Source organism: Mesorhizobium sp. B2-2-3, from assembly GCF_006442405.1.
In the GTDB taxonomy this organism is placed as follows: Bacteria; Pseudomonadota; Alphaproteobacteria; order Rhizobiales; family Rhizobiaceae; genus Mesorhizobium.
The window spans coordinates 1-54,711 of the sequence record NZ_VFWC01000013.1; the positions used below are offsets into that span (position 1 = coordinate 1).

Annotated in this window: 60 protein-coding genes, 1 other RNA gene and 1 pseudogene (1 of these 62 only partly in view); 45 read left to right on the top strand and 17 right to left on the bottom strand. The window is 63.8% G+C overall.

The window, feature by feature from the left end; translation table 11 throughout:
- Positions 1–248: 248 nt before the first annotated feature.
- The 3 genes from FJ951_RS22170 (at position 249) to FJ951_RS22180 (ending at position 2,012) form a co-directional block, all read left to right on the top strand.
- Entirely contained in the window at positions 249–917 is a 669-nt protein-coding gene (locus FJ951_RS22170) for a 50S ribosomal protein L21 (protein ID WP_140517511.1), read from the top strand.
- Positions 918–1,017: 100 nt separating this feature from the next.
- Entirely contained in the window at positions 1,018–1,287 is a 270-nt protein-coding gene (rpmA, locus tag FJ951_RS22175) for a 50S ribosomal protein L27 (RefSeq protein WP_140493012.1), read from the top strand.
- A gap of 137 nt (positions 1,288–1,424) precedes the next feature.
- Positions 1,425–2,012, top strand: coding sequence for a GNAT family protein (locus FJ951_RS22180; RefSeq protein ID WP_181167376.1), 588 nt, complete (start codon positions 1,425–1,427; stop codon positions 2,010–2,012).
- 194 nt (positions 2,013–2,206) lie between these two features.
- On the opposite strand, the gene FJ951_RS22185 is transcribed toward FJ951_RS22180, so the two are convergent.
- The gene (locus FJ951_RS22185; protein ID WP_140517513.1) at positions 2,207–3,076 is read right to left on the bottom strand and encodes an endonuclease/exonuclease/phosphatase family protein; all 870 of its coding nucleotides are present in this window, start codon (positions 3,074–3,076) and stop codon (positions 2,207–2,209) included.
- Positions 3,077–3,204: 128 nt separating this feature from the next.
- On the opposite strand from FJ951_RS22185, the gene obgE reads away from it, so the two are divergent.
- The 5 genes from obgE (at position 3,205) to FJ951_RS22210 (ending at position 8,905) form a co-directional block, all read left to right on the top strand.
- Entirely contained in the window at positions 3,205–4,236 is a 1,032-nt protein-coding gene (obgE, locus tag FJ951_RS22190; RefSeq protein ID WP_140493021.1) for a GTPase ObgE, read from the top strand.
- Between the two features lie 7 nt (positions 4,237–4,243).
- Positions 4,244–5,383 (top strand): glutamate 5-kinase, encoded by a 1,140-nt coding sequence (gene proB / locus FJ951_RS22195; RefSeq protein WP_140517608.1) that lies wholly within the window; start codon positions 4,244–4,246, stop codon positions 5,381–5,383.
- 3 nt (positions 5,384–5,386) lie between these two features.
- Complete coding sequence (locus tag FJ951_RS22200) at positions 5,387–6,673, top strand: glutamate-5-semialdehyde dehydrogenase (RefSeq protein WP_140517514.1); 1,287 nt, start codon at positions 5,387–5,389, stop codon at positions 6,671–6,673.
- Positions 6,674–6,921: 248 nt separating this feature from the next.
- Entirely contained in the window at positions 6,922–7,509 is a 588-nt protein-coding gene (locus FJ951_RS22205) for a nicotinate-nucleotide adenylyltransferase (protein WP_140493506.1), read from the top strand.
- Positions 7,510–7,606: 97 nt separating this feature from the next.
- Complete coding sequence (locus FJ951_RS22210; RefSeq protein WP_140517515.1) at positions 7,607–8,905, top strand: MFS transporter; 1,299 nt, start codon at positions 7,607–7,609, stop codon at positions 8,903–8,905.
- On the opposite strand, the gene FJ951_RS22215 is transcribed toward FJ951_RS22210, so the two are convergent.
- A complete protein-coding gene (locus FJ951_RS22215; RefSeq protein ID WP_140517516.1) occupies positions 8,906–9,757 on the bottom strand; it encodes a mechanosensitive ion channel domain-containing protein in 852 nt (283 codons plus the stop codon).
- A 242-nt stretch (positions 9,758–9,999) separates the two neighbouring features.
- Here FJ951_RS22215 and rsfS point away from each other — a divergent pair, with 242 nt between their 5' ends.
- From rsfS to FJ951_RS22265, 10 genes are all read left to right on the top strand, one after another.
- Positions 10,000–10,377, top strand: coding sequence for a ribosome silencing factor (rsfS, locus tag FJ951_RS22220; protein ID WP_135902362.1), 378 nt, complete (start codon positions 10,000–10,002; stop codon positions 10,375–10,377).
- A gap of 84 nt (positions 10,378–10,461) precedes the next feature.
- Positions 10,462–10,944, top strand: coding sequence for a 23S rRNA (pseudouridine(1915)-N(3))-methyltransferase RlmH (gene rlmH, locus FJ951_RS22225; protein WP_140517517.1), 483 nt, complete (start codon positions 10,462–10,464; stop codon positions 10,942–10,944).
- 167 nt (positions 10,945–11,111) lie between these two features.
- On the top strand, positions 11,112–12,491 hold the full coding sequence (locus tag FJ951_RS22230) for a murein hydrolase activator EnvC (RefSeq protein WP_140517518.1): 1,380 nt from the start codon (positions 11,112–11,114) through the stop codon (positions 12,489–12,491).
- 1 nt (position 12,492) lies between these two features.
- Complete coding sequence (locus tag FJ951_RS22235) at positions 12,493–13,824, top strand: S41 family peptidase (protein ID WP_181168618.1); 1,332 nt, start codon at positions 12,493–12,495, stop codon at positions 13,822–13,824.
- A 198-nt stretch (positions 13,825–14,022) separates the two neighbouring features.
- A complete protein-coding gene (locus FJ951_RS22240; protein WP_140517519.1) occupies positions 14,023–15,198 on the top strand; it encodes a divergent polysaccharide deacetylase family protein in 1,176 nt (391 codons plus the stop codon).
- Between the two features lie 30 nt (positions 15,199–15,228).
- On the top strand, positions 15,229–15,750 hold the full coding sequence (locus FJ951_RS22245; RefSeq protein ID WP_140517610.1) for an RNA pyrophosphohydrolase: 522 nt from the start codon (positions 15,229–15,231) through the stop codon (positions 15,748–15,750).
- 92 nt (positions 15,751–15,842) lie between these two features.
- Positions 15,843–16,982, top strand: coding sequence for an alanine racemase (alr, locus tag FJ951_RS22250; RefSeq protein ID WP_140517520.1), 1,140 nt, complete (start codon positions 15,843–15,845; stop codon positions 16,980–16,982).
- 275 nt (positions 16,983–17,257) lie between these two features.
- Positions 17,258–17,680: a nucleoside diphosphate kinase regulator gene (rnk, locus tag FJ951_RS22255; RefSeq protein WP_140517521.1), complete on the top strand. Its 423-nt coding sequence runs from the start codon at positions 17,258–17,260 to the stop codon at positions 17,678–17,680.
- Positions 17,681–17,694: 14 nt separating this feature from the next.
- The gene (locus FJ951_RS22260) at positions 17,695–18,237 is read left to right on the top strand and encodes a nucleoside-diphosphate kinase (protein ID WP_140517522.1); all 543 of its coding nucleotides are present in this window, start codon (positions 17,695–17,697) and stop codon (positions 18,235–18,237) included.
- 124 nt (positions 18,238–18,361) lie between these two features.
- A complete protein-coding gene (locus tag FJ951_RS22265; RefSeq protein ID WP_140517523.1) occupies positions 18,362–19,618 on the top strand; it encodes a D-amino acid dehydrogenase in 1,257 nt (418 codons plus the stop codon).
- A 224-nt stretch (positions 19,619–19,842) separates the two neighbouring features.
- On the opposite strand, the gene FJ951_RS22270 is transcribed toward FJ951_RS22265, so the two are convergent.
- Complete coding sequence (locus tag FJ951_RS22270; protein ID WP_140517524.1) at positions 19,843–20,724, bottom strand: LysR family transcriptional regulator; 882 nt, start codon at positions 20,722–20,724, stop codon at positions 19,843–19,845.
- Between the two features lie 222 nt (positions 20,725–20,946).
- Here FJ951_RS22270 and FJ951_RS22275 point away from each other — a divergent pair, with 222 nt between their 5' ends.
- Positions 20,947–22,443: a CoA-acylating methylmalonate-semialdehyde dehydrogenase gene (locus FJ951_RS22275; RefSeq protein WP_140517525.1), complete on the top strand. Its 1,497-nt coding sequence runs from the start codon at positions 20,947–20,949 to the stop codon at positions 22,441–22,443.
- Between the two features lie 346 nt (positions 22,444–22,789).
- Positions 22,790–23,089: a hypothetical protein gene (locus FJ951_RS22280; protein WP_140517526.1), complete on the top strand. Its 300-nt coding sequence runs from the start codon at positions 22,790–22,792 to the stop codon at positions 23,087–23,089.
- An 85-nt stretch (positions 23,090–23,174) separates the two neighbouring features.
- Here the strand turns inward: FJ951_RS22280 and FJ951_RS22285 are convergent, their stop codons facing one another.
- Positions 23,175–23,825, bottom strand: coding sequence for a GntR family transcriptional regulator (locus tag FJ951_RS22285; RefSeq protein ID WP_181168621.1), 651 nt, complete (start codon positions 23,823–23,825; stop codon positions 23,175–23,177).
- Between the two features lie 110 nt (positions 23,826–23,935).
- Between FJ951_RS22285 and FJ951_RS22290 the strand changes: the two genes are divergently transcribed.
- The 13 genes from FJ951_RS22290 (at position 23,936) to FJ951_RS22350 (ending at position 38,821) form a co-directional block, all read left to right on the top strand.
- On the top strand, positions 23,936–24,829 hold the full coding sequence (locus FJ951_RS22290) for a dihydrodipicolinate synthase family protein (protein WP_140517527.1): 894 nt from the start codon (positions 23,936–23,938) through the stop codon (positions 24,827–24,829).
- A 27-nt stretch (positions 24,830–24,856) separates the two neighbouring features.
- Positions 24,857–26,170, top strand: coding sequence for an FAD-binding oxidoreductase (locus FJ951_RS22295; protein ID WP_246671770.1), 1,314 nt, complete (start codon positions 24,857–24,859; stop codon positions 26,168–26,170).
- A 16-nt stretch (positions 26,171–26,186) separates the two neighbouring features.
- A complete protein-coding gene (locus tag FJ951_RS22300; RefSeq protein ID WP_140517528.1) occupies positions 26,187–27,188 on the top strand; it encodes a 4-hydroxyproline epimerase in 1,002 nt (333 codons plus the stop codon).
- A gap of 335 nt (positions 27,189–27,523) precedes the next feature.
- Positions 27,524–28,426 (top strand): branched-chain amino acid ABC transporter permease LivH, encoded by a 903-nt coding sequence (locus tag FJ951_RS22305; RefSeq protein WP_140493067.1) that lies wholly within the window; start codon positions 27,524–27,526, stop codon positions 28,424–28,426.
- A gap of 4 nt (positions 28,427–28,430) precedes the next feature.
- Positions 28,431–30,029, top strand: a complete 1,599-nt coding sequence (gene livM / locus FJ951_RS22310; protein WP_140493070.1) for a high-affinity branched-chain amino acid ABC transporter permease LivM — start codon at positions 28,431–28,433, stop codon at positions 30,027–30,029.
- On the top strand, positions 30,029–31,531 hold the full coding sequence (locus FJ951_RS22315; protein ID WP_140517529.1) for an ATP-binding cassette domain-containing protein: 1,503 nt from the start codon (positions 30,029–30,031) through the stop codon (positions 31,529–31,531). The genes livM and FJ951_RS22315 overlap by 1 nt, the downstream gene beginning before the upstream one ends.
- A complete protein-coding gene (locus tag FJ951_RS22320) occupies positions 31,531–32,259 on the top strand; it encodes an ABC transporter ATP-binding protein (RefSeq protein ID WP_140517530.1) in 729 nt (242 codons plus the stop codon). The genes FJ951_RS22315 and FJ951_RS22320 overlap by 1 nt, the downstream gene beginning before the upstream one ends.
- 17 nt (positions 32,260–32,276) lie before the next feature.
- Positions 32,277–32,624, top strand: coding sequence for a DUF6867 family protein (locus FJ951_RS22325; RefSeq protein WP_140493080.1), 348 nt, complete (start codon positions 32,277–32,279; stop codon positions 32,622–32,624).
- 137 nt (positions 32,625–32,761) lie between these two features.
- On the top strand, positions 32,762–33,880 hold the full coding sequence (locus FJ951_RS22330; RefSeq protein ID WP_140517531.1) for a branched-chain amino acid ABC transporter substrate-binding protein: 1,119 nt from the start codon (positions 32,762–32,764) through the stop codon (positions 33,878–33,880).
- A gap of 276 nt (positions 33,881–34,156) precedes the next feature.
- Positions 34,157–37,615: a pyruvate carboxylase gene (pyc, locus tag FJ951_RS22335; protein WP_140517532.1), complete on the top strand. Its 3,459-nt coding sequence runs from the start codon at positions 34,157–34,159 to the stop codon at positions 37,613–37,615.
- A gap of 165 nt (positions 37,616–37,780) precedes the next feature.
- Positions 37,781–38,041, top strand: a complete 261-nt coding sequence (locus FJ951_RS22340; RefSeq protein ID WP_140493089.1) for a DUF2312 domain-containing protein — start codon at positions 37,781–37,783, stop codon at positions 38,039–38,041.
- Between the two features lie 32 nt (positions 38,042–38,073).
- Positions 38,074–38,514 carry a hypothetical protein gene (locus FJ951_RS22345; protein ID WP_140517533.1) on the top strand — a complete coding sequence of 147 codons (441 nt, stop codon included), beginning with the start codon at positions 38,074–38,076 and terminating at the stop codon, positions 38,512–38,514.
- Between the two features lie 7 nt (positions 38,515–38,521).
- On the top strand, positions 38,522–38,821 hold the full coding sequence (locus FJ951_RS22350) for a hypothetical protein (protein WP_140517534.1): 300 nt from the start codon (positions 38,522–38,524) through the stop codon (positions 38,819–38,821).
- Positions 38,822–38,883: 62 nt separating this feature from the next.
- On the opposite strand, the gene msrB is transcribed toward FJ951_RS22350, so the two are convergent.
- From msrB to FJ951_RS22375, 5 genes are all read right to left on the bottom strand, one after another.
- Positions 38,884–39,288: a peptide-methionine (R)-S-oxide reductase MsrB gene (gene msrB / locus FJ951_RS22355; protein WP_140493098.1), complete on the bottom strand. Its 405-nt coding sequence runs from the start codon at positions 39,286–39,288 to the stop codon at positions 38,884–38,886.
- A 113-nt stretch (positions 39,289–39,401) separates the two neighbouring features.
- On the bottom strand, positions 39,402–40,199 hold the full coding sequence (locus FJ951_RS22360; protein ID WP_140493101.1) for an MBL fold metallo-hydrolase: 798 nt from the start codon (positions 40,197–40,199) through the stop codon (positions 39,402–39,404).
- Positions 40,200–40,223: 24 nt separating this feature from the next.
- Positions 40,224–41,414, bottom strand: coding sequence for a VWA domain-containing protein (locus FJ951_RS22365; protein WP_140517535.1), 1,191 nt, complete (start codon positions 41,412–41,414; stop codon positions 40,224–40,226).
- Between the two features lie 7 nt (positions 41,415–41,421).
- A complete protein-coding gene (locus tag FJ951_RS22370) occupies positions 41,422–41,868 on the bottom strand; it encodes a GNAT family N-acetyltransferase (RefSeq protein WP_140517536.1) in 447 nt (148 codons plus the stop codon).
- Between the two features lie 65 nt (positions 41,869–41,933).
- Positions 41,934–42,797, bottom strand: a complete 864-nt coding sequence (locus FJ951_RS22375) for a LysR family transcriptional regulator (protein WP_140517537.1) — start codon at positions 42,795–42,797, stop codon at positions 41,934–41,936.
- 143 nt (positions 42,798–42,940) lie between these two features.
- Here FJ951_RS22375 and FJ951_RS22380 point away from each other — a divergent pair, with 143 nt between their 5' ends.
- Positions 42,941–44,503: an MFS transporter gene (locus FJ951_RS22380; protein ID WP_246671771.1), complete on the top strand. Its 1,563-nt coding sequence runs from the start codon at positions 42,941–42,943 to the stop codon at positions 44,501–44,503.
- 40 nt (positions 44,504–44,543) lie between these two features.
- Here FJ951_RS22380 and FJ951_RS22385 read toward each other — a convergent pair whose 3' ends face one another.
- Entirely contained in the window at positions 44,544–45,383 is an 840-nt protein-coding gene (locus tag FJ951_RS22385) for a MoxR family ATPase (RefSeq protein ID WP_140517539.1), read from the bottom strand.
- Positions 45,384–45,542: 159 nt separating this feature from the next.
- Between FJ951_RS22385 and ssrS the strand changes: the two genes are divergently transcribed.
- From ssrS to FJ951_RS22415, 6 genes are all read left to right on the top strand, one after another.
- A non-coding RNA gene (ssrS, locus tag FJ951_RS22390) (6S RNA) lies at positions 45,543–45,698 on the top strand.
- Between the two features lie 95 nt (positions 45,699–45,793).
- On the top strand, positions 45,794–46,381 hold the full coding sequence (locus FJ951_RS22395; RefSeq protein WP_140517540.1) for a 5-formyltetrahydrofolate cyclo-ligase: 588 nt from the start codon (positions 45,794–45,796) through the stop codon (positions 46,379–46,381).
- A gap of 61 nt (positions 46,382–46,442) precedes the next feature.
- The gene (locus FJ951_RS22400; RefSeq protein ID WP_140493122.1) at positions 46,443–47,267 is read left to right on the top strand and encodes a YmdB family metallophosphoesterase; all 825 of its coding nucleotides are present in this window, start codon (positions 46,443–46,445) and stop codon (positions 47,265–47,267) included.
- A 70-nt stretch (positions 47,268–47,337) separates the two neighbouring features.
- Positions 47,338–48,105, top strand: a complete 768-nt coding sequence (locus tag FJ951_RS22405) for a TerC family protein (RefSeq protein WP_140517541.1) — start codon at positions 47,338–47,340, stop codon at positions 48,103–48,105.
- 80 nt (positions 48,106–48,185) lie between these two features.
- Complete coding sequence (locus FJ951_RS22410) at positions 48,186–48,518, top strand: BrnT family toxin (protein WP_140493128.1); 333 nt, start codon at positions 48,186–48,188, stop codon at positions 48,516–48,518.
- Positions 48,454–48,738: a BrnA antitoxin family protein gene (locus tag FJ951_RS22415; RefSeq protein ID WP_140493131.1), complete on the top strand. Its 285-nt coding sequence runs from the start codon at positions 48,454–48,456 to the stop codon at positions 48,736–48,738. Before FJ951_RS22410 ends, FJ951_RS22415 begins: the two co-directional genes overlap by 65 nt.
- Positions 48,739–48,744: 6 nt before the next feature.
- Here FJ951_RS22415 and FJ951_RS22420 read toward each other — a convergent pair whose 3' ends face one another.
- The 4 genes and pseudogenes from FJ951_RS22420 to FJ951_RS22435 form a co-directional block, all read right to left on the bottom strand.
- Positions 48,745–49,212 (bottom strand): SRPBCC family protein, encoded by a 468-nt coding sequence (locus FJ951_RS22420; protein ID WP_140517542.1) that lies wholly within the window; start codon positions 49,210–49,212, stop codon positions 48,745–48,747.
- A 26-nt stretch (positions 49,213–49,238) separates the two neighbouring features.
- Positions 49,239–49,418 (bottom strand): annotated as a pseudogene (locus tag FJ951_RS28900) (hypothetical protein); the annotation flags it as partial.
- A gap of 11 nt (positions 49,419–49,429) precedes the next feature.
- On the bottom strand, positions 49,430–49,819 hold the full coding sequence (locus FJ951_RS22430) for a VOC family protein (protein WP_224646529.1): 390 nt from the start codon (positions 49,817–49,819) through the stop codon (positions 49,430–49,432).
- 17 nt (positions 49,820–49,836) lie between these two features.
- The gene (locus FJ951_RS22435) at positions 49,837–50,319 is read right to left on the bottom strand and encodes an SRPBCC domain-containing protein (protein WP_140493137.1); all 483 of its coding nucleotides are present in this window, start codon (positions 50,317–50,319) and stop codon (positions 49,837–49,839) included.
- Positions 50,320–50,370: 51 nt separating this feature from the next.
- On the opposite strand from FJ951_RS22435, the gene FJ951_RS22440 reads away from it, so the two are divergent.
- From FJ951_RS22440 to FJ951_RS22450, 3 genes are all read left to right on the top strand, one after another.
- Positions 50,371–50,694, top strand: coding sequence for a helix-turn-helix domain-containing protein (locus FJ951_RS22440; RefSeq protein ID WP_140493140.1), 324 nt, complete (start codon positions 50,371–50,373; stop codon positions 50,692–50,694).
- A gap of 210 nt (positions 50,695–50,904) precedes the next feature.
- The gene (locus tag FJ951_RS22445) at positions 50,905–51,654 is read left to right on the top strand and encodes a YebC/PmpR family DNA-binding transcriptional regulator (protein WP_140493143.1); all 750 of its coding nucleotides are present in this window, start codon (positions 50,905–50,907) and stop codon (positions 51,652–51,654) included.
- Between the two features lie 12 nt (positions 51,655–51,666).
- On the top strand, positions 51,667–51,963 hold the full coding sequence (locus FJ951_RS22450; RefSeq protein ID WP_140517543.1) for a SelT/SelW/SelH family protein: 297 nt from the start codon (positions 51,667–51,669) through the stop codon (positions 51,961–51,963).
- A 22-nt stretch (positions 51,964–51,985) separates the two neighbouring features.
- On the opposite strand, the gene FJ951_RS28515 is transcribed toward FJ951_RS22450, so the two are convergent.
- On the bottom strand, positions 51,986–52,147 hold the full coding sequence (locus FJ951_RS28515) for a hypothetical protein (RefSeq protein WP_181168316.1): 162 nt from the start codon (positions 52,145–52,147) through the stop codon (positions 51,986–51,988).
- Positions 52,148–52,210: 63 nt separating this feature from the next.
- Positions 52,211–52,690, bottom strand: coding sequence for a DUF1772 domain-containing protein (locus FJ951_RS22455; RefSeq protein ID WP_181172268.1), 480 nt, complete (start codon positions 52,688–52,690; stop codon positions 52,211–52,213).
- A 221-nt stretch (positions 52,691–52,911) separates the two neighbouring features.
- On the opposite strand from FJ951_RS22455, the gene FJ951_RS22460 reads away from it, so the two are divergent.
- Positions 52,912–53,547 carry a TetR/AcrR family transcriptional regulator gene (locus FJ951_RS22460; protein WP_140517544.1) on the top strand — a complete coding sequence of 212 codons (636 nt, stop codon included), beginning with the start codon at positions 52,912–52,914 and terminating at the stop codon, positions 53,545–53,547.
- Between the two features lie 210 nt (positions 53,548–53,757).
- Here FJ951_RS22460 and rpmE read toward each other — a convergent pair whose 3' ends face one another.
- Entirely contained in the window at positions 53,758–53,979 is a 222-nt protein-coding gene (gene rpmE, locus FJ951_RS22465; protein WP_006327661.1) for a 50S ribosomal protein L31, read from the bottom strand.
- Between the two features lie 208 nt (positions 53,980–54,187).
- Here rpmE and FJ951_RS22470 point away from each other — a divergent pair, with 208 nt between their 5' ends.
- On the top strand, positions 54,188–54,711 hold the 5' end (the start) of the coding sequence (locus FJ951_RS22470) for an ABC transporter transmembrane domain-containing protein (RefSeq protein ID WP_140493152.1). 1,276 nt of this gene lie beyond the right edge of the window; the window shows 524 of its 1,800 coding nt (coding positions 1–524); the start codon lies at positions 54,188–54,190; the stop codon falls past the right edge of the window.

The window sequence follows — 54,711 nt, forward strand, 5'->3', positions numbered from 1 at the left end:
CCCAGCCTCCATCCGCTGGCGATAAAACCGGACAACTCACGTGCTACCTAATCCGGACAACTCATCTGCTTACGACAGAATCTGGCCGTTTGCCTTGACTCGCGACAAACCTTCGGTTAGGGACAGCGCGCAATCGGCGTGGAGGGTTCTTCCGCGCCGCTTGTTTTTTGAACCCGCAGACTGACAAAAAGACGGCCGAACCGCCACAGGCGGTTCATCGAGGCCGACCGAACAGCGAAAGGCAAAAAATGTTCGCAGTCATCAAAACGGGCGGCAAGCAGTATCGCGTCGCCGCCAACGATCTCCTGAAGATCGAAAAAGTCGAAGCCAATGTCGGCGATATCGTCGAGATCGGCCACGTGCTCGCGCATGGCGAGGGCGAGAATGTCACGTTCGGCGCACCGTTCGTCGACGGCGCGGTTGTCACCGCCGAGGTCGTCGAGCAGGGCAAGAACCGCACGGTCATCGCCTTCAAGAAGCGCCGCCGCCAGAATTCGCGCCGCAAGATCGGCCATCGCCAGTTGCTGACCACGGTCAGGATCTCCGAGATCCTGCTGGGTGGCGCCAAGCCGGCCAAGAAGGCCGCTGCCAAGGCGGAAGCCAAGGCCGAGGTAGCCGCCGACGCGGCGCCGAAGGAAGCCAAGGCCAAGAAGGACGCCCCGAAGGAAGAGGCAAAGGCCGAGACCGCGGCAGCGCCGCTGTTCAAGGCGCCGAAGGGCGAGCCGGACGATCTGACCGTGATCAAGGGCATTGGCCCGGTCGCCGCCAAGGATCTCAACGAACAGGGCATCATCACCTTCGCGCAGCTCGCCAAGCTGACCGAGAAGGATGTGGCCAAGATCGACGAGAACATGCCGTTCAGCGCCGACCAGATCAAGGACTGGCGCGAGCAGGCCAAGGAACTGGCGAAGAAGTAAGGCCAACCGGCGCGAAACGTCGCCGGATCGGACTTGAAACGGAACGCGAACGCGTTCATAAGACCATTCAAGCGCCCCTGGGCGCATCGGAGTTAGTTAGATGGCACACAAGAAAGCTGGCGGCTCGTCGCGCAACGGTCGCGACTCGCATTCCAAGCGTCTGGGCGTGAAGAAGTTCGGCGGCGAAGCCGTCATCCCGGGCAACATCATCATTCGTCAACGCGGCACCACCTGGCATCCCGGCGTCAACGTCGGCATGGGTACGGATCACACGCTTTTCGCGCTTGAAGCCGGCGCCGTGACGTTCAACAAAAAAGCCAACGGCCGAACCTACGTATCGGTCAACCCGATTACCAAAGCAGCGGAGTAGCCGGTTCCGCACCACAACACCGGCAGCCCATCTCGGGAACCGGTGTCTGGAAGCCAGAAGGTTTGGCAAAGCCAGGAAAAGGATCAGGGGAGATGGGTTTCCATCTCCCTTTTTTCTTGTGCCTGGAGGACTTTGACATGGTTGCCGAAGCGGAAGACTCAGAAGACGAAAGTTATGCGATCGATTGCCCGGTGCTGGTCACCGAGCGGCTGGTGATGCGGGCTCCGTGCGAAAGCGACATCGCGCAACTGGTCGAGCTCGCCGACAACCGTCATGTCGCCGAGATGCTGGCGCGCATGCCGCATCCCTATGGCGAGGCCGAGGCACGCGCTTTCCTGGCCATGGCCAAGTCGCGCCGCGCCGGCATCGCCTATGCGCTGACGCTGGCAGGCACTGAAACCTTCGTCGGCTGCGCCGGATTGAACACCACCGACCGCGGACTGGAGCTCGGCTACTGGATCGGAGAACCCTACTGGAAGCGCGGCTTCGCCACCGAGGCGTCGCACGCCCTGGTCGATCTCGCGTTCCAGCGCACAAACATCCAGGTGCTGCATGCCTCGACGCGGGTCATCAATCCGGCCTCGCGCCGGGTGATCCACAAATGCGGCTTCCAGTATGCCGGCCAGGGCATGCTGAACTCGATTGTCGCCGGCCAGGTGCCGGTCGAGCGTTACCGCCTCGACCGGAAGACATGGACCAGCCTGCGCAACTGGGTACATTTTTGATGTGTGCCGATATTCAGGTGAGGCCGGCCTGCAAACGCTGATTTTCTGCGCTTCCGGTGCTCGCGTACTTTAAGTACGCTCCGCTCCGGTTCTCGAAAACCAACGTTTTCGGCTCGGCCTGACCTGAATCTCAGCACACATCGGCGCTGGGCCTCTGGTCAAAGGTTCGGAAAGAATCGTGCATCGATTTGGGCTCAGCCCAGTTCGGCCCATACCGGCAGATGGTCCGAGCCAACAGCCTTTCGGTCGACCCACAGGCGCTTCAGCGACCGGGCAAGCGAGGCGCTGGTGAAGATATAGTCGATGCGCTTGTGGCGGTCGGTATTGCCGGGGTCCTTGGGGTCGACCCAGCTGACGAGATCGTCGCCGGCGACATTGAGGCGCAGGGCGGCATCGACGGCGAAGTCGGCGGTCAGCGGCATGCCGAATTCGTGGTCCGGCCGGCCGGCGAGTTCGACATATTCGGGCGATCCGGCCAGCATGTTGAAGTCGCCCATGCCGACGAAGGCCTCGGGGTGCGGCAGTTCCGGCAGGCCGATCTCGGCGACGCCGGACAGCGCGCCGCCTTCAAGCGCATAGTTCAACAGGCGCCGGCGCAGGAACTGGATCTGGCTGGCGCGCTCGACCGGGCTGCGGTGATCGAGATGGATGGAATAGAAGCGGATGAAACCAAGCGGCGTCTCGATCAGCGCCTCCAGCGCGCCGCGCTGGAAGTTCATCATCTCGAAGCTGCGGCTTCGCGGCAGGAGCAGGTTGCGCGACAGATGAATGGGCGTCTTCGAAAGCACCATGTTGCCGAGTTGGAAGGTGGTGGTGATGGCGCGGCCGTTTTCGATGCGCGAGCCGATATTGGCCTCGAAATTGCTGCCATAGACGGCGAAATAGTCGGGCAGCGCCTCGCCGATCTCGGCGACCATGTCGCGTCCGCCGTTCCTGGGATTGTTGCGGGTGACCTCCTGCAGCGCGATCACGTCGGCACCGCGCACCGCGTCGGCAATGCGCGCGACATCGTACTGCCCGTCAAGACCGATGCCGTACTGGATGTTGTAAGTTACAAGCTTCATCCGTCATCTCCGGCCAACCCCGCGCGGCCACTGTCACAAAACGGCCTCGCCCTTCGCCGCGCCTTGGTTTAGAGCAAGGCGCAAGGTTTAGAGCAATGCCGCAAGGCCAATAAAGAAACTGCTGTCCGATGAAATTTCTCGATCAAGCCAAGGTCTATGTCCGCTCCGGCGACGGGGGCGCGGGTTCCGTGTCGTTCCGGCGCGAGAAGTTCATCGAGTTCGGCGGACCGGACGGCGGCGATGGCGGCCGCGGCGGCGACGTCTGGCTGGAAGCGGTCGACGGGCTGAACACGCTGATCGACTACCGCTACCAGCAGCATTTCAAGGCCAAGACCGGCACTCATGGCATGGGCCGCAACATGACCGGCGCCAAGGGCGCCGACGTCACGCTGAAAGTGCCGGCTGGAACGCAGGTGTTCGAAGAGGACAACGAGACGCTGATCTGCGACCTCACCGTGGTCGGCCAGCGCTTCCTGCTGGCCAAGGGCGGCAATGGCGGCTTCGGCAACCAGCACTTCAAGACCTCGACCAACCAGGCGCCGCGCCGCGCCAATCCGGGTCAGCCCGGCGAGGAGCTCAACATCTGGCTCAGGCTGAAGCTGATCGCCGATGCCGGGCTGGTCGGGCTGCCCAATGCCGGCAAATCGACCTTTCTCGCCTCCGTCACCGCCGCCAAGCCGAAGATCGCCGACTATCCCTTCACCACGCTGCATCCCGGCCTGGGGGTGGCACGCATCGATGCGCGCGAATTCGTCATCGCCGACATTCCCGGCCTCATCGAAGGCGCGCATGAGGGCGTCGGCATCGGCGATCGCTTCCTTGGCCATGTCGAGCGCACGCGCGTGCTGCTGCACCTGGTGTCGGCGCAGGAGGAGAACCCCGGCAAGGCCTACAAGACCGTGCGCGCCGAACTCGAAGCCTATGGCCATGGCTTGACCGACAAGGCCGAGATACTGGCCCTTTCGCAGGTCGACACGCTTGATGCGGATGAGCGCAAGAAGAAGGTCGCGTCGCTGAAGCGCGCCGCCGGCCGTGCGCCGATGCTTCTGTCGGCGGTCACCGGCGAAGGGGTCGAAGCGGTGCTGCGCGCGCTGATGGCGGTCGTGGCCGAAGCGCGCGACGCGATCGCGGCGCCGGTCGACACGCGCTGGGAAAAATAGCATGACCGTGCAGTCGCTGAAGAAATACCGGCGCATCACCGTCAAGATCGGTTCGGCGCTTCTGGTCGACCGCACCGCCGGGCTGAAGCGCGACTGGCTGGCGTCGCTGGCCGACGACATTGCCGTGCTGGCTCAAGGCGGCGCGGAAATCCTGGTCGTGTCGTCGGGCGCCATCGCGCTGGGCCGTACCATTCTGGATCTTGGAAAAAGGGCGCTGAAGCTCGAGGAGAGCCAGGCGGCCGCAGCCGTCGGCCAGATCGCGCTGGCCGGCGCCTGGTCGGATGCGCTCGGCAAGGGCGGGTTGAAATCGGGCCAGATCCTGCTCACGCTTGGCGACACCGAGGAGCGCCGCCGCTACCTCAACGCCCGGGCGACGATCTCGACGCTCTTGAAGATGAAGGCGGTGCCGGTCATCAACGAGAACGACACCGTGGCGACCTCCGAGATCCGCTATGGCGACAATGACCGACTGGCCGCGCGGGTGGCGACGATGATGGGCGCCGACCTTTTGGTGCTGCTCTCGGATATCGACGGTCTCTACACCGCGCCGCCGGCGCGTGACCCGGAGGCCAAATTCGTCGCGGTGGTCGATCGCATCACGCCTGAGATCGAAGCGATGGCGGGTGCCGCGGCTTCCGAACTGTCGCGCGGCGGCATGCGCACGAAGCTCGACGCCGGTAAGATCGCCACTGCGGCCGGCACGGCCATGATCATTACCGCCGGCACGCGGCTTTCGCCGCTGATGGCGATCGAGCGCGGCGAGCGCGCCACCTTCTTCCGGCCGAGCGCCAACCCGGTGAAAGGCTACAAGAGCTGGATCGCCGGCCAGCTCGAACCGGCGGGAAGGCTCACCGTCGATGCCGGCGCCGTCGGGGCGCTGACATCGGGCAAGTCGCTGCTGCCGGCCGGTGTCAAGCTGGTCAGCGGCAATTTCTCGCGCGGCGATACGGTGGCGATCCTGTCGCCCGAGGGTCGCGAGATCGCCCGCGGGCTGGTTGCCTATGATGCCGCGGATGCCGTAAGGATCGCAGGCCTGAAGACAACCGAAATCGAGACCGTGCTCGGCTACGAGGCGCGTTCGGCGATGATCCACCGCGACGACCTTGTGGTCAGCCTCGCGGGCGACCAAGTAACGAGCGGAGGATGAGCCATGCTGAAGCTGCATGAAAAATCCCGGAACGATACAGTGGCGACCATGGCCGACCTCGGCCGCCGTGCCCGCGCCGCCGCACGACCGCTGGCCATCGCCACGACAGCCGCCAAGAACGCGGCACTTGCCGCCATGGCGGAGGCGATCATCGCCCGCGAGCGAGCCATACTCGACGCCAATGCCATCGACATCGCGAACGGGCATGAAGCCGGTCTGTCGGCGTCCTCCATGGACCGGCTGAAGCTCAATCCCGCCCGCATCCGCGCCATGGCCCAAGGCATTCGCGAGCTTGCCGAACTCGGCGATCCCGTCGGCGACGTGATCGCCAGTTGGGAGCGGCCGAATGGCCTGCAGATCGAGCGCGTGCGCACACCGCTCGGCGTCATCGGCGTCATCTATGAGAGCCGGCCGAACGTCACGGCGGATGCCGGCGCGCTCTGCCTCAAGGCCGGCAACCCGGTGATCCTGCGCGGCGGCTCGGATTCGCTGAACTCGTCTTCGGTGATCCACGCTTGCCTGGTCGACGGCTTGAAGGCAGCCGGCCTGCCGCAGGACGCCATCCAGCTTGTGCCGACCACCGACCGCGCCGCCGTCGGCGAAATGCTGAAAGGCCTCGGCGGCAATCTCGACGTCATCATCCCACGCGGCGGCAAGAGCCTGGTCGAGCGGGTGCAGACCGAGGCCCGGGTGCCGGTCTTCGCGCATCTGGAAGGCATCTGCCATCTCTATGTCGACCGCTCGGCCAAGCTCGACATGGCGGTCGGCATCGCCGTCAACGCCAAGATGCGGCGCACCGGCGTCTGCGGCGCTGCCGAAACGCTGCTGGTCGACCGTGCGGTTGCCTCCACCCACCTGGTGCCGATCCTCGACGCCTTGCGCGCCGCGGGCTGCGAGATCCATGCCGATGCCGAGGTGCTGAAGCTGTTCTTCGACGCCAAGCCGGCGACCGATGCCGACTGGGTCACCGAATATCTCGACGCCGTCATCGCGGTGAAGCTGGTCGACGGTGTCGCTGACGCAATCGAGCATATCGAGACTTTCTCCTCCCATCACACCGAGGCGATCGTCGCCGAGGACGCGCAGGCGGTGGAACGGTTCTTCAACGAGATCGACTCGGCGATCCTGCTGCACAACGCCTCAACGCAGTTCGCCGATGGCGGCGAGTTCGGCATGGGCGCCGAGATCGGCATCGCCACCGGCAAGATGCACGCGCGCGGGCCCGTTGGCGTCGAGCAACTGACCTCGTTCAAATACCGCGTGCGCGGCTCGGGACAGGTGAGGCCTTGACGCTTTTCGTCCAAAGGGCCTGAAGCTTGCGCCCAGCCACCCCCCTCTGTCCTGCCGGACATCTCCCCCGCAAGGGGGGAGATTGGCTGACATTTTTGGTTTCGCCGATCTTCAATGCTGCAAGATTTGTGCCTTCACCGAAGCTGCTAATCTCCCCCCTTGTGGGGGAGATGTCCGGCAGGACAGAGGGGGGTGCCTAGCGAATGCTTTCCCTGCTTGAGCAACCTATCCCGTCCAGCTACCTCAAAATGCCGCATGCCGGCAAAGGCCTTGCCGTCGGCCTGTTCGGCGGCTCGTTCAATCCGCCGCATGCCGGCCACGCGCTGGTCGCCGAGATCGCGCTCAGGCGGCTGGCGCTCGATCAGTTGTGGTGGATGGTCACCCCGGGCAATCCGCTGAAGAACACGCACGAGTTGGCGCCGCTGGCCGAACGGCTGCGCCTGTCCGAGAAGATCGCCAAGAACCCGAAGATCAAGGTCACCGCCTTCGAAGCGGCGCATCATGTGCGCTACACCGCCGACGCGCTGGCGCTGGTCAAGGCGCGCAATCCCGGCGTCGACTTCGTCTGGATCATGGGCGCCGACAGCTTGCGCGATTTCCACCGCTGGCAGCGCTGGCGCGAAATCGTCATGACCTTCCCGATCGCGGTCATCGATCGTCCGGGCGCGACGCTGTCGTTCCTGTCGTCGGTCGTGGCCAAGACCTTCGACTATGCCCGCATCGACGAAGGCGATGCGCCAAGGCTCGCCCGCATGAAGGCGCCCGCGTGGACCTTCATCCACGGCCCGCGCTCGTCGCTGTCGTCGACGGCTATCCGCGAGCAGGCGAAGGGCTGATCGGCACAGCGCCCTTTCTTCGCAAGGAGGAAGGCAAGTCCGGCAATGTCGCTTTTGCGGCGGCCTTTCGTCATCGAATGGATGATCTTGCGCTGATATGACCACTCTCGTGAAAAGCCAAACCGAAACGGAACCGAGGCACGGCGACACGCCCACGCCGCTGATCGCGATTGCCAGCGTCGTGGTGTCGATGGCGCTGATCGCCATCGGCAACGGGCTGATGTTCGCTTACATCCCCGTCCGGCTCGGCGTGGAAGGCTTCGATCCGACCTGGGCCGGTCTGATCGTCACCGGTCTGTCGGCGGGTGGTCTCGCCGGCTGCATCCTGACCGGACCGCTGGTGCGCAGGGTTGGCCATGCCCGTGCCTTCATGGTGCTGTCGGCGCTGATCGCGCTGTCGAATGCCGCAATCGGCGCCGGGCCGCACCCCCTGTTGTGGATCGCGGCGCGCGCTCTCTACGGCTTTGCCATATGCGGGCTTTTCATCGTCGCGCAGAGCTGGCTCAACGATGCCGTGGCCAACGCCATACGCGGCAGGGTAATGGCGGTCTTCTACGTCGCCTATGTCGGCGGGCTCGGCATCGGCTATGCGACGCTGGCGCTGGTCGACATCAGGACGGCGGATGCATCGCTGATCGGCATAGCCTTCACCGCGCTATCCATCCTGCCCGTCGGGATGACCCGGCTGGCCCAGCCGCCGGCGCCGCAGGCGGCATCGGTGGCGCTGCGCCGGGCCTGGCGGATTTCGCCGGTCGGCGTCGCCGGCATGCTGGCGGTCGGTGGCCTGTCCATGTCGATTTCCGGTTTTGCGCCGATCCACGCCACCGCGAAGGGGTACAGCCAGGCCGACGTGGCGCTGCTGCTTTCGGTGATGCCGCTCGGCACGCTGATCCTGCAGGTTCCGCTCGGCTGGATTTCCGACCGCACCGATCGCCGCTATGTGCTGGTCGCGGCATCCGCGATCGCCGCGGCGGCAGGGATGTTTGCGCTCGGCTTCGACGGCGGTACGCTGGCGGTGCTGCTGGTGATCTATGTGATGTGGGACGGCGCCTCGGAATCGATCTACTCGTTGGCCAGTGCGCACGCCGCCGACCGCGCCGGCAAGGACGACATGGTGGCGCTGTCGAGTTCCTTGTTGTTTGCCTGGTCGCTGTCCGGCTTCATCGTGCCGGGCATCGTGACCGCGCTGTCAGCCGTCTTCGGCACGCAGGCCTTCATCTATGTAACAGTGGTCATCGCCTGCGTCTTCTGCCTGTTCGTGCTTTTGCGCGTGTTCACCGCGCGGCCGGTGCCGGCAACCGAAACCGGCAGCTTCGCGCCGATGACGGCGCAGGCGCCATTGCCGGTGGAACTCGCCTTCGCGCCGGACGAACAGCACCGGCACAGGGGCGATTGACTATTGCCGGCGGGTTTCCGGCGCCGGGGCCTGCGGTGGCGGCAGCGGGATCGATATGCGTTCGCGGTCGAACTCCTGCTTGGCCCGCTTGGTGAGGTCGGCCTGGGCGGCGAGGAAATCCGCCGATGATGTCCAGTAGCGCAAGGTGATCGAGACGGTGCTTTCGCCCAATGCCGCGACAAAGGCGGTCGGCGCCGGCTCACGCTTGATGCGGCGCTCGGCGGCGGCGATCGCAAGCAGCGTCTTCTGGGCGCGGTCGATGTCGTTCCAGGAGCCGATCGAGAGGGTGATGTCGCCGCGCCGCACGCCGTTGCGCGAAAAATTGCGCACCGGCTGGTTCCACAGCGTCGAGTTGGGCGCCAGGATGTAGACGCCTTCGGCGCTCCGGAGCTTGGTGGCGAAAAGGCCGATTTCCTCGATCGAGCCGGCAATGGACCCGACTTCGACGGATTCGCCGATGCGGAACGGCCGCAATGCCAAAAGCATGATCCCGGCGGCAATGTTCTGCAGCGTGCCTTGCAGCGCCAGGCCGATGGCCAGGCCGATGGCGCCGATCGCGGCGATGATCGAGGCCGTCTGCACGCCGAACTGGCCGAGCACCATGATGACGACCAGGACGAGGATGGCATAGCGGACGATCTTGGAAAAGAAGTGCCGCAGCGTCTGGTCAAAGCCATGGATGTGGCCCAGGCCGGCAAAAATCGAACGCTCGGCAAAGCCGGCGACGATGTAGCCGACAACCAGAAGGATGACGGCGCCGACCGCCGAAAGGGAATAGGAGACAATGAGCGCGCTGAGCTGAGAGAGCCCCGCCTGCACGGTCAGGAGGGCATTTTGCGGGTCGATCGGCATAATGGGATTCCGGTTGATCAATCAGCCGATAACCCCTGCGGAACGCCTGGGTTCCGATCTTTTGCGTGTCGCGCGGAACAAGCGGAGCCTCAATGAGTTCGCATGGAAGCGGGGCTCCGTCTTGAAACTGCAACGGAACTCTGCCTATCTAAGCGGTGTCACCCGCTTTCAGGGGTGATTTGGTTGTTCTTGCTGCGAAAGGAAATACACTGAGAACAGCACTGCGGAAGAAGGCCGACATCGTGCCTTCGCCGGCCGGGATCAGCGTAAACGACGCCGTGTCCCGCGCCATCAAGACAGTCCTTGCCAGTCTGGAAGACTCCAAGGCCGAAAACATCGTCTCAATCGACATTCAGGGAAAATCGAGCCTCGGCGACTACATGGTCGTCGCGTCGGGTCGATCGCACCGTCATGTCTCGGCTGTTGCCGATCATCTCCTCAAGGCGTTGAAGGATGCCGGCCTCGGCACGGCGCGTGTCGAGGGGCTGTCCGGCGCCGACTGGGTCCTGATCGATTCAGGCGACATTATCGTCCATGTCTTCCGCCCCGAAGTCCGCGAATTCTACAATCTCGAAAAGATGTGGCAGGCGCCGGACCTCGAGGAAGAGACCTTGCACTGAGCCGGTTGGTTTGGATGCGTGCCGTGGTTCCTGGCCCATTGACGATTTTCGGGCGACACGCATCGGCGGCCCTCTGAGGCGAGGATGAAGATTACCGTTCATGCCGTGGGCCGGATGAAAAGCGGCCCCGAGAGAGAACTCGCCGACCGCTATTTCGAGCGTTTCTCCAAGAGCGGCCCGGCTGTCGGCCTCGAATTCTCCGGCATCGCCGAGATCGCCGAAGGCCGCGCCCAGAACGCCGATGAACGCCGGCGCGATGAAGGCGCAAGGCTGCAGGCGCAGTTGCAGCCCGGCTCGGCGCTGATCCTGCTCGACGAGCGCGGCAAGAACCTGTCCTCGGAAGATTTCGCCGGCCGCATCGGCCAATTGCGCGACGCTGGCCGCAAGGCGCTGGCGCTGGCCATAGGCGGCGCCGATGGCCACGATCCGTCGTTGCGCGCCCAGGCCGAGCTGGTGATGTCTTTCGGTGCGCTGACATGGCCGCACCAATTGGTGCGGGTGATGCTGGCAGAGCAGCTCTACAGGGTCTCGACGATCCTGTCCGGCCACCCCTATCACAGAACCTGAAGGTCGCATCGCACCGAATTCCGCCCCAATGCCGCGCAAGATCACGGCTTCGGGCCGGCTTTCCCTATTTTGCTCACCGGTGTGCGAAACCGCTGCACAGTTTTGGGCGATGCGCATTAATATGGTTGATGGTTCGTTAACGAAGCCGCAGATAGAGTCCATCCCGCATGGCTGAAGGCTGGAAATCGACGACGGGCTCATCGACAGCGGGCTCCTGGCGCGCGCGCTGCGGCATCGCGGCGGCGGTGGTCATCCTTTCGCTCAATGCCGCATGGGCCGAGAACACGCTCGACATGGCCCCCGATCCGGACCAGAGCCGCGCCGAATACGAACAGATCTCCAAGGAGATAAGCCTGTCGTCCGAGCGGCTGGCCAAGCTGGCCGCCGACATCGCCGCAGTCAAGAAGGACCACGCCTCGATCACCGCCGCGCTGATCCAGTCGGCAATGACCGAGCAAAAGCTTGGGCAGGACATCGAGGACATCGGCGCCAAGCTGGAGGGGCTGAAGACCCAGCAGCAGAAGATCCGCGCCTCGCTGATGGCGCGGCGCGACGTGCTGGCGGAGGTGCTGGGCGCATTGCAGCGCATGGGGCTGAACCCGCCGCCGGCGATCCTGGTCAAGCCGGAGGACGCGCTGTCGTCGGTGCGCAGCGCCATCTTGCTTGGCGCCGTGGTGCCTGAATTGCGCCAGCAGACCGACAGGCTCCTGGCCGACCTCAAGGAGCAGACAAGAGTGACGGCCTCGATCGAGGCCGAGCGGGCACGGCTGACGGCGGCAGTCGGCGAGCAGACTGCGGAAAAGAAGCGGCTCGGCATGCTGCTGGAAGCCAAGCAGAAGCTCGAAGCCGACACGCAGGCGCAGTTGTCGGCCGAGCGACAGCATTCCGAGGAGCTCGCGGCCAAGGCCAGCAGCCTGAAGGAATTGATCGCCTCGCTCGAAGCCCAGGCCGAACGCAACCGCAAGGCCGCGGATGCCGCAAAGGCCGCGGAGGCCGGCCAAGCCGGCGGCGACAAGGCGGGCGGCGACAAGGCGGGCAGGGATAAGGCGGGCGGCGATATGACGGCGTCGCTGCCGGTTCCCGAGGCCAACCGGCTTGCCGCTGCGGCACCCTTCTCGGCGCTGCAAGGACAGATCGCGCTGCCGGTCATCGGCCGCATCAAACGCCGGTTCGGCGCCGAAGACGGTAACGGCGCGGTGATGCTTGGGGACATGGTTGCGACACAATCGGGCGCCATCGTCACCGCACCGGCGGATGGGAATGTGCTTTATGCGGGGCCGTTTCGCTCCTACGGTCAACTCTTGATCCTGAATGCCGGCGACGGTTATCATGTCGTCTTGGCGGGGATGAGCAGAATCAGCGTCGCAACCGGCCAATCAGTGCTCGCAGGAGAGCCGGTCGGTGCGATGGGAGAGGCCCGGGTGGCAAGCACCTCGGCTTCGAAGAATGGAAATGCCACGCCGGAGCTCTATGTCGAGTTCCGCAAGGATGGAAAACCCGTCGATCCGACCCCATGGTGGGCGGACCGTTTTTCTGGAAGGACGTGAAATGATGCGGAAACTGTCGCTTCTGTTTGCCGGTGCGCTGATGGGCGCGTCCGCCATGAGCCTGGTCTATGGCGCGCCCGGCTCGGCAGCGAACGCTGCGGGGTCGGAGACCTACAAGCAACTGGCGATCTTCGGCGATATCTTCGAGCGGGTGCGGGCGCAGTATGTGACACCGCCCGACGACAAATCGCTGGTCGAGAACGCCATCAACGGCATGCTTGCCTCGCTCGACCCGCACTCCTCGTACATGAACGCCGAGCAGGCGCAGGACATGCGCGTGCAGACCAAGGGTGAATTCGGCGGCCTCGGCATCGAGGTCACCATGGAGAACGACCTGGTCAAGGTGATCACGCCGATCGACGATACGCCGGCCGCCAAGGCGGGCGTGCTGGCAGGCGATTACATCGCCAAGATCGATGGCGAGGAGGTTCGCGGCCTGACCCTGAACGACGCGGTCGACAAGATGCGCGGCCTGGTCAACACGCCGATCAAGCTCACCATCCTGCGCCAGGGCGCCGACAAGCCGATCGAGCTGACGGTGGTGCGCGACATCATCAAGGTCAAGGCGGTCAAGTTTCGGGTCGAGAACGACATCGGCTACATGAAGATCACCTCCTTCACCGAAAAGACCTATGACGACCTCGAGAATGCCATCGACACCATCAAGAAGCAGGTGCCGAACGACAAGCTCAAGGGCTATGTGCTCGATCTGCGCCTCAATCCCGGCGGTCTGCTCGATCAGGCGGTGAGCGTATCGGATGCCTTCCTCAACCGCGGCGAGATCGTGTCGACGCGCGGTCGCGATCCGAAGGATGTCACCCGCTTCGACGCCAAGTCCAAGCAGGTCGACGATATCGGCGGCAAGCCGCTGATCGTGCTGGTCAATGGCGGATCGGCGAGCGCGTCCGAAATCGTCGCTGGCGCGCTGCAGGACCTGCGCCGCGCCACGGTGGTTGGAACGCAGTCCTTCGGCAAGGGTTCGGTGCAGACCATCATCCCGCTTGGCGAGAATGGCGCGCTCAGGCTGACGACGGCGCTCTATTACACGCCGTCCGGCAAGTCGATCCAGGGCAAGGGCATCACGCCCGACATCAAGGTCGACCAGCCGCTGCCGCCGGAACTGCAGGGCAGGGACCTGACGCGCGGCGAATCCGACCTCAAGGGCCACATCAAGGGTGCCGACGAGAGCTCGACCGGTTCGGGCTCGGCAGCCTATGTGCCACCGGATCCGAAGGACGACCTCCAGCTCATCTATGCCGAGCAGCTGCTGCGCGGCCAGAAGACCGATCCGTCCTTCCCGCCCAATCCGCAGAAGGCTGTCCTCAACCAGTAACAGGTGGCGGCCAACAACGGGTCTGGCCGCCCGATGGAAGCAATGCGATGCTGCCGGGACCGAAAGGTTCCGGCAGTTTGATTCGGGGGTAACGCGAATCCCTCGATACAGGGCGCCAGGGGTGCGCCGGCATGAAGAATTCGCGCATGTCTCTTCGAAACGGTTCCATGTTCGAAGCCATGCGGACGGGGACAGGGCTTGGCTGATATCGGCAAGGACATCGAACGACCGCTCGGGCTGACTGTCCGTCCGCCGCGCGCCGCCGGCAAGGTCAGCGCGGGTGCGCTCGTGGCTGCGTTCGTCGTGCTGGCCGTTGTCGGCGTCTCCGGCGCGATCGCGCTCAGGGACAAGCCGTTTCGCAAGCCGCAGGAAGTCGCGGTTTCGACGCCGAAAGTGGTGCCGGAGCCGACCGCTGCGCCGTCCGCTCTAGCGCCGGTCACGATGCCAAAGGCGGAAATGCCGGCCAAGGCTGGAGGCCCGCATATCATCCATGTGCAGACAGAGGAAGGCGATGGTCCGCCCAAGGCGGCAATCGTCATCCGCGATCCGTCGACCATCGGCCAAAACCTGAAGATCGCGCATATTCCCGACAGGGCGCTGATCGAGGCCGGTGATGCCGGCCCCTTGCCGGTGCGCGCCGCAGACGGCCGGCGGCCCTTCGATGTCTATGCGCGGCCGTGGTCAGGCGCGCGCGGCGCCCGCGTGGCGATCGTCATCGGCGGGCTCGCGGTCTCACAGACCGGCACCCAGGCGGCCATCGCCAAGCTTCCGGCGGAAGTGACGCTGGCGTTCGCGCCGCAAGGCAACAGCATCGGCCGCTGGATGCAGGCCGCCCGGCAGAGCGGCCACGAGATCGTCATGCAGGTGCCGCTCGAACCGTTCGACTATCCCAATGTCAACCCCGGTCGCAACACGCTGACGGTGGCGGCGAGCGCGGAAGAGAACCTGAAGAACCTGCGCTGGGCACTGTCGCGGACGACGAACTATACCGGTGTCATGAACTATATGGGCGCGCGGTTTTCCGCCGACCCGGCGGCAATGGAACCCTTCATGGCCGAGCTCGGCAAACGCGGGCTCGCCTATATCGACGACGGCTCGTCGGCGCGTAGCCTGGCGCCGGATCTGGCGCTGAAGGACGGCGTGCCCTTCGTCTCCGGCGACACGGCGATCGACGCCGTGCAGGATCGCGGCGCCATCCTGAAGAAACTGGACAGCCTGGAGGCGACCGCCCGTGCCAAGGGAACCGCGGTCGGCATCGGCTCCGCTTTCGACCTGACGGTCGACACGGTGTCGTCATGGGCGGCCGAGGCCAAGAAACGCGGCATCGAGATCGTGCCGATTTCAGCGGTGGCGATCGATCCGCAAAAGGGCTAGCTACCGGGAAACAGCTTGAAAGACTGAATGATGCCGAAGACGAAGAAGGTCGACCGCGAGACGCTGCCCTACCGTCCCTGTGTCGGGCTGATGATCCTCAACGCCGAGGGCCTGGTCTGGGTCGGCCATCGCATAGCCGAGCCGGACAGCGAATTCGCCGGCACCACGCAGCTCTGGCAGATGCCGCAAGGCGGCATCGACAAGGGCGAGGAGCCCCTGCAGGCGGCGGAGCGGGAGCTCTATGAGGAGACCGGCATGCGCAGCGTCTCGCTGCTCGCCGAGGCGCCGGACTGGATCAACTATGATCTGCCGGACAACCTGGTCGGCGTCGCCTTCAAGGGGCGCTATCGGGGTCAGACGCAGCGATGGTTCGCCTTCCGCTTCCATGGCGATACCAGCGAGATCCAGATCAATCCGCCGCCCGGCGGCCACACCGCCGAATTCGACAAATGGTCGTGGCGGCCGATGCAGGAGCTGCCCGACCTGATCGTGCCGTTCAAGCGCAAGGTCTATGAAGACGTGGTGACGGCGTTCCGTCACCTTGTGCCATAGCTGGACGGGCCGAGGCCGCGGTTCAAACGCCAGCGGTTGCCGCGCCGGTTCGACCGTCTTATTGATGTCCATCCGCCACAAGAAGGGCCGCCATGCACGACGCCCCCAAAAGATCGCTGCCCGAGGAAGCCGACGCCACAAGCGAGGCTGCTGCCGGGGCCATCCTCACCATCGACCTTGGCGCGATCCGCGAAAATTACCGGCGGCTGAAGGCGCGGCTGGGCGGCGTGCGCTGCGCGGGCGTGGTCAAGGCCGACGGCTACGGTCTCGGCGCCGCGCAAGTGGCATCGGCGCTGATGAAGGAAGGCTGCGACATCTTCTTCGTCGCGCTGCTGTCCGAAGGCATCGCGCTGCGCAAGGCGGTGGGGGCCGGACCGGACATCTACGTGCTGAACGGGCTGCCGCCGGGTTCCGAGCCGGAAGCGGTGGCGGCTGGCTTGTGCGCTGTCATCAACAGTGGCGCACAGTTGCAAGCCTGGCGCGCAGCGGCACACCGCGCCGGGCGCCGGCTCCCGGCTGCCGTCCAGGTCGACAGCGGCATGTCGCGGCTTGGGATGGCGCCAGCCGAGGTCGAGGCGGTGGCCGGGGATCTCGGCGCTTTCGATGGCATCGACGTCAGATATGTGATGAGCCACCTGGCCTGCGCCGATGAACCGCGCCACCCGGCCAATGAACAGCAGAGGCTGGCATTCGCGCGGTTGCGTGCCATGCTACCCGTGGCGCCGGCCTCGCTCGCCAACTCCTCCGGCATCTTTTTAGGCCCGCTTTATCATTGCGATCTCGCCCGGCCCGGTGCCGCCCTCTACGGCATCAACCCGACGCCTGGCGAAGCCAACCCGATGCTGCCCGTGGTCGGGCTGCAGGCCAAGGTGGCGCAGACGCGCAGTGTCCAAAAGGGCACTGGCGTCGGCTATGGCCACAGCTACCATGCGCAGGGCCCGCTCAGCCTGGCGACGATTTCATTCGGCTATGCGGACGGCTGGCTGCGCCGCTCCGCTTCGGCCGCATGGTTCGAGGCGGTGCGCCTGCCTTTCCTCGGGCGCGTGTCGATGGACTCGATCATTCTCGACATTTCCGCCTTGCCGCCCGGCCGGCTCGGAGAGGGCGACCTGGTGGAGTTGCTAGGGCCCTCACAGAGCGTCGACGATGCTGCCGACCATGCCGGCACCATCGGGTATGAAATCCTGGCCAGCCTCGGAACGCGTTTTCACCGGCGCTATCTGGGCGGTTGAGCGGTTTGGCCGCGCTTGACAAGCGGGCGCCATTCGGCAAGCTTTGGCACATGAGCAAGCTCGCTTATATCAAAACCTTCTTCAGGGTCTGCCCGATCGCGGGATCGTAGCCCCGGCGCGGCCGCCTTCCGGCGTCCGTCCGTACCGGGGCATCCATCCATCCACAATCGCCATCAAGCCGAACAGCCCTTCGCGGCTGCCGGCCTTTCATCACGCCGCCGCCAGCGCGCCGGCAGGCGCGCATCCGCTCGATGCGCCGGTCCATGAGGTTTGCCATGCAACACGCGAAAGAACTGCGTCCAAACAGCCATCTTCTGATCAGCGACGCCGACCATGACAGGCTGACGGGCCTTGCGAGGGCTTTGCTCGATCGCGCGCCCGAGACGGCCGAGGAGCTGCTTTCGGAAATGGACAGGGCCGTCGTCAGGAGCGCGGCGGCGATGCCGGCCGGTGTGGTGCGAATGGGTTCGACGGTGATCGTGCGCGGCGAAAGCGGCGACGCCCAGCGCATCATGCTGGTCTACCCGGGTGAGGCCGACATAGCCGAGAACCGGATCTCGGTGCTGACGCCGATGGGAACCGCGCTCATTGGCGCGAGCGTCGGGCAGACGGTTTGCTGGAACGGTCGTGGCGGCCGGGAACTGTCAGTGACCGTCGAGGCCGTCGATGCGCCGGCTTCCGGCCCGCGACGAGCTTGATGGCGGAGGCGGTGATGACGAGCACGAATTGCTGCCTGACGACGAAGGACTTCGCCGTCCTCGAAGTCATGCTGGAGCGCCGGCGGGCATTCGCGGATCCGATCGTGCGCATGCTCGAACACAAGCTTTCAGGCGCCGATGTCGTGCCGATCGATTCGGTCGGCCCCGACATCGTTACGCTGAACAGCAGGGTGGTGTTCGGCGTCGATGCCGGTCCCGCCGAGACGCGAACCCTGGTGCAGCACGAGGTGCGCGGGCCGGTCGGCTCGAGCCTGTCGGTCGCAACGAGGCGCGGGCTCTGCATGCTTGGCATGGCGCAAGGCCAGACGGCAACGGTCGAACACGCCGACGGCAGGCGGGAGTCGATCCTGATCAAGGCCGTGCTCTACCAGCCCGAAGCTGCCCGGCGCACGGTCAGGCAGAAAGACCAGGCTGACGAGCGGAGACCGCACGGGCTCAGGCTCGTCTACAGTGCCGCAGCCGATTGGCGGCCTCTTGGCGAGACGGCCGGAATGCGGCAGACAGAAGAAGACGACCCCGGTCCCTCGGCGGCGTGAAATGGGCAACGGCGCGTGGTCTCGAAGATCGACATCGATTTTCGCTCGGGATCATGCGCAAATCAAAAATACGGCCGCGTCCACGGGCGTCCTGAGGACGCTCGGCGCGGCAAGGAGTGAATGAATGAAAATCATGGTGCTGGGCAGTGGCGTGATCGGGGTGACCACGGCCTATTATCTCGCCGAGGCTGGCCACGAGGTGACCGTGATCGACCGCCAGAAAGGGCCGGGACTGGAAACCAGCTTCGCCAATGCCGGCGAGATTTCGCCCGGCTATGCCTCGCCTTGGGCCGGGCCCGGTATCCCCCTCAAGGCGATCAAATGGCTGCTGATGAAGCATGGTCCGCTGGTGGTGCGGCCGGCCTTCGATCCACATATGTGGACGTGGCTGGTCAAAATGCTGCGCAACTGCACCGCCGAACGCTACGCGGTCAACAAATCGCGCATGGTGCCGCTGGCCGAATACAGCCGCGACACGCTGAAGGCGCTGCGCGAGGCAACCGGCATAGCCTATGACGAGCGGACGCAGGGCACGCTGCAGCTGTTTCGCACGCAAAAGCAGCTCGACGGCACATCAGGCGATGTCGAGGTGCTGAAGAGATATGGCGTGCCCTACGAAGTCCTCGACCAGGACGGCTGCATCGCGGCGGAACCGGCTCTGGCCGCAGTGCGCGAAAAATTCGTCGGCGGCCTGAGGCTGCCGGGCGACGAGACCGGTGACTGCAAGATGTTCACCGACAGGCTGGCCGAGCTTTGCGTGGCACGCGGGGTCAAGTTCGAATACGACACGACGATATGGCGCGTCATCCGCAGCCGCAACCGCGTCAACAATATGAGCACCAGCAAGGGCTGGCTGACCGCCGACGCCTATGTGATGGCGCTGGGCAGTTATTCGTCGGACTTCATGCGCCGGATGAAGCGGCCGATCCCGGTCTATCCGGTCAAGGGCTATTCGATCACGGTGCCGATCAAGGATGCCGCCGCCGCGCCGGTGTCGACGGTGATGGACGAAACCTACAAGGTCGCGATCACGAGGCTCGGCGACCGCATCCGCGTCGGCGGCACGGCCGAGATTTCCGGGTTCGACCTCCGGCTGCACGAATCGCGACGGCGCACGCTCGAACACTCGGTCGGCGACCTGTTCCCGGGAGCCGGCGCCATGCGGGAGGCGACGTTCTGGTGCGGCCTGCGGCCGATGACGCCGGACGGGCCGCCGCTGATTGGGCGCACGGAGCTTTCCAATCTCTACCTCAACACCGGCCATGGAACGCTCGGCTGGACCATGGCTTGCGGCTCGGCCAAGGTGCTGGCCGACATCATCTCGAACAAAGTGCCCGATATCGACGCCCGCGCGCTGGCGCAGGAGCGCTATCTGAAATAGACGCCGCCCGCTCGCCATCGGCGGGCGCGGCCGGGGGATATCGCGTCAGAACGCCTGTTTCACCCAGCCCTCGTCGAACAGGAGCCGGTAAGCCCACCGGATGGTCACTTCGGTGGCGACCGATTGGAATGGGGGAGATACTCGTCATCTGGCGAAGAAGGCGGGGTCGAGCACCATCATGCCGTTCTCGGTGTCGTGGAAGAAGCTGCGATGGCCGACATGCGTCAGACGAAAAGATTTCTCTCCCGCTCCACCGCCTTTGTGATGAAGGAGGCAACGATCTGGACGCGGCGCAGCGGCCTGACCGATTCGTGATAGACCAGCCAGTAGGCACGGCGGATGGGCGCCACCACGTCGACGGCCACCAGTTCCGGCATCGAGCGGGCGACGAAAGTGTGCAGGATGCCGATGCCGGCGCCCGACCGCACCGCTTCGGCCTGCCCGAGCGCGGAGGAAATGGCGAAGCTGGTGCGCCAGTCCGCGCTGAATTCGGCGGCGTAGTCGAGCGATGGGCTGACGATGAGGTCCGGCACATAGCCGATCAATGTGTGCCGTCCCAGCTCGGCAGCGGTCTGGGGCAGGCCGTGGGCTTCAGCATAGGCACGTGAGGCAAACAGGCCGAGCGAGTAGTCGACCAGCTTGCCCGCTACCAGCCGGCCCTCGGTCGGGCGCTCGACGGTGATGGCAATGTCGGCCTCGCGGCGAGACAGGGAGAAGGAGCGCGGCACCGGTACGAGCTGAATCGTCAATTCACGGTGCAGCGCGGTCAGTGCGCCGAGGCGCCGGGCGAGGAACGCGACGCCAAACCCGTCCGGCGCGCCGATCCGCACCGTGCCCGAAACGTCGTCGCCTTCGCCTGATATTGTCGAGCGGGCGGCGATCATGTCGCCCTCCATGCGCTCGGCAATGTCGAGGAAGCGCTCGCCGGCGGGCGTCAGCTCGCTGCCGGTGGTCAGCCGGCGAAAGAGTTTCGTGCGCAGCGCGTCTTCAAGTGCGGCGATGCGGCGCGAGACGGTGGCGTGATTGAGTTCCAGGCGCCTCGCCGCGCCAAGGATTTGCCCGGCGCGCGCCACGGCGAGAAAGATGCGGACGTCATCCCAGTTCATGGGGATGGTCCGGATGACAATTTTCAATGTCGCGTTCTGTGGTGAAGGAACTCAACCTGCCAATCCTTGGGCGTCGTCTTCGTGATCCTTCCCATTTGCGAGAATTGATGCTCTCCCGTCAACCGTTGTCTATTTTCCGCACAACGGTTGCGTTCTCCCTCGCGTTGCCATCGGCGTGCCAAAGGCGGACAATGCACCATCACAAACCCAGGGAGAGACATCATGATCGAATACGGTCATTTCATCGGCGGCAAGCGTGTCGCCGGCACCAGCGGTCGCAAGCAGGACGTGATGCAGCCGATGGACGGCTCTGTGCGCGGCACGGTGGCGCTGGCCTCGCAGGCGGAACTGCGCGCGGCGGTCGAGAACGCCAAGGCGGCGCAGCCGAAATGGGCCGCGACCAACCCGCAGCGCCGCGTGCGCGTCCTTATGAAGTTCCTTGAACTGGTCGCCCGCGACTATGACGAACTGGCCGACATCCTGGCGCGAGAGCACGGCAAGACGATCGCCGATGCCAGGGGCGACATCCAGCGCGGCCTCGAAGTGGTCGAGGTCTGCATCGGCGCGCCGCACATGATGAAGGGTGAATTCACCGACGGTGCCGGCCCCGGCATCGACGTCTATTCGATGCGCCAGCCGCTCGGCGTCGTCGCCGGCATCACGCCGTTCAACTTTCCGGCGATGATCCCGCTGTGGAAGATCGCGCCGGCGATCGCCTGCGGCAACGCCTTCATCCTGAAGCCTTCCGAGCGCGACCCGGGCGTGCCGATCCGCATCGCCGAGCTGTTCATCGAGGCGGGCCTGCCTGCCGGTATCCTCAACGTCGTCAACGGCGACAAGGAAGTCGTCGACGCCATCCTTGACGACCCCGATATCAAGGCTATCGGCTTCGTCGGCTCGACGCCGATCGCTCATTACATCTATTCGCGCGGTACCGCGTCGGGCAAGCGCGTGCAGTGCTTCGGCGGCGCCAAGAACCACATGATCATCATGCCCGACGCCGACATGGACCAGACCGTCGATGCACTGATCGGCGCGGGCTACGGATCGGCCGGCGAGCGCTGCATGGCGATCTCGGTGGCGGTCCCTGTCGGCAACGACACCGCCAACCGGCTGATGGAAAAACTGGTGCCGCGCGTCGAAAGCCTGAAGGTCGGCCCCTCGACGGATTCCGCCGCCGATTTTGGCCCGCTGGTCACCGCTCAGGCGCTGGAGCGGGTGAAGGGCTATGTCGATATCGGCGTCAAGGAAGGCGCCAAGCTGGTCGTCGACGGTCGCGGCTTCAAGATGCAGGGCTACGAGAACGGCTACTATATGGGCGGCTGCCTGTTCGACAACGTCACGTCGGACATGCGCATCTACAAGGAAGAGATCTTCGGGCCGGTGCTGTCGGTGGTGCGCGCGCCGACCTACGAGAACGCCATCAAGCTCGCCAATGACCACGAGATGGGCAATGGCGTCGCCATCTACACGCGCGACGGCGACGCCGCGCGAGACTTTGCTTCCAGGGTGCAGGTCGGCATGGTCGGCGTCAACGTGCCGATCCCGGTGCCGATCGCCTACTACACGTTCGGTGGCTGGAAGGCGTCGTCCTTCGGCGATCTCAACCAGCACGGTCCGGACGCGTTCCGCTTCTACACCAAGACCAAGACGGTCACCTCGCGCTGGCCGTCCGGCATCAAGGACGGGGCCGAGTTCGTCATCCCGACGATGAACTAGCCGGACGCTTGTCTGCTTGCGCGTCCTCGCCTTCGGCTGCGGGGCGCGCGGGCCGGCATCAAGGACGGGGCCGAGTTCGTCATCCCGACGATGAACTAGCCGGACGCTTGTCCGCTTGCGCGTCCTCGCCTTCGGCTGCGGCCGCGCAGGCCGGCAGGACCACCCAAAAATCTACGGCCCGAGTCCCCTGGCTCGGGCCGTTTATTTTGCAAACGCTAATGTGATGGAACCGGCGAGGGCGCCAGGACTTAGAGCTACGATCCTGCCCTGGAGGAGGCATGGCAGGCAACCAGAGCGCCGACGGCTGACCGTTAGCATCGCATCGTCGGGCGCAAGGAGGTGTCCGATGGCACAACGTCTTATGTCCATGCTGCTATGCGCCGCGGCGGCGCTATCGATAGGGCCGGCGAATGCAGCCGGCCAATGTGCGGCACGCGCCGACATCGTCAAGGCGCTCGGCGAGAATTTCCACGAAAGCGAGGCCGGGCGTGGCCTGATCAATCCCAACGTGGTGCTTGAGGTGTTCGTTTCCGAACAGGGCAGTTGGACCGTCCTCGCCTCCGACACCAAGGGCCAGAGTTGCATCCTGTCCGTCGGCGAGGGCTGGGACAGCCCGACGATCAAGGCGGCCTTGCCAGGAGCCTGAGCCTCATCGCGTCGAAGCGGTTCAGGCGACGCGTAGTCTTGGGCATGCACTGTCCTGAACCGAGGTCGGTGTCGGGCGGTATGCTTCAACGTGTGGCGGCCGCCTCGGCATGGGCGCGCAGCAATGCCATCAGCCGCTTGGCATCCTTCGCGGCGGCTTCCTCGTCACCGTCGACAATCGAGCGGATCAGCGCGACGTGATGTTCGGCCGATTCCGCCAGGCCGGTATCGGCCTTGTAGCGGAACCAGAAGCGGCGGCTATGGGTCTGCAGCGGGGCAGCCAGCCTAGCCGCGAACGGGTTGTCGGCAGCCCGCGCCAGCGCCTCGTCCAGCGTCTTGTCGGCCTGGATGAAGGCAAGCACGTTGCCGGAGATGACAGCCTTCTGCATGGCAAGCGCGGCATCGTGGAAGAGGTCGGCTGCGTCGCGGGTGACGAAGCGCGCCGCGGAGCGGGCCAGCACCACCTCGACGCCGCGGCGCGCGTCGAGGACGCGCAGCCAGTCGCCGGGGTGCAGCGGCGCGATGGCGATGCCTGCGCGCGGCCGCACGTCGAGCAGTCCTTCCCAAGCCAGTCTCTGGATCGCCTCGCGCACCGGCGTACGGCCGAGCGCCAGCTTCTCGATCAGGCCGCCTTCAGTGACGAAACTCGCCGGCGCCAGTTCGAGCGTGACAATCATATGCTCGAGCATGCGGTAGGCCTTGGTCGCAGCCGGCTCGAACGCAGCGCTCATTTGCATGGATATCAAAGGCAGTCTCCTGATATATTTTGCATATATCATAGGAGAATCCGTGTTGACAGCGGCTTTCTTAATAGATATACGGCTGATATATCAGAGGAGCGATGACCATGTGGACCGGAGTTTTCCCAGCCGTCACGACTAAATTCACCACGGACGACCGCCTCGACCATGCCGAGATGGAGCGCTGCTTCGGCTTGCAGATGGAGGCCGGCTGCGACGGCATCATCGTCTGCGGATCGCTCGGCGAAGGGCCGATGCTGTCCCATGACGAAAAGATTGAAGTGCTGAAAACCGCGCAGAAGGTGGCTGGCAAGAAACCGGTGCTGCTGACGGTGAACGAGGCCGGGACACGCGAGGCCGCCAGCATCGCCCGCCGCGCCGCCAAGGAAGGCGCCAACGGCCTGATGGTGGTGCCCAGCCCGATCTACCATACCAATGCGGAAGAGACGGTGGCGGCGCTGCGCGCCGTCGCGGAGGCCGGCGACTTGCCGGTCATGATCTATTCCAACCGGCTCGCCTACCGCGTGGATGTCACCGTCGACCAGATGGAGGAGCTGGCGTCGGACGAGCGCTTCGTCGCCATCAAGGAATCCTCCGACGACATCAGGCGCTCGACCGAGATCATCAATCGCCTGGGCAGCCGCTACGACCTGTTTACCGGCGTCGACAATCTCGCTTTCGAGGCGCTGTCGGTGGGCGCCATCGGCTGGGTGGCCGGTCTCGTCACCGCCTTCCCGCGCGAGACGGTGGCGATCTACCAGCTGATGCAGCGGGGCCGCCGCGAAGAGGCGCTCGCCATCTATCGCTGGTTCCGGCCGCTGCTTGATCTCGACGTCTCGACCTATCTGGTGCAGAACATCAAGCTTGCCGAGGTGTTCGCCATTCAAACCAACGACCGCGTCCGCATGCCGCGCCAGCCGCTGTCGGGCGAGCGCCGCAAGGCGGTCGAGAAGATCGTCAAGGACGCACTGGCGGTGCGGCCGACACTACCGGCGTTCTGAGGCTTTCTTCCGAGAGGCGGCGCCCAGGTGACAGGAAGTTCCAAATCGATGGAAGCGCGGCGGCGCCCCGCCCTGCGGGCGTCTTCTCCCCGTGAACAGGGAGAAGAAATAGATATCGCCATCGTCGGCGGCGGCATCATCGGCATCTGCGCGGCGGCGTTTCTTGCCGAGGCGGGGCGAAACGTCACGGTCTACGACCGCACCGGCATCTGCGAGGAGACGAGCTCCGGCAATGCCGCCGCCTTCGCCTTTTCCGACGTGCTGCCACTGGCGCACAAGGGCATGCTCCGGCAATTGCCGAAATGGCTGGCCGATCCGCTCGGCCCGCTCGCCATCCCGCCCGCCTACCTGCCGAAGCTGCTGCCCTGGCTGATCCGCTTCTGGCGTGCCGGCTCGGCGAAGCACTACGAGGCTGGCCTGGTGGCGCAGGCCGCAATGATGGCGCTCGCCGAGGCCGAATGGATGGGCCTGCTCGACCGCTCCGGCACGAGGCGGATGCTGCGCGAGGATGGCTCGCTCGAACTCTACGAAAGCGGGGCCGAATTCCAGGCCTCGCTGTCCGGCTGGGCGGCGCGCCAGCGCTTCGGCATCGGCTTCCGCCATGTCGGCGGCGAGGAGCTGGCGGAGCTGCAGCCCGGCCTGTCGCCGCGCTTCGGCAAAGGCACGTTCGTGCCGGGCTGGAAGACAATCGCCGATCCAAAACTGCTCGGCAAGGCGATCTGGGACTATGCGCAATCCAAGGGCGCGCGGTTCGAGAAGGCCCGCATCGCCGGCGTCGCCGCGGACGGGAACGGCGCGACGTTGACGCTGGCCGACGGCACGACGCGGCAAGCCCGGCACCTGGTCGTCAACGCCGGCGCCTGGTCGCATCTGCTGGCGCGGCAGCTCGGCGACCGCATTCCGCTCGAAACCGAGCGCGGCTACAACACGACGTTGCCAAAGGCCGCCTTCGAGGTGAAGCGGATGCTGATCTTCTCCGGCCAAGGCTTCGTCATCACGCCGCTCGACACGGGCCTGCGCATCGGCGGCGCGGTCGAGCTCGGCGGCATCGAGCGGCCGCCCAACTACGCGCGCTCGAAGGCGCTGCTGCGCAAGGCGCAAGACTTCCTGCCGGGCCTCGATCCTTCGGGCGGACGCGAATGGATGGGGTTTCGTCCCTCGCTGCCGGATTCATTGCCTGTCGTGGGCCGCGCATCGGGAAGCCGGCCGGTGGTCTACGCTTTCGGCCACGGCCATCTTGGCCTGACCCAGGCTGCTGCGACGGGACGGTTGATCCGCGAGCTTGTCCTGGGGCAGACTCCGCCGATCGACGTGGCCCCCTTCAGTCCACAACGGTTTTGATTTTTCGAGGAGCGTCATGGCCAGGAAATCCTTCTTCTGCATCGACGGCCACACCTGCGGCAACCCGGTGCGATTGGTCGCCGGCGGCGGCCCGCTGCTCCAGGGTTCGACGATGATGGAGCGGCGCGCGCATTTCCTGGCCGAATATGACTGGATCCGCACCGGCCTGATGTTCGAGCCGCGCGGCCACGATGTCATGTCCGGCTCGATCCTCAACCCGCCGACGCGCGAGGATTGCGACATCGCCATCCTGTTCATCGAGACCTCGGGCTGCCTGCCAATGTGCGGCCACGGCACCATCGGCACGGTGACGATGGCCATCGAGCACGGGCTGATCAAGCCGAAGACGCCCGGCGTGCTCAGGCTCGACACACCGGCCGGCCTGGTCATCGCCGAATACAAACAGGTCGGCGAATATGTCGAGGAGGTGCGCATCACCAACGTGCCCTCCTTCCTCCATGCCGAGGGGTTGACGGTCGAATGCCCCGGGCTCGGCGAGATCGTCGTCGACGTCGCCTATGGCGGCAATTTCTACGCCATCGTCGAGCCGCAGAAAAACTATCGCGACATGGCTGATCATTCGGCGGGCGACCTCATCGCCTGGAGCCCGGTGGTGCGGCAGCGCCTCAACGAGAAATACTCTTTCGTGCATCCGGAGAATCCGGGCATCAACCGGCTGTCGCACATGCTGTGGACCGGCGAGCCGACGGTGGCGGGTGCGGACGCGCGCAATGCGGTCTTCTACGGCGACAAGGCGATCGACCGCTCACCGTGCGGCACGGGCACCTCGGCGCGCATGGCGCAGCTCCATGCCAAGGGCAAGCTCAAGGCCGGCGATGCGTTCGTCCATGAATCGATCATCGGCTCGCTGTTCAAGGGCAAGGTTGAAAAAGACGTCACGGTCGCAGGCAAGCCGGCGATCATTCCCTCGATCGGCGGCTGGGCGCGCATGACCGGGCTCAACACGATCTTCATCGATGACCGCGATCCGTTCGCGCACGGCTTCGTCGTCAAATAGGCGATTCATCACGCTGCGGAAGGTCGGGAAGGACAAAAAGGATTGCTGTCACGAGCGCAACAAATCGTCTCATCAACTTATTTTGACGGCGATTTCTTCGAAATGGAGCGCATGATGACGCTTAATCGTCAAAGACATTGCGTTATGCCAATGATAGGGTCCGCGATAGTCCAGGGGGCGGGTGCGAAAAAACGGGCAATCGAACGGCGTGCAGTCGGAAACACGCATGACGATCAAAAAATGACGTTGCAATCCCGTCTCGAAACCTTACGACTAGGGGAAATACGAAAAGGAATGCGTCTGCATGGGCGACATTCCAGGGGAGCCATGTACACATGCAGTATTTTGTCCAGCAGCTTATCAATGGGCTGACGCTGGGATCGATCTATGGGCTGATCGCGATCGGCTACACGATGGTCTACGGCATCATCGGCATGATCAACTTTGCTCATGGCGATATCTTCATGGTGGGCGCTTTCACGGCGCTGATCGTTTTCCTCATCCTGGGCGCCCTGTTCTATTCGGTTCCCGTGGTCATCGCGCTGTTGGTGATGATGATCGTGGCGATGCTGCTGACCAGCCTCTACAACTGGACGATCGAGAAGGTGGCCTACCGGCCGCTGCGCGGCTCGTTCCGGCTGGCGCCGCTGATCACCGCCATCGGCATGTCGATCGCGCTGTCGAATTTCGTGCAGGTGACGCAAGGCCCGCGCAACAAGCCGATCCCGCCGATGGTGTCGAAGGTCTACAACATCGAGGGTATCAGCGTGTCGCTGAAGCAGATCATCATCGTCGTCGTCACCGCGTTGCTCTTGGTGTTGTTCTGGTACCTGGTCAACAAAACCTCGCTTGGCCGGGCGCAGCGCGCCTGCGAGCAGGACCGCAAGATGGCGGCGCTGCTCGGCATCGATGTCGACCGCACCATCTCGATCACCTTCATCATGGGCGCGGCACTTGCCGCCGTCGCCGGCACGCTGTTCCTGATGTATTACGGCGTCATCGCCTTCTCGGACGGCTTCGTGCCCGGCGTGAAGGCATTCACCGCAGCGGTGCTGGGCGGCATCGGTTCGTTGCCGGGCGCGGTGCTGGGCGGCCTTTTGATCGGCTTCATCGAGAGCATGTGGTCGGCCTATTTCTCGATCGACTACAAGGATGTCGCCGCCTTCTCGATCCTGGCTATCGTGCTGATCTTCCTGCCTTCCGGCATTCTCGGCCGGCCAGAAGTCGAAAAGGTCTGAGATCATGGCCGTCACCGTATCTCCCGAGCGCGACACCGTCGCAGCCACGCCCATGCAGCGCGCCTTGCGCGAGGCCTTCTATGCCGGTGCCATCGCGCTCGGCCTGTTCGTGCTGTTCATCGGGCTCAAGACCGACCAGAACATCTCAAACGAGCTGATCCTGGTGCAGCGCTGGGGGTTGCTCGCCGCAGTGGTCATCGCCACGGCCGTCGGACGCTTCCTCTATGTCGCCTACGGCCAGCCCTTTTTGGCCAACCAGAAGATCGCCGACGTCGCCACCGGCTTGCTGCCGGCCAGCGTGGCGTCGCGCTTCTTCCTCTTTCCAGCCTTCATCGTGGCCGTCATCGTCGCGGCGCTGCTGTTCGTCTTCAGCAGGTCTCTCGCCGGCTGGGTAGGGGCGGAGCCGGCCGGCTATCTGCAATTCCTGCGCGCCCTTGCGGTCATCTACGCGCTGGCCTGCGTGATCTACTATTTCCGCGGCTTCATCCATGCCAACTTCACAAAACTCGGCATCGCCGCACTGGTGCTCTATCCGATCATTGTCGTGGGCATGCTGTCGCTGATGTCGTGGTCGCTCGTCGGCGGGCTGCAAGGGTCGCTGAAATGGGTCGATAATTTCGGCATCCAGATCCTGATCTATGTCATGCTGGCCTGGGGGCTGAACATCGTCGTCGGTCTGGCCGGCCTGCTCGACCTCGGCTATGTCGCCTTCTATGCCGTCGGCGCCTATGCCTATGCGCTGCTCGGCACGCATTACGGCCTCTCCTTCTGGATCCTCCTGCCGGCCGCAGGCGCCATGGCCGCCTTCTGGGGCGTGCTGCTCGGCTTTCCGGTGCTGCGCCTGCGCGGCGACTACCTGGCCATCGTGACGCTTGCCTTCGGCGAGATCATCCGGCTGGTGATCATCAACTGGCGCGAGGTGACCAATGGCTCGGCCGGCATTTCCGGCATCCCGAAGGTCACCTTCTTCGGCCTGATGAGCTTCAACGTCTCGGATCCGAACTACATCGGCAAGGTGCTGAACATCGCCACATCGAGCGCCTATTACAAGATCTTCCTCTATTACCTCATCCTGGGGCTGGCGCTGCTCACCGCCTTCGTCACGGTCAGGCTGAGGCGCATGCCGGTCGGCCGCGCCTGGGAAGCCTTGCGCGAGGACGAGATCGCCTGCCGCTCGCTCGGCATCAACACCACGACCACCAAGCTGACCGCCTTTGCCACCGGCGCCATGTTCGGCGGTTTTGCCGGCTCGTTCTTCGCCGCCCGGCAAGGCTTCGTCAGCCCCGAATCCTTCGTCTTCCTGGAATCGGCCATCATCCTGGCCATCGTCGTGCTTGGCGGCATGGGATCACTGGTCGGCATTGCCGTCGCGGCTCTGGTCATGATCGGCGGCACCGAGGTGCTGCGCGAACTCGACTTCCTCAAGCAGGTCTTCGGACCCGACTTCACGCCGGAACTCTACCGTATGCTGCTGTTCGGCATGGCCATGGTGATCGTCATGCTGTGGAAGCCGCGCGGCTTTGTCGGCAGCCGTGAGCCGACCGCCTTCCTCAAGGTGCGAAGGGCTGTCTCCAGTTCCTTCACCAAGGAGGGGCACGGCTGATGAACGCGAACCCCTCCATGAACGACGCCATCCTGAACGTCGAACACCTGTCGATGAAGTTCGGCGGCCTGGTCGCGATCGGCGACCTGTCCTTCACCGCCAGGCGCGGCGAGATCACCGCGCTGATCGGGCCCAACGGCGCCGGCAAGACCACCGTGTTCAACTGCATCACCGGCTTCTACAAGCCGTCGGAAGGCATGATCACTCTCACCCGGCAGGACGGCTCGATCTACCTGCTCGAACGGCTGCCCAACCATGAGATCCCGGCGCGCGCCAAGGTGGCGCGCACCTTCCAGAACATCCGCCTGTTCTCGGGCATGACGGTGCTCGAGAACCTGCTCGTTGCCCAGCACAACAAGCTGATGAAGGCTTCGGGCTATACGGTGCTCGGCCTGTTCGGCTTCAGCGGTTACCGCAAGGCCTCGGCCGAATCCGTCGAACTTGCCAAGCACTGGCTTGAGAAAGCCGATCTGGTCGACCGCGCCGACGATCCGGCCGGCGACCTGCCCTATGGCGCGCAGCGGCGCCTCGAGATCGCGCGCGCCATGTGCACCGGCCCGGAGCTTTTGTGCCTCGACGAGCCCGCCGCCGGTCTCAATCCAAAGGAATCGGCCGCGCTCAACGACCTGCTGATGGACATCAAGAACAACACCGGCACCTCGATCCTGCTGATCGAGCACGACATGTCGGTGGTCATGCAGATCTCCGATCACGTCGTGGTGCTGGAATACGGCCGCAAGATCTCCGACGGCAATCCGCAGTCGGTGCGCACCGATCCGCGCGTCATCGCCGCCTATCTCGGCGTCGACGATGAGGAGGTCGAGACCGTGCTGACCGAAGTCGGCGACGAGGACGTCATCGAGCAACTCGATACCGGTCCCGATGCCGCGCATGGTCCGGGAACATCGTCGTCCTATCTCGCCGGCCCGGTGAGCGACACGGTCGGCCATAGCGAAGGCGAGCGCATCACGGTGTCGAAGGGCGCCTCGAAGGCGGCGCAGGTCGATGCGCGGGCGGCGAGCGCTGCGGGCAAGACTGTCGCGCCAGCACCTGCTTCGCGGACCAAGCCGGTGGCGAAGCCGGCCACCAAGGCGAGTGTCAAGACAGGGGCCAAGACGCCGGCCGCGAAGGCCGCGGGCATCTCGAACCGCCTGGCGGCGCCCCGCGGCGGCAAGGCCGACAATCTCACCCGCATCAAGGGGATCGGCGCGGTCAACGAGAAGAAGCTCAACGAACACGGCATCTTTCACTTCGACCAGATCGGCGCTTGGAAGAAGGCCGATGTCGAGGCCGTCGAAGCGTATCTCGCCTTTGACGGACGCATCGCCCGCGAAGAATGGGTCAAGCAGGCCAGGCTGCTTAGCCAGGGCAAGGACACGGAATTCTCGCGCCGCGTCGACGCCGGCAAGGTGGCGACGAGCCATGCTTCCGGTAAGCAGGCAGCAACGCCCGCGACAGGAGCGGGCAAGCCCGTTCGGGCCAAGCGCGGAGGGGGCAAGTGATGGCCGGGAAGACGCTGCTCGATATCAAGGGCGTGCAGACCTATTACGGCAACATCCGTGCGCTGAACGGCGTCGACGTCACCGTCAACGAGGGCGAGATCGTGGCGCTGATCGGCGCCAACGGCGCCGGCAAATCGACGCTGATGATGACCATTTTTGGAGCGCCGCGCGCCCGCGCGGGCACCATCACCTTCGCCGGCGCCGACATCACCCAATTGCCGACGCACGAGATCGCGCGCTTGCGCATTGCCCAGTCTCCCGAAGGCCGGCGCATCTTCCCGCGCATGACGGTGATGGAAAACCTGCAGATGGGCGCCAGCCTCGACAACCTCAAGCACTATGACGAGGACGTCGAGAAGGTGTTCGTGCTGTTCCCGCGCCTGAAGGAGCGCATCGCCCAGCGCGGCGGCACGCTATCGGGCGGCGAGCAGCAGATGCTGTCGATCGGGCGCGCGCTGATGGCGCGGCCGAAGCTGCTTCTGCTCGACGAGCCGTCGCTCGGTCTTGCGCCGCTGATCGTCAAACAGATCTTCGATGCCATTCGCGAGCTGAACCGCACGCAGGGGCTGACCGTGTTCCTGGTCGAGCAGAACGCCTTCGGCGCGCTGAAGCTGGCGACGCGCGGCTATGTCATGGTCAACGGCAATGTGACCATGAGCGGCACCGGCAAGGAACTGCTCGCCAACCCGGAAGTGCGCGCCGCCTATCTCGAAGGCGGCCATCACTGAGTTCAGGAGTCCTTACCATGCAAGGCATTCTCTACGAGGAACCGTCCATCTGGCAGTTCTTCTTCGTCACCTGCCTGCTCGGCGGCTGGGCGGCATGGATGACCGGCAAGGCCAGTGCCCAGACCTGGCGCAGCTTCGTCCAGCTGTTCGCCTATCTGCTGGGTCTCGGCATCGGCATCCGCTTCATCCATCACGCGCTGTTCAACGGCACGATGTTCTCGCTGCATTACTATGTCGTCGACACCATCGTGCTGATGATCCTCGGCTTCGTCGGCTATCAATACACACGAACCAACCAGATGGTGACACAGTATAATTGGCTCTACGAAAGAGCTTCAATCTTGAGCTGGAAACCGAAAGGTTGACGTTCATCATTAACGCCGTTTCGGGGATGAATCGGCGTGACAAGTGCCTGAAAATCGGCAAACTATGCTTTCTGCGATAAGGGTGGGCATCGCATGAAAGCTTCATCCACGCCCACTCCGTTAATGGGAGCGTTTAAATGAAAAAATCACTTTTGTCCGCCGTCGCCCTGACCGCGCTGATCGCGTTCAGCGGCAATGCGTGGGCTGATCTAATGGTCGGCGTTGCTGGCCCGATCACGGGTCCGAATGCCGCCTTCGGCGCACAGTTGCAGAAGGGCGCGGAGCAGGCGGTCGCCGACATCAATGCGGCGGGCGGCATCAACGGCGAGCAGATCAAGCTCGAAGTCGGCGACGACGTCTCCGATCCGAAGCAAGGCATCTCGGTCGCCAACAAGTTCGTCGGCGACGGCGTCAAGTTCGTGGTCGGCCACTTCAACTCGGGCGTCTCCATTCCGGCGTCGGAAGTCTACGCGGAAAACGGCATCGTCGAGATTACGCCTGCCGCGACCAACCCCCAGTTCACCGAGCGCGGCCTGTGGAACGTGTTCCGCACCTGCGGACGCGATGACCAGCAGGGCGGCATCGCCGGCGGTTATCTGGCGGCCAATTTCAAGGACGCCAAGATCGCCGTCGTGCACGACAAGACCACCTACGGCCAGGGCCTTGCCGACGAGACCAAGAAGGCTATGAACGCCAAGGGCGTGAAGGAAGTCATGTATGAAGGCGTCAATGTCGGCGACAAGGACTTCTCGGCGCTGATCGCCAAGATGAAGGAAGCCGGCGTCTCCATCATCTACTGGGGCGGCCTGCACACTGAAGCCGGCCTGATCATCCGCCAGGCGGCCGACCAGGGCCTCAAGGCGACGCTGGTTTCCGGCGACGGCATCGTGTCGAACGAACTGGCTTCGATCGCTGGCGACGCGGTCGCGGGCACACTCAACACGTTCGGCCCGGACCCTCGCCTGATCCCGGCCAACAAGGAACTGGTCGAGAAGTTCCGCGCGCAGGGCTTCGAGCCGGAGGCCTATACGCTCTACGCCTACGCAGCCATGCAGGCGATCGCCGAGGCAGCCACCGCTGCCAAGTCCAACGACCCGCAGGAAGTTGCCAAGGCGCTGCATGAGAAGGGTCCGTTCAAGACCGTGCTCGGCGACCTCTCCTACGACGCCAAGGGTGACCCGACGCTGCCCGGCTACGTCATGTACGAGTGGAAGAAGGGCGACGACGGCAAGTACACCTACGTCCAGAAGATGTAAGCCTGTCCGCATTGACTTCACGGAATGCCCGGCGCCTCGCGCCGGGCATTTTCTTTTGCTGAAGCAGCGATCGCGCGTTTATTGGCTGGCGAGGATCCTCGTTTTGAGGCCAGCGGCGGCTTTCCGCTGATGTTCAGCCGTTTGGGACCACGCTCTCAAGGCGAAGACTCGGGTTTAAATCGGTTTAAACGTGCGTCAAATTTTGTTTGCACTGCAGCATTTTCACGCTAATCATGGCGCCGCTTGCTCTTCCCTTCCGCTGCTGGAGCCCAATCCTTGGCCATCACGAAGATCCTCGTCGCCAACCGGTCCGAAATCGCCATCCGCGTGTTTCGCGCGGCCAATGAACTCGGCCTCAAAACGGTGGCGATCTGGGCCGAGGAGGACAAATATTCGCTGCATCGCTTCAAGGCCGACGAGAGTTACCAGGTCGGGCGCGGGCCGCACCTCAACAAGGATATGGGGCCGATCGAAAGCTATCTCTCGATCGAGGAGGTGATCCGCGTCGCCAGGCTGTCGGGCGCCGATGCGATCCACCCCGGCTATGGACTGCTTTCGGAAAGCCCCGAATTCGCCGAGGCCTGTGCCGAAGCCGGGATCACCTTCATCGGGCCCAAGCCGGAGACGATGCGCCGGCTTGGCAACAAGGTCGCGGCGCGCAATCTGGCCATCGAGGTCGGCGTGCCTGTCATTCCCGCCACCGATCCGTTGCCGGACGACATGGAGGCGTTCAAGAAACTTGCCACGGAGATCGGCTATCCCCTGATGCTGAAGGCTTCGTGGGGCGGCGGCGGCCGCGGCATGCGCGCCATCCGAGCCGAGGCCGATCTCGCCCGCGAGGTCACGGAGGGCAAGCGCGAGGCGAAAGCCGCCTTCGGCAAGGACGAGGTCTATCTCGAAAAGCTGATCGAGCGCGCCCGCCATGTCGAAGTGCAGATCCTGGGCGATACCAGTGGCAATGCGGTGCATCTGTTCGAGCGCGACTGCTCGATCCAGCGCCGCAACCAGAAGGTCGTCGAGCGGGCGCCCGCGCCCTATCTCAGCGAGGAGCTGCGCCAGGAGCTGTGCGGCCATGCGCTGAAGATCGCGCGCGAAACCAGCTATATCGGCGCCGGCACGGTCGAGTTCCTGCAGGACGCCGACACCGGCAAGTTCTATTTCATCGAGGTCAATCCGCGCATCCAGGTCGAGCACACCGTCACCGAACAGGTGACGGGCATCGACATCGTCAAGGCGCAGATCCACATTCTCGACGGCTTCGCCATCGGCACGCCCGAATCGGGCGTTCCGGCACAAAAGGACATCAGGCTGAACGGCCACGCGCTGCAGTGCCGCATCACCACCGAGGATCCCGAGCACAATTTCATCCCGGACTATGGCCGCATCACTGCCTATCGCGGCGCCACCGGCTTCGGTATCCGCCTCGATGGCGGCACCGCCTATTCGGGCGCGGTCATTACCCGCTTCTATGACCCGTTGCTGGAAAAGGTGACCGCATGGGCGCCGACGCCGGCCGAGACCATCGCACGCATGAACCGGGCGCTGCGCGAATTCCGCATCCGCGGCGTGGCCACAAACCTGACTTTCCTCGAAGCGATCATCAATCACCCGAACTTCGCCGACAATTCCTACACGACCAAGTTCATCGACACGACGCCGGAGCTGTTCGAGCAGGTCAAGCGCCAGGACCGCGCCACGAAGCTGCTCAACTATCTTGCCGACGTCAGCGTCAACGGCCATCCCGAGACGCGCGGCCGGCCGCAGCCGAAAGCCGATGCCGCCGCACCCGTGGTGCCCTACCTCAACGGCAATGTGCCCGGCGGCAGCAAGCAGAAGCTTGACGTGCTCGGTCCGGAAAAATTCGCCGCCTGGATGCGCACGCAAAAAGAGGTGCTGGTCACCGACACGACGATGCGCGACGGCCATCAATCCCTGCTGGCGACGCGTGTGCGCACGCACGACATCGCCGGCATAGCGGGCACCTATGCGCGTGCCCTGCCGCAGTTGCTTTCGCTTGAATGCTGGGGCGGCGCCACTTTCGACGTCGCCATGCGCTTTCTCACCGAGGATCCCTGGGAGCGGCTCTCGCTGGTACGCGAGGCGGCGCCCAACCTCCTGCTGCAGATGCTTCTGCGGGGCGCCAACGGCGTCGGCTACACCAACTATCCCGACAATGTCGTGCAGCATTTCGTCAAACAGGCGGCATCAGGCGGCATCGACCTGTTCCGGGTGTTCGACTGCCTGAACTGGGTCGAGAACATGCGCGTCGCCATGGACGCGGTCGGCGCCGAGGGGAAGCTGATCGAGGCCGCGATCTGCTACACCGGCGATATTCTCGATCCCACGCGGGCGAAGTACGACCTGAAATATTATGTCGGGCTGGCGAAAGAGCTCGAGGCGGCCGGCGCCCATATCATAGCGGTCAAGGACATGGCCGGGCTGTTGAAGCCGAGCGCCGCGCGCGTGCTGTTCAAGGCGCTGCGCGAAGCGACAGACCTGCCCATCCATTTCCACACACACGATACATCGGGGCTCTCAGCGGCAACGGTTCTGGCGGCGGTAGAGAGCGGCGTCGACGCCATCGACGCGGCGATGGATGCGTTCTCCGGCAACACCTCGCAGCCCTGCCTCGGCTCTATCGTCGAGGCGCTGAAGGGCACCGAGCGCGATCCCGGGCTCGACCCGCAATGGATCCGGAGGATCTCCTTCTATTGGGAAGCGGTGCGCAACCAGTATGCCGCCTTCGAAAGCGACCTCAAGGGGCCGGCGTCCGAAGTTTACCTGCACGAGATGCCGGGCGGACAGTTCACGAACCTCAAGGAACAGGCGCGTTCGCTTGGGCTGGAGACGCGCTGGCACGAGGTGGCGCAGACCTATCATGACGTCAATCTGATGTTCGGCGACATCGTCAAGGTGACCCCGTCGTCCAAGGTGGTCGGCGACATGGCGCTTATGATGGTCAGCCAGGACCTCACCGTCGCCGACGTCGAGAACCCGGCGAGGGACATCGCCTTCCCGGACTCGGTCGTCTCAATGCTGCGCGGCGATCTCGGCCAGTCGCCTGGCGGCTGGCCGCAGGCGCTGCAGAAGAAAGTGCTGAAGGGCGACAGGCCGATCACGGCGCGGCCGGGCTCGCTGCTCAAGCCGGCAGACCTCAAGGCCAGCCGCAAGGAGATCGAACGGAAGCTCGAGCGCAAGCTCAGCGAATACGAGTTCGCTTCCTGGCTGATGTATCCGAAGGTCTTCTCGGACTTCGCGGCCGCGCAGGAAACCTACGGTCCCGTCAGCGTGCTGCCGACGCCGACCTATTTCTACGGCATGAAGCCCGAAGACGAGGTGTTCGTGGACATCGAGAAGGGCAAGACGCTGGTCGTGCGCTGCCAAGCGATCGGCGACGTGGACGACAAGGGCATGGTCACCGTGTTCTTCGAACTCAACGGCCAGCCGCGCCGCGTCAAGGTGCCCGACCGGGCGCATGGCGCGTCCGCCGCCAAGGCAAGGCGCAAGGCCGAACCCGGCAACGAGGCGCATGTCGGAGCGCCGATGCCGGGCGTCGTCTCGGCGCTCGCTGTGGCCGCCGGCCAGGCCGTCAAGGCCGGCGACGTGCTGCTTTCCATCGAAGCAATGAAGATGGAAACGGCGCTGCATGCCGAGCGTGACGGCACGGTCGCCGAGGTGCTGGTCAAGGCCGGCGACCAGATCGATGCCAAGGACCTGCTGATCGCCTTCAGTTGAGAGCTCGCAAGAGAGAGCCACAGACTGTCGGCTTCTGTCGGCAGCCCTGCCAGCCTGTTCGATAACCGCTTGACCCGCCGTCCCCGGTCGGGCATCGAACCGCAGAAATTTGCGGCGGCACGGTTGCCGAGTCGCGGCGAAGCATCGATTTTTTTGGAGAAAAACATGGCCGACGATATCACAGAGACCAGCCAGACTGTTGCCGCCGGCCAGTTGCGTGCCTTCATCGAGCGCATCGAGCGGCTCGAGGAGGAGAAGAAGACCATTTCCGACGACATCAAGGAAGTGTTCGCCGAGGCCAAGGGCACCGGCTTCGACACCAAGGCGATGCGCGCGATCATCCGGCTGCGCAAGAAGGACCAGGCCGAGCGCCAGGAGGAGGAGTCCATCCTGGACCTCTACAAGGCCGCCCTCGGCATGGTGTAAGGCGAGGCATCTCGTGACGTCCGGGGTCGGCGATGAGTGAGTTCGACTTCGGCGGCCGAAGGGCCTCGGAGTTCCGCCAACGCGGCTTCTGGACGCTGTTTGCCGAGCGTCACCCGGAAGAAAGAACCCGGCTGGCGAGGCGAGGGCCCTGGTTCTGGCAGCGCGGGCTGCCGGAATTTGCGCTGGTGCTCTCCATGTACGTGGCGCCGAGCGAGAATGTGGTCGGCGTCTTCTTCGGCCGTAACGAGAAGCTTGGCGCAACCGACGTCTGGGTGCGCCTCAAGCCGTTTCAGCCGGCGATCGAGGAACGGCTGAAGCTCAGGCCGGAGCAGAGCGCACAAAACCTCGGCATCAATTCACAGTGGCGGGTCAACTGCTTTGCCGAGGACAATTGGCCGGCCATGACGGACTGGCTGGTGACCGAATGCTCGCGGTTCGAGTGCGCTGTCACCGAAGTTCTGGGACAGGGATAGGCCGCCGATGCTCGCGGATTTCTTCCGCTCGCGTTGGGATGGCCAGGTGCGGCTCGACCGGCTGTTCTGGCGCGATATGGTGCTCGTCGGCACGGCGATCAACATTGCATCGTCCGTGGCGGCGCTCATTCTGCTGGGGGTGAAGACGCCGCTCGGTCTTGTGCTGGCGGTGCATTTCGCGCCGGTGCCCTACAACATCTTCCTGACCTCGGCCGTCTGGCGGACGGCGGAGCGAACCGGGGGCGCCAAGGCCTCCCTTGCTATGCTGGGTTCGGCGCTCTGGCTGATCGCAACAGTCGTCGTCTGACAATGCTGCACGAAAAAGGCGGCCGAGGCCGCCCTTCGCAGGAAGCGTTGGCGAGGCCGCGCTCAGGCCGCCGGCTCGAATCTCAGCGCCACGCCGTTGATGCAGTAGCGCAGCCCGGTCGGCGGCGGGCCGTCCTCGAAGACGTGGCCGAGATGGCTGCCGCAGCGAGCGCAATGGCATTCCGTGCGGACCATGCCGTAGCTGCGGTCGGTCGTGGTCTCGATGGAACCGGGAACGGGGTCGTTGAAGCTCGGCCAGCCGGTGCCGCTCTCGAACTTCAGCTTGGATTCGAACAGCGGCTGGTCGCAGCCGACGCAAAAGAAGGTGCCGGCGCGCTTTTCGTGAAGCAGCGCACAGCTGCCCGGGCGTTCGGTGCCATGGTTGCGCATGACGGCATATTGCTCAGGCGTCAGCCGGGCGCGCCATTCGGCGTCGGTGCGGGTGACGGGATAGGCGTGGGTGTCCATGCAGAAAACTCCTCGGCCTTGACGGCTCGTTGTTGATCGCAATGTCTATTCGCAACAAGATAGGCGTTTGTTACGAGATTTGCCCGCATTTTCGAGCGTGCCTTCTGCAATCCTCATGCGATCGCCGTGAGATAGCGCGCAACGGAGGCCGCCAGCGCCTGTTTCGCGCCACCGATAATGTTCTGGTTCCACCACGCGCCGTAGATGTCATCGAATGTGAAAGGCTCCAGCGCGGCCGCGATGCGGCGCACGGCGGCCGCATTGAGCGGGATGTAGTTGGGATAGCTGTACATGAAGCTGACGTGGCGGCGGGTCGGCGTCACCTGCAAGATATCGCCGGCCAGGAGAGCATTGCCGCCTTCGCGCTTCCAGTGCAGCACCTGGCCGCCGGCAAAGTGGCCGCCGCAGCGGATGAGCGTCAACGCCGGGTTCAGGTCCAGTGTCTCGCCTTGCCAGCTGACGATCGACGGGTGTGGCCGCATGATCCACTGCCGGTCGTCGTCATGGAGATAGATCGGCACGCCGCCAAACGCCTCGCTCCATTCGACCATCACCGAATAGTAGTGGCAGTGCGAGATGGCGATCCCGGCAAGGCCGCCGCGGCGATTGATCTCGGCCACCGCCTCGTCGGTCACCATCGAGATGCAGTCCCACAGAACGTTGCCGTGCGGCGTCTGCGTCAGCAGCGCCCGCTGACCGATGGCGAAGCGCGGCTCGATGCCGAAGGCGAGAACGCCGGCATCGCCCTTCATCACAAGCCGATGCCCGGCCGCGAGCTCTTCCGGTGTGGTCCAGGCCTGGCCTTCCCAGCGCACATATTGCCGCTCGTCCTCGCAGATCGGACAGTGCTGTGGGGGCGCTTCGCTCTGCGCGAACTGGACACCGCATTGCAGGCAGAGGAAACAGGTCATGGAACCTCCCGTCATTTTCCCGGCTCAATGCTTGCGCGACAATTGCTTGGTGGCGCTTTCCAGTCCGGCGAGCGTCAGCGGAAACATGCGGCCGCCGAACATGTCGCGGATCATAGCGATCGAATGGGTGAACCCCCAGTTCTTCTGGCTCTCGGGGTTCAGCCATACCGCGTTCGGCCACTGCCGCAGCAGACGGCCGAGCCAGACGGCGCCCGCCTCCGGGTTCCAGTGCTCGACCGAGCCACCGGGATGCGCGATCTCGTAAGGGCTCATCGAGGCATCGCCGACCACGATCACCTTGTAGTCAGGCCCATATTTGTGGAGGAGATCGAAGGTCGGGATCGTCTCGGCATGGCGGCGGCGATTGTCCTTCCACACGCCCTCGTAGAGGCAGTTGTGGAAATAAAAATATTCGAGCTGGCGGAATTCGGCGCGGGCGGCCGAGAACAATTCCTCGACGCTTCTGATGTGGTCGTCCATCGAGCCGCCGACATCGAAGAACATCAAAAGCTTCACCGCGTTGCGCCGCTCTGGCCGCGTCTTGACGTCGAGATAACCGTGCTCGGCGGTGGCGTGGATGGTGCCGGGCAGGTCGAACTCCTCCTCGGCGCCTTCACGCACCCAGCGGCGCAGCCGCTTCAGCGCGATCTTGATGTTGCGGGTGCCGAGCTCGACGGCGTCGTCGAAATTCCCGAACTCGCGCCTGTCCCAGACCTTCACGGCCCGGCGGTTGCGGCTCTCATGCTGGCCGATGCGCACGCCTTCGGGATTGTAGCCATAAGCGCCGAAAGGCGAGGTGCCGCCAGTGCCGATCCATTTCGAGCCGCCTTGGTGGCGGCCTTTCTGTTCCTCGAGCCGCTGCTTCAGCGTCTCCATCAGCTTCTCGAAACCGCCGAGCGCCGCGACCAGCTTTTTCTCCTCCTCGGTCAGGTGCTTTTCGGCCAGCCGGCGCAGCCATTCCTCGGGGATATCAGCGACGTTGACGGCATTCGGACCGCTGAGCGCCTCCACACCCTTGAAGATATGCGCGAACACCTGGTCGAAGCGGTCGATATGGCGTTCGTCCTTCACCAGCGCGGCGCGAGCGAGGTAGTAAAAACCTTCGACGTCGTAGTCGACCAGCCCGGCTTCCAACCCCTCCAGCAGCAACAGGTATTCCCTGAGCGAAACGGGAACGCGCGCTGCCTTCAGTTCGAGGAACAAGGGGATGAACATTTTCTATCTATAGAAGATCATATTCGATGAAGCCGGTGCGGCGCGCGACATAGTCATAGAGCTTGCGCGCCGTGGTGTTGGTTTCGTGCGTCATCCAGTAGACGTTCCTGACGCCGATCTTGCCGGCTTCCTGCTTCACGGCTTCGATCAGCGCAGCGCCAATCCCCTTGCCGCGCACTTCGGGGTCGGCGAACAGATCCTGCAAGTAGCAGTTGTTCTTCTCGGACCAGCAAGAGCGATGGTACAGGTAATGGGTGAGGCCGACAGCCTTGCCGTCGAGGACGGCGATAAAGCCCTTCGGTTCGAACTCGCCTTGCGTGAACAGGCGCTTCCAGGTGACCTCGTAGACCTCTTGGGGCAGCTTCGTCTCGTAGAAAGCAAGGTAAGCGGTCCAAAGCCGGCGCCAGTCGGCGTGGTCGGATTCTGTGAGCGGGCGGATAGTGATCTCGGCCATTTCGTTCCCTCTGAAGTCTGGAACCCAATCCATACCAACAGAATCGGGATCAGGAACACCCTTGCCTATCCCGCCGGCGAATTATACTCGCGAAAAGCGGTCGCGAGCATGTGCAGCGCCTCTCGTGCCCTTGGCGCCAAGCCGTGCGAATGCAAAACGATCTCGGAAGGTGGAATTGGCGGCAGGCCGAGTTTGCGGCCCACCTCGACCAGGCCGGGCGGCGCGACACGGTAGGCGAGCGCAGCGACGGCGAAGCCGGCCGACACCGCGATATTGACGGCTGCGCCGCCGCCGCCCACGAAAGCCTCGTTCCAGGCAATGCCTGCCTTATCCAGCGTCTCGACAGCTCTCACGCGGTCAGGGCAATTGCATACGGTGCTTAGCAGCGCCAGGCGCAATGGCGTTCCCGGCCGCCATTCGAAGGCCGGGGCGGCGAACCAGCCATATTGAGTGCGCGACAAGGCTTCGCCGCGGCGGCTGTCGTCTTCCTGATGGACAATCACCGCATCGAGCTCACCGCGATCGAAAGCCTCCTCCAGCATGGAGCTCGTATCGATCCTGATGTTGAGCGCGAGCGACGGATCATGGGCATGCAACTGGGCTATCAATATGGACAGCTCAGGCCCGGCGACGTGATCGACAAAGCCGAGAGCAAGCCGACACGGCGCGTCGGAAAATTCCGTAACGGCTCGTTCGTGGGCGGCAAGGAATTCACGCGCCGCCGGGAGAAAAGCCGCTCCCCTTGCCGAGAGGGCCACGCGGCGCGGCGTTCGTTCGATCAGACGCGCGCCGAGCTTCTCTTCCAGCCGACGCAGCTTAACGCTGATCGTCGCCTGGGTGCTGCCCAGCGCGGCAGCCGCACGCGTGAAGCTCTGCAGGTCGGCCACCATGACGAAGGTCCGCACGGCATCGACGTCAAGACTGGTCATCTCTAATCATTCCATTTTGTCATTTCTGAAATAGAAACGCATAGTCTTTTTTCATGATGGGGGGTCATTTAAGTCATGTCGACCGCTGTGTGAAGAGCGACGCTCGCAGCCACTTCCGAATGCTCCGACTGAAAGTGACCGACATGACGTTTCCAATCGACCGAAACACCGTTGCTCTTGCGGGGGTCTGCCTCGCCTCGCTGCTGTTCGGCCTCGAAATCTCCAGCGTCCCGGTGATCCTGCCGAAACTGGAAACCGTGCTTGGCGCTGATTTCAAGGATCTGCAATGGATCATGAATGCCTACACCATTGCCTGCACCACGGTGTTGATGGCGACGGGGACATTGGCCGACCGTCTCGGCCGCAAACGCGTGATGGTGGGCACCACCGTCGCCTTTGGCCTCGCCTCCCTGCTATGCGGTCTCGCAACGAGCGCTCCGCTGCTGATCATCGCCCGGTTTCTTCAGGGCCTGGCGGGCGGAGCGATGTTTACCTGCAGCGTGGCGGTGTTGTCCCACCAGTTTCAAGACGGCAGTGAACGCGGCAAGGCCTTCGTCGCCTGGAGCGTCGTCTCGGGCATCGGCCTTGGCTTCGGCCCCGCCATTGGCGGATTGATTGTGACGCTGTCGAGTTGGCAATGGGTGTTCCTCATCCATGTGCCGCTTGGCGTTCTTGCCTTGGCTTTCATCGGCGCCGGTGTCACCGAATCGCGCGATCGCAACGCGCAGAAGCTTGACCGGGCCGGCATACTGACACTGTCGTTCGCGGTGTTCGGCTTCTCCTATCTGATCACGCAAGGGGCCGATCTGGGCGCTGGCGCGCGCATCGGCGTGGCAAGCGCGGCCGTGCTGGCCTTCGTCGCGTTCCTCGTAGCCGAGAAGATCAATCCCTATCCGATGTTCGATTTCTCCGTTTTCCGCATCCGCCAATTCTCGGGAGCGATCATGGGCGGCATCGGCATGAATTTCAGCTACTGGCCGTTCATCATCTATCTGCCGATCTATTTTTCGGGGGTCCTCGGTTACGACAGCACCACGACCGGGCTGTTGCTGCTCGTCTACACGCTCCCTTTCATGCTGATGCCGTCGATCGCCGAGCGCCTGCGGGCACGCTATCAGGCGCGGGTGGCGATCCCGCTCGGCTTGTTGACATTGGGGGTCGGTTTCATCGCCATGTGGATAGGTTCCGGGCTCGAGGGCAACTGGCTGACCATGCTGCCCGGCACGCTGATCGCCGGCATCGGCATCGGCCTGACCAATTCGCCGACCACCAACACCACGACCGGCTCGGTGTCACCCGATCGTGCCGGCATGGCGTCCGGCATCGATATCAGTGCGCGGCTGATCACCCTTGCCATCAACATCGCGGTGCTGGGACTGCTGCTGACGCAAGGGATCGTTTCTTATCTGCGCAACGCATTCGGCACGGCTATCGACCCGAACGAACTGCGCGCCCTGGCGGAGAAGATCGCAGCCGGCAATCTCGACGGCCTGGCGCAATACTCGCCCAAGCTTGCGACCCTCGACCCGACGGGCGCCATCGTTCATGCCTCCCTGGTCAACGGTTTTGGCTGGGTCATGCTCTATAGCGGGATCGGCGTTCTGGCTCTTGCCGTCATCAGCTTTGCTATCTTCGGTCCAAAACATGTCGCGCCGCAGCAGCGAAGCGGGCGTCCTGCGCAGGGTGCTGGCAAGGTGCGCTCCTAGCAATGCCTTGCGGCTCGGCCTCAGGACGCCGAGCCGCTCGTCACCCTTGCCGTCTCGCCATGAAGGCCAGCCGTTCGAACAGATGCACGTCCTGCTCGTTCTTCAGCAGTGCGCCATGCAGCTTGGGCAGCGCGTTCTTCGGGTCGGCGCGCAGATCCTCGGGCGCGATGTCGTCGGCGACCAGCAGCCTTATCCAGTCGAGCGCCTCGGAGGTCGACGGCTTCTTCTTCAGTCCCGGCACGTCGCGGATTTCGTAGAACTGAGTGAGCGCCGCCCGCACCAGATTCTGCTTGATGCCGGGATAATGCACATCGACGATCCTGTGCAGCGTCTCGACGTCGGGAAAGCGGATGTAGTGGAAAAAGCAGCGACGCAGGAAGGCGTCGGGCAGTTCCTTCTCGTTGTTGGAGGTGATGATGACGATCGGCCTCACCGCGGCGCGGATCGTCTCGCCGGTCTCGTAGACGAAGAACTCCATCCGGTCGAGTTCCTGCAAGAGGTCGTTGGGAAATTCGATATCGGCCTTGTCGATCTCGTCGATCAGAAGCACAACCTTCTTGCCGGCGGCGAAGGCTTCCCACAATTTGCCGCGCTTGATGTAGTTCTTGATATCGTTGAACCTGGTATCGCCAAGTTGGCTGTCGCGCAGCCGCGACACTGCATCGTACTCGTAGAGGCCTTGCTGCGCCCGCGTCGTCGATTTGACGTGCCATTCCATGAGTTCCAGCCCGAGTGCCGCCGCCACTTGCCTGGCAAGCTCCGTCTTGCCGGTGCCGGGCTCACCTTTGACCAGCAAGGGCCGTTCCAGCGCGATCGCCGCGTTGACCGCCACCATCAGATCCTTGTCGGCGACGTAGGCCGCCGTGCCTTCGAAACGCATTTTTGCTCCTTGGTTCAGTACGGACGACCGTAAGGAGACGGCTTGGCCCATGCAAGGGTGGGTTGGCGGCGGCGAAGTGTGAAGCCGGCAGGGCAAGAGCGCCAACTCTCTGGCGCCAAGTCTCTGGCGCTTGGGAGGGCATCGGCCTATATTGGGGCTGACGGTCTGCGCTTCCCGGCAGGAGACACTTTTCCCCGGGGCCTTAACGATCCTTAGGGAGCTGTCCCTGGGAAGACCCGTGGGTTTTCTCACACGGCGCCCACCTACTTTGTAGGCACCCGGGATCGACTTCTCCACCGGTTGTGTGGATCGTCACTTATTCGCCACATCCACGTATTTCGTGGATCATGCGATGGAAAACGTCGCTCCCAAAACGTCCATTCAGGTCTGGCTTTTTCTAGCGTCTGCGCATGGCATCCTCAAAAGACCTGAAAAAACAGCTGCGCAAGGAAGCACTTGGCCGCCGCGACGCGCTCGATGAATTCTGGCGGGTGGAAGTCGCGCTCGATATGGCCGAAACCGCGCGCGACCAGCTTGCCATCGAGCCAGGCCAAATCGTGTCCGGCTTCTGGCCAATGCGCTCGGAAGTCGATGTCCGGCCGCTGATGTTCGCCTTGCGCGAAAAGGGCGCACGGCTCTGCCTTCCGGCGATCCTCGACAAGACGACCATCGTCTTTCGCGAATTGGTACGCGGCGCGCCGATGATCGATATGGGATTTGGCACCGTCGGGCCGCATGAGGAGGCCGAAGTTCTTGACCCCTCCGTCATGCTGGTGCCGCTCGCCGGTTTCGACGCGCGCGGCCACCGCATCGGTTACGGCGCGGGCTATTATGACCGTGCGATCGCCAAGCTTGTCGACAAGGGGCATGCGCCCCGGCTGATCGGCATTGCTTTCGACTGCCAGGAAGTGACGATGGTTCCCAATGAGGACCATGACGTCATCATCCCGGAAATACTCACCGAGAGCGGGTTGCGCCGGTTCGAGCCAGAATTGTAGATAGTTCTTTGGAACGCATGATCTTTGCCGAAAGTCATGCCACTTTTCGGGGTCAAGCGTGATGAGACTTCTCTTCCTCGGCGACATGGTCGGCAAGACAGGCCGCACGGCGGTGTGGGAGCAATTGCCGGGCCTGATCTCGGATTTCAAGCTCGATTTCGTCATCGTCAACGGCGAAAACGCGGCCGGCGGCTTCGGCATCACCGAGGAGATTTTTCGCGAGACCATCGCGGCCGGCGCCGATGTCGTCACCACCGGCAACCATGTCTGGGACCAGCGCGATGCGCTCGCCTTCGCGCCGCGCGAAGAGCGCTTCCTGCGCCCCTCCAATTTTCCCAAGGGTACGCCAGGGCGCGGCTCGGGCGTCTACATCGCCAGGAGCGGCGCGCGCGTGCTGGTCGCCAACATCATGGGCCGGGTGTTCATGCATCCCGAGCTCGACGATCCCTTCCAGGCTGGCGAGCGCGAGCTTGCCGCCTGTCCGCTCGGCGAGCAGGCGGATGCCGTGGTCATCGACTTCCACGCCGAGGCGACCTCCGAAAAAATGTGCTTCGCGCATTTCGTCGACGGTCGCGCCAGCCTCGTGGTCGGCACTCACACCCACCAGCCGACCGCCGATCACCATATCCTCAATGGCGGCACCGGCTACATTTCCGACGCGGGCATGTGCGGCGATTATGATTCGTCGCTCGGCATGGACAAGGAGGAGCCGCTCAACCGGTTCCTGTCGAAAGTGCCGAAGGGGCGTTTCGAGGCGGCGACCGGACCCGCGACCTTGTGCGGCGTCGGCGTTGATATTTCCGACCGCACGGGGCTGACCGAGAAGATCGCGCCGTTTCGCCGCGGGCCGCGGCTCGAGGAAACGGCGCCGTCCTTCTGGACGTGACATTGATATAGGGGCTCTCAATACCTAACTGCCGGCGACACTGCTCTAGATCGTAGAGGGGACGACCTCCATGCAGCTTATCGAGTTCCTGGCGCCGCACTTCGCCTTCGTGTCCGATCCCACCGCCTGGGTCGCGCTGTTGACCCTGGTGGTGCTCGAGATCGTGCTCGGCATCGACAACCTGATCTTCATCTCGATCCTGACCAACAAGCTGCCGGAAGCACAGCGAGCCCGCGCCCGCCGGCTCGGCATCTCGGCGGCGCTCGTCATGCGGCTGGTGCTGCTCGCCACCATCTCGATCATCGTCCAACTGACGGCGCCGGTCTTCACCGCCCTTGGCCACGGCTTTTCCTGGCGCGACCTGATCCTGATCGCCGGTGGCCTGTTCCTGGTGTGGAAGGCGACCAAGGAGATCCATCACACGGTCGACCCCGACGACCACCAGGACACGATGCTGGGCGAGACCGTGCAGATGAGCCTTGCCGGCGCCATCTTCCAGATACTGCTTCTCGACCTTGTCTTCTCCATCGATTCCATCATTACCGCCGTCGGCATGACCGACGAGATCGCCATCATGTACATCGCCGTCATCGTGGCGGTTACGGTGATGATGCTGGCGGCTACGCCGTTGGCGAACTTCATAGCCAGGAACCCGAGCATCGTCATGCTGGCGCTGGGCTTCCTGTTGATGATCGGCATGACGCTGATCGCCGACGGCATGGGCTACCATGTGCCCAAGGGTTATATCTACGCGGCGATGGGTTTTTCGGCGCTCGTCGAAGGCCTCAACATGCTGGCGCGGAACCGCAAGAAGGCGAAGTCCGGCGGCGGGCATTGAGCCTGACGACATGGCCAATGCCGAGTTCAGGCTGACTCTTACGAAATTGTACGTACAATATCGTAATCGATGGTGCTGCTTTGCGGTTCGAATGGGATGCTGAAAGAGCCAGGCGCAAACTTGCCAAGCTCGGCATCGGATTCGATCTCGCGCAGAAGGTGTTCGATGATCCGCTTTATCTCATCGTGCCCGACCGGTTTGAAGATGGTGAGCAGCGTTGGCACGCTATCGGGACGATCGATGCCGTAGTGGTCATGCTGGTTGTCCACACATATCCTGATCGCGAAGATGAAGGACGAGTTAGGATTGTTGGTGCCCGGAAAGCGACAGCGCATGAAAGGAGGCGCTATGAGCAAGAAGGACCTTGGTCAGGATCAGCGCAACCAGCTCGCCAAGCTGGCTGGTTTGCCTGACAGCGAGATTGATACTTCCGATATTCCAGAAGTTCCGGCGGAGAATTGGATTCATGCTCGTCGTGGACATCTTTACAGACCACTCAAGCAGCCAGTGACAATCAGACTCGATGCCGACGTGCTATCGTGGTTCAAGGAACACGTCGGGGGTGGTTGCCAGACCGAAATCAATCGTGTGCTCCGCCATCACGTGATCGAGCAGGAAAAGCGTAGAACCTGAGCCGGTTCAACTCCCCGGCGCGCCCTTCGGGTGACGGTCGCCGATCAGGCCTAGTGTCAGGCCTTGTTCGAGCCAGGCCTTGGCGCCGGCCAGAACGAGCGTGAAGCCGCCGGTTGAATCGACCGCCTGTTTCACCTGTTCGTCGCCATTGCCGGCAAAGCCGAAATTGCGGACCTCCAGGAAGGTCGCGTCACCTGGCATTTCGGTGAAGGTCCAGATCACCGTGGTCGGCGGATCGCTCCATTGCATGACGATCTTTTCGTTGACGACGATCTCGCTGGCGACCACCGTCGTCGAGACGCCATACATGCGCCACTCCCATTGAACCGGCTTGCCGCCGTCCAACCTGCCGCTGGAATGGGTGAACCAGAATTTCGTGGTGATCTCCGGGTTGACGATGGCCTCGAAAACGTCGGAGACCGGCCGCCGGATCAGCATGGCGGCTTCGGCCGTCGGTGTCTCGCGGATTTCCATACCGTTCTCCCCTGCCGAATACGCCTTCACCAGGCGTCGGGCTCCCGCACCATGGGAACGATGTTGGCGGGGCTGGTGATCCAGAAACCGCGGAAGCCTTCTCCCAGCGGCTCGATGGCGTCGCATCGCTCGACGCCGGCCTTGGCGAGATGATCGGCGGCGCCCGGAAAATCCCCGGTGAACAGTCCCAGCCAGATCTCGGCTTGGCCCGGTCCTGCTATGGCAGATTGATCTGCCAGGAAACGCCGAACCTGTCGTTCAGCCAGGCGAAACGGCGGCTGAAACCGTAATTGCCGGTCGGCATCAGAAACGCGCCGTCTTTGGACAAGGCCTCGACGATGCGCTCCAGCTCTTCTTCGGTGGAACAGTCGACGAAGAGCGAGACCGACGGCGTGAAGGTGAAGGCGTGGTGCACAGGGCTGTTGAAGATCATGACCTCCGTGCCGCCGATGGATGCGCGAGCCAGCTTGACTGCCCCTTCGGGTCCGTCCTCGCCTGCACCGTAGCGCGTGAGGTCGAGGACGCGGCTATCCGGAATGGTCTCGCAATAGAAGGCCATGGCTTGCTCGGCCTTGCCTTCGAACATCAGGAACGGGGTTACTTTCACGGCAGGCCTCCCTTCGCTCAAATGTTGGTCTCGTTGGCAGGCTCGCCCTTCATCTCGCTGCGGTAGTAGCCTTCGCGCAAATTGATGCCGTGTTCGACATAGGCCTTCATGCAGGCCAGCATCTGCGACCAGCCCTCGCAATTGAGATAGGACTTCTTCAGGCCGACCGCGTCCTCGTGCCAGCCGGCCTCGGCGATGGTGACGAAGGTGCCGCCGTCGTCGAGCGGCTCGAAATTCATCTCGATGCGGGTCTTGTAGGCCGGCTTTCCCTCTTCGTCGGTGGCATCCCAGCGCAGCACGATGCGGCTGTCCCTGACGATTTCGTCTACTTCGACCGGCACCTTGCCCCACCACACGACATTGGCGCCCGGCACCAAGGGCGCGCTGGCACCGCCGATGGTGGTGAAATAGGAGCTGAGCTTCTTCGGATTGACGACCGCGTCGAAGACGTCGGCGACCGGTTTGCCGATGCGTCCTGAAACCCTGAATCCAAGAGACATATCCACAGTTCCTTCCTTGATTGATAGGAGCTTATGTTATAAAAACATAACATGTCAAGCCGATCGCAAGACGACAATGTTTTCAAGGCGCTGGCGCATCCGCGCCGGCGCGAGATGCTGGATCTGCTGAAGGACGCGCCAAAGACGACCGGCATGCTGTGCGAGGCATTTTCCGATGTCGACCGCTGCACCGTCATGCTGCATCTCAAAGTGCTGGAAGAGGCCGATCTCATCGTGGCGCGGCGCGAGGGGCGCGAGCGCTGGAACCATCTCAACGCGCTGCCGATCAAGCAGATTCACGACCGCTGGATCAGCCAGTACGCCGGCCATGCGCTTAGTATCATCGACCGGCTGAAATCCGATCTGGAGGGGTGAACGGCCGCCACGGCTTTGCCATGCGTGGCAAAGCGCGGCGCGGCTGGACGAATTGAGCCGATTTATCTATAAGCCGGCCATTCCGACAAAGAGCGCCATACGTCCATTCGGACGCAGCAGGGACGTTCTGACATTTTGAATTCGAGCATTGCGGAAGGCGGGTCATGCATCTCGCCGAGCAATGCTCTAGCCGAATACGACAGGGGTGCCATGGCTGGCCATTCACAGTTCAAGAACATCATGCACCGCAAGGGCCGTCAGGACGCGGTGCGGTCGAAAATGTTTTCCAAGCTGGCGCGCGAAATCACCGTCGCGGCCAAGAGCGGGACGCCCGATCCGTCGATGAATCCGCGCCTGCGCCTTGCCGTGCAGAACGCCAAGGCGGTGTCGATGCCGAAGGACAACATCCAGCGCGCCATCAACAAGGCGTCGATGGGCGACGCCGAAAATTACGAAGCCGTGCGTTACGAGGGCTACGGTCCCGGCGGCGTCGCCGTGATCGTCGAGGCGCTGACCGACAATCGGAACCGCTCGGCTTCGAATGTGCGCGCCGCCTTCACCAAGGCCGGTGGGGCGATGGGCGAAACCGGCTCGGTGTCGTTCATGTGGGATCGGGTCGGCGAGATCTATTATCCGGCATCGGCCGGCAGCGCCGACAAGGTCATGGACGCGGCAATCGAAGCCGGCGCCGATGACGTGGAGTCGGATGAGGAAGGCCACACCATCTATTGCGCCTTCGAAAACCTCGGCGAGGTGTCGAAGGCACTGGAAGCCTCTCTCGGCGAGGCGGAATCGGTGAAGCCGATCTGGAAGCCGCAGAACAATGTTCCGGTCGACGAAGAACGCGCCCAGTCGCTGATGAAGCTGGTCGCCACGCTCGAGGACGACGACGACGTTCAAAGCGTCTACGCCAATTTCGAGGTCGACGAGGAGACCATGGCCAAGCTCAGCGCTGCGTGAGCAAAGCCTGACATGACCGAAAAACCGCTGCCCACCATCCGCATCACCTATTGCACCCAGTGCCAGTGGTTGCTGCGTGCCGGCTGGATGGCGCAGGAACTGCTGTCGACATTCGGCGTCGATCTGGGCGAGGTGACGCTGGTGCCCGGCACCGGCGGCGTCTTCACCATAAGCTGCAACGAGGTGCTGGTCTGGGACCGCAAGCGTGACGGCGGCTTTCCGGATGCGGCAAAACTCAAGCAACTGGTGCGCGACGTCATCGACCCGGACCGCGATCTCGGTCATTCCGACCGCAAGGCGAAGAGCTGAGACTTCCCGCGGAAGCCGGACGTCATTTTCCTCGCCTCTGCCCGAAAATCGCGCCGATCCCCGCGCCGATTGCTATGCCCATGCCGATGCCGACGGCAGGGTCATCCATCGCTGCGCCACAGACAGCGCCGAGGCCGATCCCCGCGGCAATGCCCAAGGCCATGGTGGAATGCGGGTCGTTCACGGCGCTTCTCCCGACAAACACGCCTCGGTTGCCGCGATGCCGAACGCGGCGGACCGAGACATGTCAACGCGCGGCGAACCAGAAGGATGCCAGCGCGGTGATGGCGGTGATCGCGCGCACGTGGTTCCACATCACCCAGTCCCTGAGATAGGTGGTCCATACAGCAGCGCCGTTGCTGCTCGCCGGATCGATGGCGGCCAGCGCGTCGTTGAGCGGCACGTTGAAAACCATCGTCACGATCGGGTTGCCGACGAGATAGATGACTGCGCCGGCCAGCAGCCAGAAGGAGCCTGGCTGCTGCCAGCTGATGATGGCGCCGGCGATCAAGACAAGGCAGATCAGGCCGGTGCCGAACAAGGCGGTCATGAACATCGGCGTGATGACGGTGATGTTGATCGAGTTCATGGCGGCGATACCGCCCGCGGCAGGCAGGCGAGCCATTGCCGGCATGACGAAGTTGGAAAAGGCGAAGAACACGCCGCCAACAACGCCCGAGCCGATAGCGGCGATGAAGATGAGGGTGGGAAGTAGCTTCGCGATCATGTCAGTTGCTCCAGATGCCGGTTGCGGCGGTTTCAGCCGCAATGGGCAGAAAAGTTTTGCGGGATGGCCGGCCACCTGTTCGACGCCTTCAAATCAATTATCCCGTCTGCTTCTTTCAAAACATGAGAAATCCTCATATTTGCAAAACGTGATAAACCCTCGTATTTTGCGAGTCAAGTCATTTCTGGGTGGCATTGCCGCCCGGCGTCTGTTGAAGAGCCATGGAAAAAACCGCCACGTCCCCACCGGAACAGGTCGCCACGCCACGCCGCGCGCCGAGCCAGCAGCGCAGCCGTGAACGGGTCGAGCGCATGCTCGCCGCCGCCTCGGCGCTGATTGCGGAGCAAGGCAGCGATGCCATGCGCATGGGCGAGGTGGCGGAGCGGGCTGGGGTGTCGATCGGCTCGCTCTACCAGTTCTTCCCCGACAAGCGGGCGATCGTCTGGGCGCTGGCCGAGCGCTACACCGCCGAAAGCCAGGCCTGCATTTCAGCCACGCTCAAGGACGTCGGCGACGCCGAGGGCCTTCGGCGGGCGTTCTCGGAATTGGTGGACATTTATTACCACCTGTTCCTGGCGGAGCCGGTGATGCGCGATATCTGGTCGGGCACGCAGGCCGACAAAGCGCTGCGCGAACTGGAGCTCGCCGACAGCCGTGCGAACGCCGAATTTCTCACTGCGACGCTCAAACGCCTGCGGCCCGATGCCGATGCCGTCGCGCTGGAGACGACGGCGTTTCTCGTTTGGCAGATGGGCGAGGCCGCCATGCGGCTGGCGATCTCGGTCGAGCGGAAGGAGGGCGACAGGCTGGTCGCCGCCTACAAGCGCATGGCGCTCAGGGAATTGCTTGCGGAATAGGATGCTCTCACCCGCCCCCTCGTGGGGAGGGTCGCTGCGAAGCAGCGGGGTGGGGCAGCGCCGACCCCCACCCCGACCTTCGGTCCGACCTCCCACACGGGACCGACAAGGCGGAGGTGGGGGCAAGCGCCAGCGTGAAGGGACGTGCATTGGCCAACAAAAAACCCGCCACGGGGGCGGGTTCTCTGGTCTGCGAAAAGCTGATGAGGCCTAGAGGCCGAAACCTTCGAAGCGCTTCTTGAACTTCGACAGGCGGCCGCCGCGGTCGAGCAGGGTCTGCTGGCCGCCGGTCCAGGCCGGGTGCGTGGTCGGGTCGATGTCGAGGTTCATCGTATCGCCTTCCTTGCCCCAGGTCGAACGGGTCATGTACTCGGTGCCGTCGGTCATGACGACCTTGATGGTGTGGTAGTCGGGATGGATATCGGTCTTCATGGCTCGGTTCCTGGTTTGCCGGGCGCGGCTGACGGGCTGAAAGCCTGCGTCGATGCGCCCCTTTTTAAAACTCGAAGCCGCAGCTATTGAGGAGCCGCGGCTTCTAAAACGGTCGGCGAGCCTATACATCAGCCGGAATTGAATCACAAGGCCGCGGCAAGCGCATATTGAGGCGCATAGCTGAAGGCGGCCAAGAGGAAAGACCAGGATGGCGCAAACCAGCAGCGCAGACGAGCGCCGGCGCTCGCTCAAGCCGCTCAGGCGCCTGTTTCCCTACATCGGCCGCTACCGCACATTGGTGGCGGGCGCCGTCATCTCGCTGATCGTCGCGGCGGTGACGACGCTGGCGCTGCCGCTGGCGGTACGGCGCATGATCGATCATGGTTTCACGCCGTCCGGTTCCTCCTTCATCGCCGAATATTTCGCCGCGCTGGTGGCGATGGCCGCGCTGCTGGCGGCGGCATCGGCGGGCCGCTACTATTTCGTCATCACGCTCGGCGAGCGCGTCGTCGCCGATATCAGGCGCGATGTCTTTGCCCATGTGACGAAACTGTCGCCGGCCTTCTTCGACACTGCCCAGTCGGGCGAGATCGTGTCGCGGCTCGCCGCCGATACCACGCAGGTCAAATCGGCGGTCGGGGCGACCGCTTCGGTGGCGCTGCGCAATGTCATCCTTGGCCTCGGCGCGGTCGCGATGATGGTTTTCACCAGCCCGAAACTGTCCGGGCTGGT

Excerpts from the sequence above, each read along its gene's own strand:
- FJ951_RS22170 (WP_140517511.1), top strand. The coding sequence starts at position 249 with ATGTTCGCAGTCATCAAAACGGGCGGCAAGCAGTATCGCGTCGCCGCC.
- rpmA (WP_140493012.1), top strand. The coding sequence starts at position 1,018 with ATGGCACACAAGAAAGCTGGCGGCTCGTCGCGCAACGGTCGCGACTCG.
- FJ951_RS22180 (WP_181167376.1), top strand. The coding sequence starts at position 1,425 with ATGGTTGCCGAAGCGGAAGACTCAGAAGACGAAAGTTATGCGATCGAT.
- FJ951_RS22185 (WP_140517513.1), bottom strand. The coding sequence starts at position 3,076 with ATGAAGCTTGTAACTTACAACATCCAGTACGGCATCGGTCTTGACGGG.
- obgE (WP_140493021.1), top strand. The coding sequence starts at position 3,205 with ATGAAATTTCTCGATCAAGCCAAGGTCTATGTCCGCTCCGGCGACGGG.
- FJ951_RS22200 (WP_140517514.1), top strand. The coding sequence starts at position 5,387 with ATGCTGAAGCTGCATGAAAAATCCCGGAACGATACAGTGGCGACCATG.
- FJ951_RS22205 (WP_140493506.1), top strand. The coding sequence starts at position 6,922 with ATGCCGCATGCCGGCAAAGGCCTTGCCGTCGGCCTGTTCGGCGGCTCG.
- FJ951_RS22210 (WP_140517515.1), top strand. The coding sequence starts at position 7,607 with ATGACCACTCTCGTGAAAAGCCAAACCGAAACGGAACCGAGGCACGGC.
- FJ951_RS22215 (WP_140517516.1), bottom strand. The coding sequence starts at position 9,757 with ATGCCGATCGACCCGCAAAATGCCCTCCTGACCGTGCAGGCGGGGCTC.
- rlmH (WP_140517517.1), top strand. The coding sequence starts at position 10,462 with ATGAAGATTACCGTTCATGCCGTGGGCCGGATGAAAAGCGGCCCCGAG.
- FJ951_RS22230 (WP_140517518.1), top strand. The coding sequence starts at position 11,112 with ATGGCTGAAGGCTGGAAATCGACGACGGGCTCATCGACAGCGGGCTCC.
- FJ951_RS22235 (WP_181168618.1), top strand. The coding sequence starts at position 12,493 with ATGATGCGGAAACTGTCGCTTCTGTTTGCCGGTGCGCTGATGGGCGCG.
- FJ951_RS22245 (WP_140517610.1), top strand. The coding sequence starts at position 15,229 with ATGCCGAAGACGAAGAAGGTCGACCGCGAGACGCTGCCCTACCGTCCC.
- alr (WP_140517520.1), top strand. The coding sequence starts at position 15,843 with ATGCACGACGCCCCCAAAAGATCGCTGCCCGAGGAAGCCGACGCCACA.
- rnk (WP_140517521.1), top strand. The coding sequence starts at position 17,258 with ATGCAACACGCGAAAGAACTGCGTCCAAACAGCCATCTTCTGATCAGC.
- FJ951_RS22260 (WP_140517522.1), top strand. The coding sequence starts at position 17,695 with ATGACGAGCACGAATTGCTGCCTGACGACGAAGGACTTCGCCGTCCTC.
- FJ951_RS22265 (WP_140517523.1), top strand. The coding sequence starts at position 18,362 with ATGAAAATCATGGTGCTGGGCAGTGGCGTGATCGGGGTGACCACGGCC.
- FJ951_RS22270 (WP_140517524.1), bottom strand. The coding sequence starts at position 20,724 with ATGAACTGGGATGACGTCCGCATCTTTCTCGCCGTGGCGCGCGCCGGG.
- FJ951_RS22275 (WP_140517525.1), top strand. The coding sequence starts at position 20,947 with ATGATCGAATACGGTCATTTCATCGGCGGCAAGCGTGTCGCCGGCACC.
- FJ951_RS22280 (WP_140517526.1), top strand. The coding sequence starts at position 22,790 with ATGGCACAACGTCTTATGTCCATGCTGCTATGCGCCGCGGCGGCGCTA.
- FJ951_RS22285 (WP_181168621.1), bottom strand. The coding sequence starts at position 23,825 with ATGCAAATGAGCGCTGCGTTCGAGCCGGCTGCGACCAAGGCCTACCGC.
- FJ951_RS22290 (WP_140517527.1), top strand. The coding sequence starts at position 23,936 with ATGTGGACCGGAGTTTTCCCAGCCGTCACGACTAAATTCACCACGGAC.
- FJ951_RS22300 (WP_140517528.1), top strand. The coding sequence starts at position 26,187 with ATGGCCAGGAAATCCTTCTTCTGCATCGACGGCCACACCTGCGGCAAC.
- FJ951_RS22305 (WP_140493067.1), top strand. The coding sequence starts at position 27,524 with ATGCAGTATTTTGTCCAGCAGCTTATCAATGGGCTGACGCTGGGATCG.
- livM (WP_140493070.1), top strand. The coding sequence starts at position 28,431 with ATGGCCGTCACCGTATCTCCCGAGCGCGACACCGTCGCAGCCACGCCC.
- FJ951_RS22315 (WP_140517529.1), top strand. The coding sequence starts at position 30,029 with ATGAACGCGAACCCCTCCATGAACGACGCCATCCTGAACGTCGAACAC.
- FJ951_RS22320 (WP_140517530.1), top strand. The coding sequence starts at position 31,531 with ATGGCCGGGAAGACGCTGCTCGATATCAAGGGCGTGCAGACCTATTAC.
- FJ951_RS22325 (WP_140493080.1), top strand. The coding sequence starts at position 32,277 with ATGCAAGGCATTCTCTACGAGGAACCGTCCATCTGGCAGTTCTTCTTC.
- FJ951_RS22330 (WP_140517531.1), top strand. The coding sequence starts at position 32,762 with ATGAAAAAATCACTTTTGTCCGCCGTCGCCCTGACCGCGCTGATCGCG.
- FJ951_RS22340 (WP_140493089.1), top strand. The coding sequence starts at position 37,781 with ATGGCCGACGATATCACAGAGACCAGCCAGACTGTTGCCGCCGGCCAG.
- FJ951_RS22345 (WP_140517533.1), top strand. The coding sequence starts at position 38,074 with ATGAGTGAGTTCGACTTCGGCGGCCGAAGGGCCTCGGAGTTCCGCCAA.
- FJ951_RS22350 (WP_140517534.1), top strand. The coding sequence starts at position 38,522 with ATGCTCGCGGATTTCTTCCGCTCGCGTTGGGATGGCCAGGTGCGGCTC.
- msrB (WP_140493098.1), bottom strand. The coding sequence starts at position 39,288 with ATGGACACCCACGCCTATCCCGTCACCCGCACCGACGCCGAATGGCGC.
- FJ951_RS22360 (WP_140493101.1), bottom strand. The coding sequence starts at position 40,199 with ATGACCTGTTTCCTCTGCCTGCAATGCGGTGTCCAGTTCGCGCAGAGC.
- FJ951_RS22365 (WP_140517535.1), bottom strand. The coding sequence starts at position 41,414 with ATGTTCATCCCCTTGTTCCTCGAACTGAAGGCAGCGCGCGTTCCCGTT.
- FJ951_RS22370 (WP_140517536.1), bottom strand. The coding sequence starts at position 41,868 with ATGGCCGAGATCACTATCCGCCCGCTCACAGAATCCGACCACGCCGAC.
- FJ951_RS22375 (WP_140517537.1), bottom strand. The coding sequence starts at position 42,797 with ATGACCAGTCTTGACGTCGATGCCGTGCGGACCTTCGTCATGGTGGCC.
- FJ951_RS22380 (WP_246671771.1), top strand. The coding sequence starts at position 42,941 with ATGACGTTTCCAATCGACCGAAACACCGTTGCTCTTGCGGGGGTCTGC.
- FJ951_RS22385 (WP_140517539.1), bottom strand. The coding sequence starts at position 45,383 with ATGCGTTTCGAAGGCACGGCGGCCTACGTCGCCGACAAGGATCTGATG.
- FJ951_RS22395 (WP_140517540.1), top strand. The coding sequence starts at position 45,794 with ATGGCATCCTCAAAAGACCTGAAAAAACAGCTGCGCAAGGAAGCACTT.
- FJ951_RS22400 (WP_140493122.1), top strand. The coding sequence starts at position 46,443 with ATGAGACTTCTCTTCCTCGGCGACATGGTCGGCAAGACAGGCCGCACG.
- FJ951_RS22405 (WP_140517541.1), top strand. The coding sequence starts at position 47,338 with ATGCAGCTTATCGAGTTCCTGGCGCCGCACTTCGCCTTCGTGTCCGAT.
- FJ951_RS22415 (WP_140493131.1), top strand. The coding sequence starts at position 48,454 with ATGAGCAAGAAGGACCTTGGTCAGGATCAGCGCAACCAGCTCGCCAAG.
- FJ951_RS22420 (WP_140517542.1), bottom strand. The coding sequence starts at position 49,212 with ATGGAAATCCGCGAGACACCGACGGCCGAAGCCGCCATGCTGATCCGG.
- FJ951_RS22435 (WP_140493137.1), bottom strand. The coding sequence starts at position 50,319 with ATGTCTCTTGGATTCAGGGTTTCAGGACGCATCGGCAAACCGGTCGCC.
- FJ951_RS22440 (WP_140493140.1), top strand. The coding sequence starts at position 50,371 with ATGTCAAGCCGATCGCAAGACGACAATGTTTTCAAGGCGCTGGCGCAT.
- FJ951_RS22445 (WP_140493143.1), top strand. The coding sequence starts at position 50,905 with ATGGCTGGCCATTCACAGTTCAAGAACATCATGCACCGCAAGGGCCGT.
- FJ951_RS22450 (WP_140517543.1), top strand. The coding sequence starts at position 51,667 with ATGACCGAAAAACCGCTGCCCACCATCCGCATCACCTATTGCACCCAG.
- FJ951_RS22455 (WP_181172268.1), bottom strand. The coding sequence starts at position 52,690 with ATGATCGCGAAGCTACTTCCCACCCTCATCTTCATCGCCGCTATCGGC.
- FJ951_RS22460 (WP_140517544.1), top strand. The coding sequence starts at position 52,912 with ATGGAAAAAACCGCCACGTCCCCACCGGAACAGGTCGCCACGCCACGC.
- rpmE (WP_006327661.1), bottom strand. The coding sequence starts at position 53,979 with ATGAAGACCGATATCCATCCCGACTACCACACCATCAAGGTCGTCATG.